This is a genomic window from Candidatus Eisenbacteria bacterium, from assembly GCA_016867495.1.
Lineage (GTDB): Bacteria > Eisenbacteria > RBG-16-71-46 > CAIMUX01 > VGJL01 > VGJL01.
The window spans coordinates 1-56,117 of the sequence record VGJL01000006.1; the positions used below are offsets into that span (position 1 = coordinate 1).

Sequence of the window (56,117 nt, forward strand, 5' to 3'; positions counted from 1 at the left end):
TGGATCTTCCCGGACTGGACCCAGTCCCAGGGGGAGGATCAGGAGACGCCGCGGCCGGGCGGGCTCGCCGACGTGTCGGCGGAGGCCGTAGTCGCGGGGGGCTCGGGTATCCAGTAGACCTCGAAGTTGCGGACCAGATCCAGTTGCCCGCGATTGCGGAGCGAGTCGCTCAAACAGGTGTTCTCGCCAAGGGTGACCGGGATGGTGATCCAATCCCCAGGGTAGTCCATCCCCTTGACCGCCTTGCCGCCGAAAGCTCCCCCGCAGTGCCCGACAACGATGGGAACGCCCCCCAGATCGCCCCATGCGGTGCAGTCCTCGGCTTCGATTCTGAACTCCGCGGTCGCCTGGTGCGGCAGGGCGAGCCCGAGGAGCGCGGCGAGCGCGATGGATGATAGGACCAATCCCTTGCCCATGACCCCTCCTGCGGGGGATTCTAACACCGCGCGGGAGGCGGCGCCATGGCAAGTCTCTTCCCTGCGATACGTCTCTTCCTCCTGACGAAGAACTCACGACGCCGCCCTTTCGATGCGGGCACGGATGCCGGAGGCGATCCCCGCGCCGGGCGGCGTCTCTTTGACGCCGACTTCCCGCGCGGATAAGATCCCCGGCAGGGCGGATGATGAGACACCCATGAGTGAGTCCTCTCCGGCGGCGGCTGTTCGCGGAGCGACTCGATCGGTCGCCTCCTTCGATCCCTGGATCCTCGGGATCCTGGTCGCGGGCCTCCTGATTCGACTGCCCTTCCTGCCGCACATCTACTACGAGCCGGACATCAGCTACTGGAAGAGCTGGCTCGCCTACTCGACGGCGAACGGAATCCACCAGGTCTACGCTCTCGAGCTGCCCGGCCAGACCTATCCGCCGCTGCTGCTCTATGTCCTCTGGCTCCTCGGGTCGCTCTATCTGCGATTGTGGCGGCCGGAGGACAGTCCGCTCCTGACCGCTATTGTCAAGATCCCCGCAGTCGTGGGGGATCTCGTCGTGGCCCTCCTGCTCTGTGTCTTCGCGCGTCATCTGTGGGCGCATCTTTCACCCGCGCGCCCTCTCGCCGCGGGAGGCCGCTTCTCGCCGCGGGTCGCGGCCGCCATCCTCGCCTTTCATCCGACGCTGATCTGGAACTCTTCCCTTTGGGGCCAGTTCGATGTCGTGATCGGCGGGATCGCCTGCGTCGCATGGTTCCTTCTGCTGTCAGGCTCCACCTGGCGGGCGGGCGCGCTTCTCGCTGCGGGAGTCCTGACGAAACCTCAGGGGCTGATCATTCTCCCAGCCGCGGCCGCGCTTCTCGCCGCGCGATCGGGAGCGATGGGGATCGTGAAGGCGATCCTCGCGGGGGCGAGCGTGTGCGCGATCGTCACGCTCCCCTTCGTGGTCAGCGGCCATGCCGGCAAGCTGGCGGGGATCTACGCCGGAGCGGGCGGGGTCTACCCGTACTTGAGCGTCAACGCCTACAACCCGTGGTGGATCTACATCGCGGCATTCGGCGGCGGGCGATCCTGCCTCGAGTTCCGGGACGACGCGCCGATCGCCGGATTCGTTGGCGCGCACCATGTGGGCCTCGTCCTCTTCATGGCCGCGACGGCGTGGATCGTCTGGCGGTCCTGGCTGCTCGGCCGCGGCGACGCGACGGGCTTCTCGTCGAGAGCCTGGCGGCTGCTCACACTGCAGTGGCTCGCCTTCTTCCTCCTGCCCACGCAGATCCACGAGCGCTATCTCTTCCCCGCCTTGATCAGCATGGCCCCGGTCGTTCTGCTGGAGCGGCGCTGGAGATGGGTCTATGGCCTGCTGTCCCTCGGGGTGCTTCTGAACTTGATGCTGATCGCTCCCGCCACACGAACCATTTTCGCGATCAGCCAGACTCTCTCCGGCCGCGGCATCCTGGCCGCGCTGGCCTTCACAGCGATCGCGGCCGCCCTGGCCCTCGCGGAGATCAGGGATGGAAGGAGCGCGGCAGGGAGCGCGAGGATTCGTCCGCGGCCATCCAGCGACGGCCCGCGGGGCTCCACCGCCCGCTCGGAGCCTTCCACTGCCCCCGCGCGGGGCTCCGCCGGCGACCCGCCGGTGGAGGGCGAGCGATGAGGAGGTTCGTCCTTCCCATCGGTCTCATCCTCCTGGCGCTCGTTCTCAGGCTGCCTGGACTGGATCGATGGCCGCCTCCCCTTCATCAGGACGAGGCGAGCAACATCGTCGACGCCTGGAGCCTTCTCGACGACGGGATGGACAGGGCCGGGCGCGTCTGGCCGGTCTTCCTGCAAGGGTTCGGAGAAGGGGACAACCGCACATCCCTCTACGCGATCCTCTCGATCCCCGGGATCGCCCTCTTCGGCCCCGGAGCGGTCGCGTCGCGCCTCCCCGCTGCGCTTTGCGGCGCGTGGACAGTCCTGGCGGTCTTCCTGTTCGTGCGGAGGATCAGAGGAACCCCGGCCGGAGCCTGCGCGGCAGTCCTGCTGGCCCTGAATCCCTGGCATCTCTATCTCTCGCGATTCGGGCATGAGGCGAGTCTCACTCCCTGCTTCCTCGTCACCGCGCTCTGGCTGATCGCCGAGGACGATTCGGCGCGGCATCCGCTGACGAAGCGCTCGTGCTTTCGCTGGGCCCTGGCGGGACTCGTGCTTGCGGCGGGGCTCTACAGCTATTCCTCGTTCCGGCTCTTTCTGCCCCTGCTCGCTGCCGGGACGCTGATCGCGCGGGCCGGTCCGCGAATCGGAAGGAGAGGGCTGATCATGGCGGCCGTCATCGCTCTGGGCGCGTTGCCGCTTCTGGTCGCTAGCCTCGCCCAACCGCTCCGGCTCTTCGCGAGGGTCTCGGTGGTCTCCGTTCTGGGGAACGTGGAACCGCTCGGAGCCGCGCTGCTGCTGATCGCCAAGCAGTACCTGGCGCACTTCTCGCCGGTCTTCCTCTTCATGCGAGGGGACGGCAATCCGCTCCAATCGCCCCCGGGTGGAGAACTCCTTTGGGCGGAGCTGCCCTGCATCGCCTTCGGTCTCGCGATCCTGTTGCGCAGGCGCGATCGGTGGGATCGCCTCCTGCTCGTCTGGCTGCTCCTATATCCCGCAGCCTCCGCCCCGGCGCTCGGCGACATGCCGGAGTATGTCCCTCACTCGCTGCGAGCCGCCGTCGGGCTGCCCGTCTTTCAGATCCTGGGAGGAATAGGGCTCGCGGCAGGCGTCGGAAGGATCGCGGGGTCGAAGCGGGCGGCGGCGCGCGGGATTGTCCCGCTCTATGGGACCGGTCTGCTCGCGAACTTCGTCCTTGTCGCGGTGGCCTTCACCGGCGGCTATGCCAGATCGGTCGCCCCGCGCTACCACGCGCTCCATCCCGCCGCGATGACATACCTCGCGGAGAACAGGAACCTCTACGACGCCGCCTTGACAAGCTGCTCCGACAACACGCAGGCCTACATCTACGCGATCCTCCACGGCCCAATCACGCCACGCGACTACCGGCTCGGCGGCAAGGAGATCGACGAGTCGTTCGCCTTCCATCTCGTGCGCCGCGTGGAGAACTTCTACTTCATCCATGACGCCGAGGATGTCCGGCGTTTCAACGCATCCGTCAGGGGACGGGTCTGGGTGCTCGCGCCCGTCATCGAGACGAGCGGCGGGCGGGTGGTGAAGACCTTCACCTATCCGGATGGGAGCCCGGGTCTCGAGATCCGCGAGTTCGTGATCACAGGGCAGCAGGGAAGGTAGACCGCTTTGACTGCAACTGAGACGCTCGCCTGGCGCATCCGCTCCGCCCGGTGTCGCGCCGCGGCCCGCTTCGCTCGCTGAGTGACAGGGCGCGAGCTGCGCGGGCCAGCAGCGCTCCACCGGGAGTGTGAGGGGACCCCGACCGGTTCCCGAAGCCCCGCGCCGCGAACGCGAACCTAGCGGGGCGGAGGGAACCGCCGGGGTCCGTCCTCTTCGTGGCCCGCTTCGTTCGCTACCTGATGTAGTACTCCGCGCGGCGGCGGATCTCCTCCGCCCTGGCCGAGGCTTCCTGCCTCAGCCGAGCGGCCAGCTCGCGATCGCCGGCGGCAGAGGCGAGCCCGGCCTTGCACTGCATCGTGTTGATGGCGATTCCCTGGCCCTCGCGCGGCGTGACCCCGAGGGACGGCATGCCAAGGATGCGATCGCACTCCCTCCTGGCCCGCGCCTGGAGAGAATCGCCCAGCGGCCTCGGCGTGGTGATGGCGATGAAGGTCATCTCCATCACGCCGGTCGTCGTGGGCCGCGCGCGAATGGAAGCGACCGCATGGTCGAAGGCCTCCTGGACCTCGCGCGCGGTGAGAGGTCCCTTCGTCTTCAGGGCGACGGCCGCGCTCACCTCGCGGATCGCCTCCTCCGGATAGACCGGGGATTCGATCTCCGAGGCCTTCTCTGCCCTGGCGAGAACGACGCACTTCTCATCGGCGTAGAGGGAGATCCACCCCTCGAGCTCCGGCAGGTAGTAGGCGATCGTCCCTTCGCGGCGATCGAGGAGGCAGTAGTCGATCTTGTAGTGGTCGAGGAACGCGCGAACGGCTCTCTCGTCCTTCGAGGCCGCCGCGTCCTCGAAGAGGGAGAGATTCCTGGAGACCGCGGCGGGGTAGGCCGCCTGCGCCCTTCCGTCCATGTAGATCCGGTAGCGCGCTTCGCCATTCTCGAACGGAATGCGATAGAGGAGATGGCCGCCCCAGGTCCAGTGGGTCAGGACGCGGCCGCGCGCCCCTCCGCTCACGAGGAAGTCACACGCTTCCTTCGGCTGCTCATCGGCGCGGACCAGCCTGGCCGCCCATCCGACCGATGCCGGCCAGAGGAAGTTCGGCAGGAACAGGCGCGGGATCATGTCGATCCCCGCGGCAGCGGCCGCGGCGAGCGCGCCCGACAGGACGAGCCAGGCGGGGGGATTCCTCCGCGGAAGCATGCCCTGCAACAGAGCGGCTGCGAGAGGCAGCACGCTCACCGCGAAGAGAGGGATGAAGCGCCTGCTTGTGAGCGACAGCGCCAGAGCGGCCGCCGCGATCGCGGCCACCGTCAGGAGAGGGATGACAGGGCCCGGCGCGCGCCCCCCCGGTGTCCGACTCCCGGGCGCACGGCGCGCCGTCCGGAGGCTCCCGCGCCCGCGGATCAGGGCACCGGCCACGATCACGGCGGACGCGGCGACGAGGATCCAGAAGGCGATCAGTCCCGCCGATCGAGGCTCGGTCCCTCCGAAGGGGGGGCGCCACTCAATGACCGTGCGCCAGTGCGCGGCGTCGGGTCCGGCCGTGACGAGATAGGGATGCTTCAGGTTCGTGAGCCCGTAGGGCGAGACGATCGCGGCAAGGAGCCCAAGGGCGGGCAAGAGGAACGGAGATGCCCAATACGCGCCGGGGCGCCTCCGAACGAGGCGCTCGATGGCCGCGACTCCTGCGGCGGCGGCCATCGCGACGACGCCGAATAGGAAGCCGCCGTGCAGGTTCGACCATAGGACGAGGAGCGCGACGGCGGGCCAGTACTTGCGCGCGGATCGATCGTGCAATCCAGCGAGCCACCGGATGAGCACCGCCGCCAGCAGGATCGTGTGCATGTTGGGTCGGATGTCGAAGAACGACTTCCCGATCAGGGCCATGGCGACGGCGGAGAGCGTGGAGAGGGCCATCGAGGCCCCCAGCCGGCGCGCCGTCGAGGCGGCGAGCCCGACGATGGCCATGCAGACGAGGATCTTCCAGATCCCGAGCCCCGTGAGCCCCGTCGCGCGGTGGAGCAGGGTGAAGAGGACGTGGCTCAGCCAGTTCTGGTTCACCCACATTCCCGGCGGAGAGTTGAAGGAGAACGGATCGATGCTGGTGACGCCATGCGAGAGGACATAGCGGCCGCAGCCGAGGGCGACCCAGAGGTCTCCCGAGCTTGTGCAGCGGGATGCGGACCAGATCCCGCCCACGAGAATCAGGAACAGGGAAGCCCACACGGCAAGCCGGTCTTCTCCGCCTTTGTCCATGCTCCGGTCCACTCGATCCCTCCGAGAGGAAGGAACCCGATCCGGGCCGTCGGGTCAAGCGCGCCGTCCCGGCCCGCTCCGCGCAGCCGCTTCGCGCGGCTTGACCCCGGCCCCTTCGTTACCTACCCTTACGGAAGTCAGTGCTCGTCGATGAGCCGGCTTCCGCGCAACCCGGCGCGGGTGGTGGTGGTGGCGGTCGGCGTGAACGGGAGCGCAGCCGACGGCGCCGGCGTGATGGGTCCGGGTGGAACAAGGGTTGTGGTCGACGACGGGAGTCGGGCCCGAGGGCCCGCTTCCAGAGATCTCGTTGCCGCGCATGCGGCCCCCTCTTCCTGATTCGTCTCCGCGAGGCGCCGGCCACCTCCCCGGGTGATGTCGTTCCGAAGTCGTCAAGGAGGCACTCCATGCCCAGCAGGCGTTCGCTCACGGTGGATGGGAACGAGGCGGTCGCGTCGGTCGCCCACAGGATCAACGAGGTCATCGCCATCTACCCGATCACTCCTTCTTCGCCCATGGGAGAGCTGTCCGACGAGTGGTCCGCGCACCGGAGGACCAACGTCTGGGGCACGGTTCCCGATGTCATGGAGATGCAATCGGAGGCGGGCGCGGCGGGGGCGGTGCACGGCGCCCTCCAGGCCGGCGCCCTGACGACCACATTCACCTCGGCGCAGGGGCTGCTCCTCATGATCCCGAATATGTACAAGATCGGGGGGGAGCTGACCGGATTCGCGATGCACGTCGCGGCCCGCACTCTCGCCACGCACGCGCTCTCGATCTTCGGGGATCACTCGGATGTCATGGCGTGCCGCCAGACAGGATTCGCCCTTCTCGCGTCGGGCTCGATCCAGGAGATCCACGACTTCGCCTGCATCGCGCAGGCGGCGAGCCTGAGGTCGCGGATTCCCTTCCTACACTTCTTCGATGGGTTCCGCTCCTCGCACGAGCTGTCGAAGATCGAGGAGCTCTCCGACGACGACCTTCGCGCCATGATCACCGATGATCTCGTGAAGAGCCACAGGGAGCGGGCGCTGACGCCCGATCGGCCCGTCATCCGGGGGACCGCCCAGAATCCCGACTCGTTCTTCCAGACGCGGGAGGCCTGCACCCCCTTCTTCAATGCCTGTCCCGGGTTCGTCCAGGCGGAGATGGACAGGTTCGCGAAGCTGACGGGGCGCTCCTACCGCCTCTTCGACTACGTCGGGCACCCCGACGCGGAGCGAGTGGTCATCCTCATGGCCTCTGGAGCGGAGACCGCCCACGAGACGGTCGATTGGATGCTCGCAAAGGGAGAGAAGGTCGGAATCGTCAAGGTCCGTCTCTACCGCCCCTTCGACATCAAGGCCTTCCTCGCGGCCCTGCCCAAGTCCGCGCGGGCGATCGCGGTCCTCGATCGGACCAAGGAGCCGGGCGCCATCGGCGACCCGCTTCACCTGGACGTCCTGGCCGCCCTGCGCGAGGCGCGCGACGGGGCCTGCACGCCGTTCGCGAAGGATCCGATCGTCGTCGGCGGGCGCTACGGACTCTCTTCGAAGGAGTTCACGCCGTCGATGGTGAAGGCGGTCTTCGACGAGCTTGCGAAGGAGAAGCCCAAGAACCACTTCACGGTCGGTATCGTCGATGACCTGTCCCACTCGTCAATCCCGTTCGATCCGGATTTCGACATCGAGAGGGACGCGGTCGTGCGGGCCGTCTTCTTTGGACTGGGCGCCGACGGAACGGTCGGCGCAAACAAGAACTCGATCAAGATCATCGGCGAGGAGACGCTCAACTTTGCCCAGGGATACTTCGTCTACGACTCGAAGAAGGCGGGCGCGGTCACGGTCTCGCACCTGAGGTTCGGCCCGCAGCCGATCCGCTCGACCTATCTCATCAAGCGCGCCAACTTCGTCGCCTGCCATCAGGCGATCTTCCTCGATCGCTACGAGATGCTCGACTACGCGGCGCCGGGAGCGGTGTTCCTGCTGAACGCCCCGTTCGGTCCGGACGAGGTCTGGGAGCAGCTCCCGCGCGAGACGCAAGAACTCATGATCGCGAAAAAGATCAAGTTCTACGTCATCGACGCGTACAAGGTCGCCAGGGAGACGGGCATGGGGAACAGGATCAACAGCGTCATGCAGACCTGCTTCTTCGCGATCTCGGGCGTGTTACCACGGGAAGAGGCGATCGCGAGGATCAAGGAGGCGATCGAGAAGACCTACGGCAAGAGGGGCATGGAAGTGGTCCGCCGCAACTTCGAGGCGGTCGACAGCACGCTCCAGAATCTGCACGAAGTCCACTACCCGAGCATGGCGACGGCGACGAGGACGCGGCCGCCTATCATGCCGCCCGAGGCGCCCGACTTCGTGAAGAATGTGAGCGCGGTTCTCTTCGCGAACAAGGGCGATGGCCTTCCCGTCAGCGTTTTCCCCGCGGATGGGACCTGGCCGACCGGGACGACCCAGTGGGAGAAGCGGAACCTCGCGCTCGACATCCCCGTCTGGGACCCGGCGATCTGCATCCAGTGCAACAAGTGCGCGCTCATCTGCCCGCACGCGGCCATACGCCCGAAGGTGTACGAGCCCGGCCTTCTGGCAAAGGCCCCCGCGGCCTTCAAGTCGACCGACTACCGAGGCGCCGAGTTCAAGGGGATGAAGTACACGATCCAGGTCGCTCCGGAGGACTGCACCGGGTGCACGCTCTGTGCGGTAGTCTGTCCCGCGAAGGACAAGGCCAACCCTCGGCACAAGGCGCTCGACATGGCGCCACAGATGCCGCTCCGCGTCCAGGAGCGGGGGAACTACGCCTTCTTCCTCGACCTGCCCGACATCGATCGGACGAAGGTCAAGGTCGACCACAAAGGATCGCAGTTCTTCCAGCCGCTCTTCGAGTACTCGGGGGCGTGCGCCGGCTGCGGCGAGACCCCCTACGTGAAGCTGCTGACGCAGCTCTTCGGAGACCGGGCGCTGATCGCCAACGCGACGGGCTGCTCCTCGATCTACGGGGGGAACCTTCCGACGACTCCCTACACCGTCAACAGGGATGGACGGGGACCGGCATGGGCGAACTCGCTCTTCGAGGACAACGGAGAGTTCGGCTTCGGCTTCCGCCTGGCCATCGACATGCACAACAAGCAGGCGCGCGAGATGGTGCAGGCGCTGGCGGGTCGGATCGGGGACACCCTGGTGAAGGGGATCCTTGAAGCCGACCAGAGCACCGAGGGGGGAATCGCGGAGCAACGCGAGAGGGTCGCCGCTCTGCGCCAGGCCCTGGCCAAGATCCAGGATCCGCAAGCGCGGCGGCTCGAGCTTCTGGCCGACTACCTCGTGAAGAAGAGCGTCTGGGCCGTCGGCGGGGATGGATGGGCTTACGACATCGGCTACGGCGGGCTCGATCACGTCTTCGCGATGAACCGCGATGTCAACATCCTGGTCCTCGACACGGAAGTCTACTCGAACACGGGCGGCCAGCAGTCGAAGGCGACCCCGCTGGGCGCCGCCGCGAAGTTCGCCGTCGCAGGGCGGTCGCTCCCCAAGAAAGACCTGGGGATGATGGCGATGTCCTACAACAGCGTCTACGTAGCCAGGGTGGCGATCGGAGCGAAGGACACGCAGACCGTCCAGGCGTTCCGCGATGCGGATGCCTATCCGGGGACGTCGCTCATCATCGCCTACTCCCCCTGCATCGCTCACGGCTACGACCTTTCCTTCGGACCGGAGCAGCAGAAGCTCGCCGTCGATTCGGGACTCTGGCCGCTCTACCGATTCGACCCGCGGCGCATCGAGGAGGGGAAGCCTCCCTTCGTCCTCGACTCGGGGCCGCCCAAGGCCAAGATCAAGAGCTTCGTGGAGAAGGAAACGCGCTTCAGGATGGTGGAGAAGCTCGATCCCAAGCGCTTCGCCCGTCTGATGGAGATGGCTCAGATGGAGGCGGCGCGCCACTTCGCACTCTACCAGCAGCTCGCCGGAATCAGCTATCCGGTGGGAGACGGCACAGACACGCCGGACAACGCCAGGCCACAGGAGTAGGAGGAAGGCGAATGGACCTCTCGACGAAGTACCTTGGACTGGACCTTGCGCACCCATTGATGCCCGGAGCCGCCCCGTTCGTGGCCGACCTCGACACTGTGCGGGAGCTGGAGGACGCCGGCGCGTCGGCCATCGTGATGAACTCGCTCTTCGAGGAGCAGATTGTGGCCGAGCAACTCGCTCAGCATCGGGCGGTCGACGCGCACGCCGAGTCGTTCGCCGAGGCGGCATCCTATTTTCCCAAGCCGATGGAGTACAGCCTGGGTCCGGAGGAGTACCTTGGGCAGCTCCGGAAGATCAAGGAGAGTGTCAAGGTTCCCGTCATTGCCTCTCTCAATGGAACGACGAAGGGCGGATGGCTCGACTATGCGCGCCTGATGCAAGAGGCGGGAGCGGACGCGCTCGAGTTGAACATCTACTACCTTGCGACCGATCCGAGCGAGACGAGCAGCCAGGTGGAGGATCGGGAGGTCGACATCGTCCGCGAGCTGAAAAAGAGCATACGGGTGCCGATCGCTGTCAAGCTCTCCCCCTTCTACTCGTCCCTGCCGAACTTCGCATCTAGAGTGGTCGGCGCGGGGGCCGATGGCCTGGTTCTCTTCAACCGGTTCTATCAGCCCGATATCAATGTGGAGGAGCTGGAGGTCGAGCGATCCCTCAACCTCTCCGACTCGAACGAGCTTCTAGTCCGGCTGCGGTGGCTCGCCATTCTCTCGGGAAACGTGAACGCCTCTCTCGCTGTGACCGGGGGAGTGCACACGACCTCGGACGCGATCAAGGCGATCATGACGGGGGCGGACGCGGTGCAGCTCGTGTCGTCCCTCTTCCTGAAGGGCATGGGGCATCTGAAGACGATGCGCGAGGGGCTGGAGAGGTGGCTCGAGGAGCACGAGTACGAGTCCCTGAGCCAGATGCGTGGGAGCATGAACCTCCTGCGCTGCCCCGATCCTGAGTCGTACGAGCGGGCGAACTACATGCACATACTGCAGTCCTGGAGGGCCGGGGACTAGGGCCCTTCGATCTCCCGCAACCAGGCAAGCGGTCTGGCTCGCCGCTTGCTCGGTGCGATCTCCGGCCACCTAACGCGGCGGAGGGCAGAACCAAGCTTCTCGATCAGGTGCGTCCTGCCGCCCGGACCCGGCACTACAGCCGCTCAACAGAGAAGGCTTACGTCGCCTGGACCAGACGGTACGTCCTCTTCCATCAGAAGCGCCACGCAGAACCAGGCCCTCGCCGCCCTTCTGTTCCTCTATGGGGATGTCCTGCACAAGGAACTCGACCGAATGGACGGAATCGTGCGCGCCAACAGGCCGGCCAGGCGGCCGGTCGCGCTGGCGAGGGAGGAGGTGGGAGCGCTTCTTGGAGAGTTGCACGGAATCAGCTGGATCATGGCCTCGTTGCTCTACTGATCCGGCCTGCGTCTGATGGAGTGTCTGCGCCTTCGCGTCAAGGACATCGATTTCAGACGGAATCAGATCACCGTGAGGGTCGGAAAGGGGGCCAAGGATCGGGTGACGATCTTGCCCTCGCGCGTGAAGGGCCCCCTTGCCGCACATCTTGGCAGGATCGAGGAACAGCACAGGGAGGATCTGGAGAAGGGCGGGGGCCGTCGCTACCACATCCACCCCTCCGTTCTGCAGCGGGCGGTGAAGGAGGCTGCCCGCAAGGCGGGGCTCACGCAGCCCGCTACTCCGCACACGCTCCGACATTCATTTGCACCCGCTTTCTTGGAAGGGGGTTACGACATCCGCACGATCCAGGAACTCCTCGGCCACCAGGACGTGGCGACCACGATGATCTACACGCACGTCCTCAACCGCGGAGGAAGAGGGGTGTTGAGTCCGCTGGACTCGGGCGTATGATGAGTGCGCCCTGGAGATGTGCCGGCGTGGCATTGAACGCCAGGGGACCGGCCAGATCTCGACCCGACCCGCCCCGGCCGGTTACCAGGCGACAGGCGGGAGATCGCCGTGATCCTTGCAGCGGCCATCCGACTATCTCGCACCATTCCGCGGCATATCCTCGTGCAGACGCGGCGGCATGGCGCCGTTCTGGTTATGCGGGTGCGAGTTGGAGGACGGGTCCCCCGGCCAGTCCTTCGCTACCTCGCACTCCCCCGCAGCCGATGAGGGCGATCCGATGAAGAGAATCGGCGTTAGGCGTAAGAAGGGCCAAGGAGGAGTGAGACTTCTATCTAAAGCTGGAGCCACGCTGTTCCTGCTTCTTGGTTTGACTGGGCTCAACCAGGGATGGCACTTCGAGGGATGGTTTACAGGAGGCCAGGTTGTTCCACCCTCGGAGTCGACTGGGCACGGTTAGGTCTTCGCGGTTTTTCTGGGTGGCGGATACTGTAGTGATTCCCTGTACGTCGACGGACAAAGTTGGGATCTCGTCGGGATTGGCCAAAGGGCCGAGATTCGCTTAGGCGTGGAGGGCGAGAACGGGCCACTTCTCGGGAGTATCACGGGGGGGTAGCGACTTGTCGCACGATCGGCGCTATTTCTTCGTGGGGAATGTGCCTTTTGACACCACGTATTGCGAGGAGATCAAAGATGGTGAGGTCTACGTTCTCATCTGTACAGATGCGTATCCGGAAGGTGAGCTTCGCGCTCAGCTCATTCTTGTCGGTTCGCCGTCGGTATCGGTCACGTGGGGACATGTCCGTCACATCTATAGATGAGTGGAAGCGCCTAACATTGGAGCAGCCGGCGGTCCCGTCCCGCTCTTGGCAAAGATGCTCCCGGATGACACGACGGGCCCGGGTAGGCCAAGAGCGGTCCAGTTCGCTGCTGCTCAACGCGGGCGTTAGATACTCCAGTTCGCGACACCGTTTTCATCACGCCTATTGGGCTGTCATTGTCTTTGTAGGTTTCCAGGTGTCGGGTTGTTTGACTTTCTCCTCTCTTCAGTCTGCACGAATCGTGGAGCGAGGTTTCCCGACGACCACGATTGGACTGGGACGTAACAACTTCCTCGAACACGGTCAGAAGCAACCCGGATGGACGGTCTTGGATCTCAGGTCGAGGCTCGGCGTCAGCAGAAGAAGCGACGCTGCCTTACGCGTCGCGGCCACCAGACGGGACGAGGATGGCTGGGTCGGCTTCATAGTCGGGGGTGACATTCGGGCCTCCATTTGGGCGAACCACCTGGTTGCAACGCTGCCAGCACAGGTTCTTGCGGGCGACTTCGAGTTCAACACCTTCCAGCTTCTCCCCGGTCTGGTAGCGACTGTGCCGATGACGCAGAACGTCGATCTCAATGCGTCGGGCAGCTACTATCTGCTCGCGCATGATTTCTATGCTCCGATGTACTCCTACAGCCTGGGTCTCGGTATCTCGCCAACCGACGGCACATGGCAGCTTCGGCCCGAACTCGCCTGGCTTCAGGCTGGGGATCCTCGGGAGAGCTACAGGCAATTGGGGCTTGCTGTTGAGTTCCGGCGGGGGAAGGCGCGGTGATTGCATCTAACAGCGGGCTGAAGCGGACGGTCGCTGTCGTCACGCCGCTGGCGGTCGCCAACGGCGCGCCAACCCGGCCCTTCGGGCCTGCCGCGCCTGCCGCTTACCCCGGCGTTATGACTTCAGAAGTAGGTCTCAAGGTGATGATGGGGTTGTCGGCGACTACCGCGGCGAGCGGTCAGGAGGCAACATAGACATGTCGGTCTCTCGGGCCATCGTTCCGGCGGGCCCCATCACGCAGAGGATTCTGCTGGTTCGAGGCGAGCGCGTGATCATGGATGCGGACTTGGCTCACGTCTACGGCGTGCCAACCAAGCGGCTCAACGAACAGGTCCGACGAAACGGTGCCCGGTTCCCGGTCGACTTCATGTTCCGGCTGACCGCGGCCGAGAAGGCCGAGGTGGTCGCAAATTGCGGCCACCTCTCTAACCTTCGGTTTTCCAAGGCATTGCCGTTGGCATTCACTGAGCACGGCGCCATCATGGCCGCAAGTGTGCTCAACTCTCCCCGGGCGGTCGAACTCAGCGTATTCGTGGTTCGGGCCTTCGTTGCAATCCGGCGCGCGATTGCCGCCAACAAGACTCTCTCCCTCAAGATCGCTCAGCTCGAGCGGCGTCTGACAGACCATGACGAGCAGATCCTTGTTTTGGTGCGGGCCATCAAGGAGCTGGCGGCTCCGCCTCCTGCGTCGCCGAAGCGAAAGATCGGGTTCAGGCCATGAGGCTGAGTCATAGCCACCGGTTCCACCAGCCAAACGCTGTCGTCACGCCGCTGGTGGTGGCCAACGGCGCGCCAACCCGGCCCTTCGCGCCGGCCGCGCCTGCCGCTTACCCCGGCGTTATGGGTACTGAGCCAGAGCTTGACCTTTGAGGGCATTGTAGGTACGGTGTAGGTACGCTGCCACTTCGGTTCGAGTGGGACGAGGCCAAGGATCTCGCCAGCCAGCGGAAGCACGGTATCGCTTTCGCTCAGGCCGCAACTGTCTTCTACGACGAGCACGGCCTGCTCCTGGCGGATCTGGACCACTCCGGTGGTGAGGATCGCTTCGTCCTGCTCGGGCTGAGCGCGGAGCTGCACACGCGTCGTGTGCCACTGCTACCAGGGCGGTGATGTCATCCGGATCATCTCTGCTCGCAGGGTGACCCGGCGCGAGCGAGCGACCTACAGCAGGAGGTGGGGACTATGAGGAAGGAGTATGGCTTTTCCAAGGCGGTGCGGAATCCGTACGCTGCGCGGCTGAAGCGGCAGGTAACAATCCGTCTGGATGCAGGCACCATTCAGTACTTCAAGCGCCTAGCGGCTGAGACCGGCATCGCGTACCAGACGCTCATTAACCTCTATCTGCGCGAGTGCGCGGCGACTGGGAAGAGGCCTTCGCTCCGGTGGCAGGCGGTGAGTTGAGTGATCCGGCTGTGGCTCGGCAACAACCATCGGATGCACCAGGTTTACTCGGCCAGAGAATCTGGCGCTCTTGCATCTCCTCTCCAGTCCATGTGCGCCAGTGACTCGAAGGCGCATGTTCTCTCCCTTCAGGCAGCGGATACGTTCGGGACCTGTGCGGTGAACGCATACTGGCTCAAGCAGGTTCGCGGGTACGTATCGCTCTGTCCAAGTGATGCCGCCAGCGCTCTCCTCCGCCGTCTCGTCCACTTCTTCCGGCCTTGGCCGAACCGGGCAACAACTGGGCCACTGGCCTTCTGGCTAGCCCCGCTATGGGTTGCGCCGGTGATGGGGTTTGCTCTCCGGTCGTTGTCTGCATACCCACAGGCCCGCGATCCTCTACTTGTGTTGCCCGTTCTACTTGGGCTTTTCGGTTGCCTCCCGTACACTTTCCACATGCGATTCCGCTCTCCCTTCTTCGGCGGCTACTTGGCCGTGATGGCGGCACCTTCCATTCTGATGTTTGGTCACAAGCTCCGACGGGCTCGCCTCACTGTCTGGCCAGCAACTGAACCGCAAAGCCTCGAGTCAGGTAGAAGTCACCCTAACCGACGCTTGCACCCGACTCGCTGGTCCATCACGGCCCTGGCAGAGAAACATGGAGGCCAGGGCCAACACGTCGATAGCGTCATCGGCGAGATCCAGCGCGCGGCCGGAGGCACGCTAGCGAGGACGGGCACCCGCAACAGGGTGGCGAAGCGGCCGCGTCTGCGCCGCATGGCTCATCCCTGGCGTTCGGTAGAGAGAATGGGATGAACATCCGTCGCGCGACACCGGACGATGCGGAGCCTCTTGCCAAGCTACACATCGATTCGTGGCGTGCCGCGTACCGTGGCCTTGTTCCCGATGGCCATCTCGACAGCCTCGACTACAGGCTGCGTGCGCAGCGCTTCCGGGACTCGCTTGCACAGAATGCAGAGGAAAGCTATCTTGCGGAACAGAACGGAGAGATCCTTGGGTTTGTTACACTCGGTGCCTGTCGCGATGCCGATGTAGACCAGGATACGAGCGGTGAGATCTGGGGCATCTATCTTGCCCCAGGGCATTGGCGGAAGGGGATAGGCACTTCCCTCTGTCGTTATGCGGAACGCCTGCTGAGGACGCGTGGGTATCGGTCTGCACTGCTCTGGGCATTTGCCGAGAACCCGCAGGCAAGGCGGTTCTACGAAGCAATGGGGTTCAAGGCGGATGGCGCGACACGGACACTCAATCCCGGTGCGGCCCTGAAAGCCGTTCGCTATCGGAGAGAACTGGGAAAGCCCAAATAGCGCCTTGCGGCCGACAACGACGAGGCCGCGGCTGAAGGCTGACATTCATGGGAGCAGGGGCAGTGCAAGGATACATGCGGGAGGATTAGAACTGCCGGGAGGCGCAGACGGCAACAGGGGAGCCGGCGCAGAGGTGAGCGCCTGCCGCGGCCAGTACATGTGTCAGATACGGTCACCGTCAGGCACGTGTGGATACGCAGGATGATCGGAGGTGGGTATGAAGAGGTTCTTTGAGTCGGGTGGCGCCTTCATGCTGGTTGCCCTGCTTTGCATCGCGGCAGGTCTCATTTCCGGTAGCCGGGGTGCGGGAGCTGCGGGAGCGCTCCTCCTGATCATGGCGATAGCCATGAGAGCGAGGAGTAGCAAGAAGCGGCTAGCCACACCTGAGTCTGAGAGGAAGAACGACGCTACTTAGGATGCAGTTGAGCTGTTTGCAGGCAGCCCTTGCGTTTCCTCCAAAGCCCATTCCGAGGCATCGGTGGGCTCTTGGAGCAGTCCTGGTTGGCGACGGAGTCGGCACTGTGAGGATGACTTGACACGAAAGCAGAGCGATATCGTCCGAGCTGGCTACGACAGGCTATCCGAAGCCTACCGGCCTGATGCGACTCCTGACGAGTACGGGGAGGCTGCAGGATGTTGGCTTGCGTGTGCACTGGAAGAGGTTCGTACCGGAGGGAAACAGCGGCCACACGCTCGTGCTCGCGCAGAAGCCACCAGTGTGCCAACCGGGTATCTGAGCAGGCGGCTGTGTGCGAGCGCTTCACGGTAGTTGACCAGCGGGTGGTGCAGGTGGCCGGGAGCGAGGGGTGAAAGATGCCGGCGCACTGTGCAATACGCCGCGCCACTGAAACCGACCTTCCTGCCTGCGAGCGCATTCTGCGTGCTTTGCCTGAGTGGTTTGGCATTGAGGCAGCGATCGTCAACTACGTTGCCGAGATTCCCGTGATGGAGACCTACGTTGCTGAGTGCGCCGGCATGAATGTGGGCTTCATCACGCTCAAGGCGACCTCGGCGGCCGCCATCGAGATTCATATCATGGCGATTGCCCAGGATCATCACCGTCGGGGGATTGGGCGGGCTCTCGTGGAGCATTCCGAGCGAATCGTTCGCGCCCGGCAGATTCCGTTTCTCCATGTGAAGACCCTGGGACCCTCAAGAACTTGGGAGCCTTACGAGCGGACCCGGGCATTCTATGGAGCCATGGGTTTCAGACCCCTCGAAGAGAACACCCTTTGGGGTGAAGCGAACCCTTGTCTGATGCTCGTCAAGTACATAGGCTGAGAATCAGACGAGACCGTCCGACGCCGAAGTGCACTGCTGAGGAGAGGCTCGAGAGCTGGGTGATGAAGCGCAAGGCGACCTGGAAGCCTCCGCCACCGATACAGCCTGTCACTGAGGAGTATCTCGGCTCTGTCACAATCGGCGAGCGCGAGCCTCTGAACGACCAGATCCGGCTGCTTCCATACGATCCCAACTGGCCATCGCTGTTCTCCATGGCTGCTGAGCGAGTCGCTGCCGCTCTTTCCGAGAGCGCACTTCTGATCGAGCACGTCGGATCGACTGCCGTCCCGGGTCTCTCGGCCAAGCCCATCGTGGACATGATTCTCGCTGTTGCGGACTCACGTGACGAGGCGTCCTACATGCCTCCACTCGAAGCTCAGGGGTTCGTGCTCCGCGTACGCGAGCCCGATTGGCATGAACACCGTCTCTTGGTCCTCGAGTCGGAAGCGGTGGGTTGGCACCTCCACGTGTTCTCCGCCGGGTGTGAGGAGATCGCCCGCATGGTTGCGTTCCGGGATCGGTTGCGCACGGATGATGGCGACCGGTCACTATACGCGGAAACCAAGAAGAGACTCGCGACTCGCACCTGGGTGCACGTTCAGAACTACGCCGATGCGAAGTCTGACATCATTCGCCAGATCCTGGAACGCGCTCACAAGGATGCCGCGCAACGCCGGTAGATAGGAGTCGGTCGTATTCACGACGCTGTAGTCCGCCGCTGAACCAGAGCACTTGGCCGGACAGGGCGCATGAGGTGGATTGAATGAGGAGCGACGAGTTTCGCGATCTTCTCAGCGAACTGGCGGAGGCATGGCGGGACAAGCGGTATGTCGACGCCGTCAAGCTGTTCACGCCTGACGTGCGGTACATTGATCCGATTCGCTATTCGCTGAGCGGTAGCGAAGCGCTACTAGCCTTCTTTCAGAGCGACGAGGGCTACCCTCAAGTCACGACCTGGCACCACATCTTGTTCGACGAAGCCGCGCAGATAGGCGCGGCCGAGTACTCGTTTCGCGGTACGCACCTCTATCATGGCGTGGTCTTGGTCACCCTTGAGCGTGACCGGATCGCGTGTTGGCGGGAGTACCAGCACGTCTCAGATCGGGATTGGGGCTTGTTCTTCCGGGGCGCCTAGGAGTAGCCGTTGGCCACGGCAGGCGTTCGGCGGCTTCGATGGGGCCAGCCGGCGCTGTTTGAGGAGGCATGACATGATGAAGAGGATCGTCCTTCTGGTCGGCTTGCTGTGCATGGTGCTTGCCATGGGGTGTCCCTACTCATCCAAGGCGCCGTTGGCAGATCCGAGCGGCAAGGTGCTCGACGATCGGCTCATCGGGGAATGGGCCGTCGTTGATGTTGACGGTGACTCGATGCGAATTACTCTGCTCCCCTTCAACGAAGGGGAGTACTATGCCGAGCTGCGTGAGAACGGAGGGAATCCATCGCGGTACCGGGTTTTCGGCTTCGGCATCGGGAGCGCGCGACTTCTGCACGTCAACGAGATCTCGGAAGGCAGGGAGCCCCCGGAGTACTCATTCGCGCGATACACGTTTTCGGGGAACTCCGAGCTGGAAGTGACATTCGTTGGCGACAAGGTCGTTCCCGAGGCCCTGGCGACGGATCCGCAAGCCCTCCTGTCGTTTCTCGAGAAGCATCTGGAGGATTCAGCGCTTGACGATGAAGAGACTAGGCTGGTCATGCGTCGAGTCGAGTAGAGGATGGAGATGGCGGCGTTCGGCCACCAGGAGGGGAGCTGAGACATGTCGCCAGGACTGGCTGCCGCTGATCGCAAGCGCGGGCGCCAGCCGCGACTGACATGCGTTCGTACGGAGATCCGGATGGATGGAGACTCAGATGACGAATCGTAGCCTGTGCGTCAGGAGCGGAGAGGCCGGGATTGCCTGTGGCATATGCTATCTATCGGCCATCTTGATCCCGTGGCCAGATAACCAGGTGGGAACATCCATCGGACTCGTCATCGTCAGCGCCTTTCCGATCCTCGGCATCGTGTTCGGTTACGGCATCTATTGCGCGCTGGCGGCGGAACACGACGGCGTCGCGAACCGACTGGCGTTCGTCTTCGCGGTTGCGGCATTCGCCACGCTCTTGAGCATGCTCATGGCCCAGATGGCGGTTAGCGCCGGAGCTCGCGAGATGACGAAGGGTCTCGATGACGAGACGGGTAAGGCCCTGCGCCGGGCGCTGCGACTGATCGACTTGGGTCTCGATGTCGCATGGGACTTCCTGATGGCCACCGCGATGATCTTCTGGGGTGTTGCCATGCGTGGCCGAAGAGCCTTTGGGCCTTGGTGGGGCATCCCCATGGTTGTCTTGGGCGTCGCCTTGATGGGGCTGAACGCCGCGACGTTCCCCTGGCCTCCCGGCAGCCATGGCTCATTCGACCTTGGGCCGCTGGCTGCGGTGTTCCTTATGGCCCTCGCGGTCCGCCTCATCTTCCTTGGGAGGCGGACCGCCGCTTGAGTCTGCCTTGGATTGGGGAGTGACGCCGTGATCATTCGCTCTAAACGTGATGCCTTCGGGCATGCCCTCATGGACCATCTCCGAGGCGAGCCGGTTCCCATCGTGGTAGAGAGAGACGATGGCTACGTCGACGTCGACGACACGCGGTGCTACTTCGCCCCCTACAAGAGCTGGCCTATCCACCAGCGACGGGCCTTGCGGTATGCAAGGGGGCGGGTCCTCGATGTCGGGTGTGGCGCCGGGCGTCACGCGCTGCACCTCCAGGGGCGGGGCCTCAGCGTCATGGGCATCGATAGCTCTCCTCTGGCCGTCAGCGTCTGTCGTAAGAGGGGGCTTAGGCAAGTCCGCGCTCTGGCCGCGGAGGAAGTCCCGCGTTTCCGCCAACCGTTCGATACGATCCTGATGCTGGGCAACAACCTCGGCCTCTTCGGCAACCGCGCCAAGGGAAGGCGCCTCCTCGCGCGCTTCTCACACATCACGACTGACGGGGCGCGAATCATAGCGGAGACGCTGGATCCCTACCGTGCCGGGAATCCCGTTCACATCAAGTACCATCAACTGAATCGTCAGAGAGGACGGATGCCGGGGCAGATCAGGATCCGACTGCGGTACCAGCTCTACATAGGCGCATGGTTTGACTACCTGTTCGTGTCCCGAGAGGAACTGGACGCCATTGTCGAGGGCACCCGCTGGCACGTGGTTCAGATCCTGGATTCCCAGGATTCGCGCTATGTTGCTGTTCTGGAGAAGAGCAGCTGACAGGCGGCAGGGAAGAGCATGATCACGACGGCTCGGACGAGAGCCTGTAAGTGGGGGCACAGCATGAGAGGGCGCAATGTCGACTTAGGTGACCATCCAGCGCGCAGCCGTGGCAGACGCCTGCAGCGTTGCCCGGCATCGGGCGGCGATGTTTCTCGAGATGGGGGCTATGATCTCGTCGGCCATCCCTGCGTTCCTGGTGGCGTCGGAGGCTTACCTCAGGGAGGCGATCGCTGGAGACGAGTATCTGGGATGGCTCGGGTTCCCGGTGGAGACGCCCGATCATGCTGTCGCCGGGGCAGGGGTTCAGCTTCGGCGGGGGCTGCCCTTCCCACGGTGCCATCCAGACGGACACTGTGACATAGCGGAAGGGCGTGAGGCGATTGTGCTCAATGTCTACACCGAGCCCGCCTTCCGACGCCGGGGCCTCGCGCGTCGCCTCGCGACGAACGAGATGCGTTACGCGGAGGAGCTCGCTGGCTGGCGCTTCCCCAGGGACGCGGGCAGCGGGTGACCGCAGGCGTTGAGCAGCGCAATCGCGACTCGCCAGGCAGGGGTAAAGGCGTGGAGAATCATCGAACCTACGGCTCACCGCCGTACACCGTCGCTGTGGTCCATGGCGGTCCAGGCGCCGCGGGTGAGATGGCCCCAGTCGCGCGCGAGCTGGCCCGCGAGCGGGGCGTCGTGGAGCCGCTCCAAGCGGCCACCTCCTTGGAAGGGCAGGTGGAGGAGTTGCGCGCGACCGTGGAGTCCTTCGCGGCGCCACGGGTTGTGATGCTCGGATACTCGTGGGGGGCCTGGCTGAGCTACATCTTCGCGGCGCGGTACCCCGCACTCATCCGTAAACTGCTCCTCGTCGCGAGCGGTCCCTTCGACGAGCGCTATGTGACGCAGCTCCGTGAGACCCGACTGAGTAGGCTAACCGACGAGGACCGCGCCGAGTGGGGTGCCATCAACGCCGCCCTAGGCACCCCCGCCGCCACGGACGCAGATACCCTTCTGGCGCGCCTTGGCGCCTTGGCCTTCATGACCGACACCTATGATCCGCTTGTGACCGGAGATGAAGCTGCGGAGGCGACCAGCCCATCCGGCGCGGTCTTCCAGGGAGTGTGGCCAACGGCCGCGGCGTGGCGCCGAGACGGCACCCTGCTGGCGCTCGGCGCGCACATCCAGTGCCCCGTCGTGGCCTTCCATGGCGATTACGATCCGCATCCGGCGGAAGGCGTCCGGGAGCCTCTGTCCGCGTTGTTGAGGGACTTCCGTTTCGTGCTGCTGCGACACTGTGGGCATACTCCCTGGCGCGAGCGACAGGCGCGTGATGCCTTTTTCCATGCCGTGAGGCGAGAACTGGAGTGAGCGCCGGCGCCCCCGTCCTGGAGGTGCTGTATCATCGTCCCATGCGTGGCGCGGGTCGGCCAGTCGGAGTGGCGCCACTCATCAGTGTATGCCGAGGGCAACCGGTCGTGGAGGACATCTGAAATGAGCCATGCGCGAATTGAAGGACTGTCCGCTTCCTTGCGGGGCTCGGACCTGGATGCCGTGATCCTGAATCCCGGTCCGACATTGACCTATCTGACCGGGCTTCGCTTCCACTTGATGGAAAGGCCGGTTGTTCTGTTCCTTGTTCCCGGAAGGGACCCTGTGATCGTGCTGCCCGAACTGGAACTGCCGAAGCTCGATCACTTGGCCTTCAGGATGCAGGCAATGGCCTTCGGCGAGACGCCAAAGGCATGGGGGGATGCCTTCCGCAAGGCAGTGCAGATGCTGGGACTGGATGGGAAGCGCATAGGCGTGGAGCCGCGCCAACTGCGCCTGCTGGAGTTCGGTTACGTCAAGGCCGGCGCGCCCGAGGCGGAGTTCCCGGACGCAAGCCGCGTTCTTTCAGCGTCGAGATTGAAGAAGGATCAATCCGAGGTCGAGTTGATGCGCCGTGCCGTGCGCATCGCGCAGAACGCGCTCGAGGCCGCCATCCCGTTGATCAAGATCGGCATGACCGAGCGCGATCTGGCTTCCGAACTGGTAATGCAATTGCTGAAGAACGGCTCCGACCCGGAGTTCCCCTTTGCGCCCATCGTGTCCTCCGGGCCCCACTCCGCCGACCCGCACGCTTCTCCCACCGACCGCAAACTGGCGGTGGGCGACATATTGCTGGTGGACTGGGGCGCGGCATATGGCGGCTACATGTCGGACCTGACCCGCACCTTTGCCATCGGAGAAGTGAGCGCCGAGTTTCAGAAGATCCACAGGATCGTGCAGGAGGCCAACGCCGCGGGACGCGCCGCGGGAAGGCCGGGCATTCCCTGCGCAGAAGTGGACAAGGCCGCGCGCGGCGTGATCGCGTCATCGGGATACGGGGAGTTCTTCACGCACCGCACCGGCCATGGCATCGGCATGGAGGCGCACGAGGAACCATACATGCACGGCGACAACCTGCAGCTGCTTGAACCCGGCATGGTCTACACCGTGGAGCCGGGCATCTACCTGACGGGCAAGAACGGTGTACGCATAGAAGATGACGTCGTAGTCACTGCGAGCGGCGCCGAATGCCTGAGCGACATGCCGCGCGAGATCCGCATGGTTGGATAGCGGCCTTCGTGCTCGGCGTACCCCTCTTGATGTCGGCGGCCTGCGTGGACCTCACGCTTGTCACAGTTCTCGAACGCGGATAGACTGATGCGCCTCGGGTACTCGTCTTGCCCAGGATGGAGTTGCGATCGACATGATCTACATGTGGACAGGATTCCTCGCATTCGTCCTTCTGATGCTGGCTCTAGACCTGGGAGTCTTCCATCGCAAGGCCCATGTTGTGACTGTGAAGGAAGCGGTCGCTTGGTCCGCGGTATGGATCGCCTTGGGATTGGCATTCGCCGTATTCGTCTACTTTGCCTATGAGGGTCGATGGTTCGGCCTTGGGGCCGTAGCGGATGCGGTCGATGGTTTGCGGAATGACGGATCGGCGGCAGCCGAAAAGTACCTGACCGGCTATGTCGTGGAGAAGTCCCTCAGCGTCGACAACATCTTCGTGATCGCCATGATCTTCGGCTTCTTCGCGGTGCCGTCGCTCTACCAGCACCGCGTGCTGTTTTGGGGCATCCTCGGCGCGCTGCTCATGCGGGGCGCGATGATCGCCCTCGGTACGAAGCTGATCGCTGAGTTTCACTGGGTCCTGTATCTCTTTGCCGCCTTTCTCATTGCAACCGGCATCAAGATGTTGTTCCTCAAGACGGATCACATCGATCCAAACAAGAATGTGGTGGTCCGGCTGACGCGCCGCTTGTTTCCGGTGACAGCCAGGTTTCATGGGCAGCACTTCGTGGTCCGCGCCGGTGCGCCCGCATCATATGAGGCCGAGACTCCCGGGGCGTCGGCGGCGCCGGACGAGGTCGTCGAGGCGGCTCGACCCGGGGCATTGCTCCTCACCCCCTTGGCTCTCGCTCTCGTCATGATCGAATCAGCGGATCTCATCTTTGCGGTAGACTCAATCCCGGCCATCTTCGCCATTACGAGCGACCCATTCCTGGTCTTCACCAGCAACGTGTTTGCGATTCTAGGTCTCCGGTCGTTGTACTTCGCCTTGGCTGGGATGGTGCAGAAGTTCCGATACTTAAAGGTCGCGCTCGCGGTGGTCCTGCTCGTGATCGGAGTGAAGATGTTGCTTGCCGAATGGCTCAAGCTGGCGCTCGGAAAGCATTTCAACTTGTACCTGCTGGCCGTTGTCCTCGCGATTCTGGCAGCCGGCGTAGGAGCGTCTATGATGGCCGCGCGCCCTCGAGGTCACCGGCAGTGAATCGGCGTGAGTCGGGATGCGCGAATGAGCGCATCCATCTTCGACCAACCGCATCGGATGACCTGGATGATCTGAGGCGTCTTTGGAACGACGGTCGCGTCATGAAGTGGGTCGGGTCTCCTGACGGCCTTGGCTATGATTCGGACGCGATGGCCCGGTGGCTCGAACGTCTCCAGGCGAGTCCCAATCGTCAGCACTTCGTAGTGATCAGTTCTGAGGCAGGGTTCTGCGGGGAAGCATACTACGCAGTGGATCCCATGCATCGTCGAGCGGGACTCGACATCAAGATTCGCCCCGAGGCCCAAGGGAGAGGAGTGGCCTCAACAGCGCTCGCGGCCCTTATCGATCGCGTGTTTTCTTCAACTGCCGAAGTCGAGTCCGTCTGGACCGAGCCCTCTGAGGTGAACGTAGCCGCGCGCAAGCTCTACTGGCGTTGCGGACTACTGATCAATAGCGAGAAGTACAAGAACTTCAAGGATTCGAAGGGCAAGTCGGCTCTACCCTATCTCTTGGTCTTCGAGACAGGAGGACAGTAGATTGTGGTGCCCCGATCCGCGCGCGGCTGACGGCCGCTGCGCTTTTGGCGTCGGCGCTGCGGGCCCTGATCCCATTCCTGCAGGCGGACAAGGAGATCCTCAAACTGATGTTCCGGGATCCCAGCATCGCCGGTTGAATGAGCTACTCCGTGGCATCGCAGTCGCGGCGGTCGTCGCTCTGGGCGGGCTGTACTTGGGCAGCCGGGTGAAGTTGCCGCAAGGCGGCTTTGTGCCCGGCTCGTTCGTCACGCATACCTTCATGCTGGTGGCCTCGCTCGTGATCATCCGCTTCTGGAGGGGGAAGCGCCTCGCCGACTTCGGGTTCACCTGGGGGAGGGATCGGCTCCGGCCGAGCATCTTGCTCTGGGGTCTGCCGACAGCCGTGCTCTCGCTCATGTCGGCCCTCGCTCCAAGGCTTGGCGAGGCCGAGGGCGCCCTCGCCCACCGGTCTCTGCTTCAACTCGTCCTCTTCGTCTGGGTCTACGCGAGCGTCTGCGAGGAAGTACTGACTCGCGGGCTACTGCAGTCATTGATAGGGGGCTGGGGCGTCGCGATTGGATCCTCGGCCAGGTTCAGTGTGACGGTTGTCGTGAGCGGTCTGTTCTTCGGAGCCATGCATCTGGTGCTCATCGATTCGATGGGGCTCTTCGCATTGGTTCCGATCGTGCTCGCGACGTTGCTCGGGTTCCTTGCCGCTCACTACCGGGAAACTACCGGGAGCCTCATACCAGCGATCATCGTCCACGCGCTCTTCAACGTCGGCGGCATGCTCCCTGGATGGATACTTCGCTGGTTGGGTGTGCAATGAGCTGGGCGGGGATGCTCACAGGCGCCTGAGACGCCAAGGAGTCGTTCATGAGCCAAGCCGGCGGATACGAGACGTATGCCTTTATCGCGACGCTCTACGACCATGTCGTCCCGTATCGCAATCGCCCCGACGTGGACTTCTTCGTGGAAGAAGCTCTACAGGCGGAAGGTCCGGTCTTGGAGATCGGTTCCGGGACAGGGAGGGTGCTGATTCCCACTGCGAGGGCTGGCGTCGACATCGTTGGCCTGGACTTGTCATCGCACATGCTTGATGTGTGTCGCCATCGGCTTCTCAGTGAGCCTGAGGATGTTCAGGCAAGAGTTCAGTTGGTGCAGGCGGACATGCGGGGCTTTGCGCTCTCGAAGGCATTCTCGCTGGTGACGACTCCGTTTCGGTCGTTTCAGCACCTGACAACCGTGGATGACCAGTTGGCTTGTCTGGCCTGCATTCATCGTCATCTGGTCAAAGGAGGCAAGCTGATTCTGGACCTCTTCAATCCTTCCCTCGCGGCTCTGACGAGCGACTCTGTCGGGGAGGAGATTGGCGATGAACCCGAGTTCGTGATGCCTGACGGCCGGCGGGTGATTCGGCGTCACAGGATCGTGTCGAGGGATTGCTTCGCTCAGATCAACTATGTGGAGCTGATCTACTATGTGACGCACGCGGACGGACGAGAGGAGCGGCTCGTCCACGCCTTTCCAATGCGGTACCTGTTCCGCTTCGAGGCGGAGCACTTGCTCGCGCGGAGTGGATTCAGTGTAGAGGCAGTTCATGCCAACTATGCCAGGAGCCCCTACGGCTCGGAGTATCCAGGGGATCTTGTATTCGCGGCGAAGGCGATGGGCTGAGAGCGAAGGATGATCCCGCCCGACCCGCTGCGCGCCTGACTCGGCTGACGCGGAAGGAGGGACGTCGGTGACTGTTAGAGGCATCCTCGGTCTTCTTGGGTGGGTCGCGCGGTCACTCGCCGCAGGGTGGGTGGGATCCCGGTATACGCCGGGCGCGTGGTATGCATCTCTCTCCAAACCAGCATGGAATCCTTAGGCGGCAGTGTTCGCGCCTGTCTGGACAGTCCTTTATGTGTCGATGGGCGTGGCCGCCTGGTTGACGTGGCGGCGCGCCGGGTTCAGCGGGGCGCCGACCGCGCTGGTCCTGTTCGTCTTCCAGCTAGGCCTGAATGCGCTGTGGTCGTACCTGTTCTTCGGGCTTCATCGCCCCGACCTCGCGCTTGTGGACATCGTGGTTCTCTGGATCGTGATCCTGATCGTCGCGGTCCTCTTCTGGCGCGGCGACCGGCTTGCGGGGGCCCTGATGGCGCCCTACCTCGCGTGGGTCGGATTCGCCTCGTGTCTGAACTTCGCGCTCTGGCGACTGAATCCGGGGTCCGGCATCTAGAGGCACTTGGGAGGCGATTCGAATGGCGATTCGTGTCGTGCGGCTGGGAAGCCCGAGAGCGTCCGATGAGGGCTTGCGCCTTGGGACAGTCCGTCGCCCGCCCCGAGGCGTGCCCAAGGCGGAACATGCCTCGCGCGACTTCTACGACTTCTGGCTTCCGGACCTCGCCCCCTCGGAGAGTCTGCTCAAGGCGGCGCCACAGGCCACCGACGAGCGGGCTTGGCGCGCCTTCACCAGGCGATACCGGGCGGAAATGAAACGACCCGAAGCCATGCGCCTTCTCGCGCTCCTCGCGGCGTTCTCACACAAGACGAGCTTCTCCGTGGGATGCTATTGCTTGGACAGTGCGCGCTGCCATCGCTCGGTCCTGAGGGAGCTGCTCCTCGAAAAGGGAGCAGATCTCAAGATTGAGGCCGACGATGAGCAGGCGCGTCCGGTCACGCTGACATGACGAGGCAGGCGCTGGCATCGAGCTTGACGCGCGCGGACCAGGAAGAAGAACCTGTCATGGGTTCCATCTCGAGCGGCGCCACGTGACTCCGGCTCGAACCAAGACGGGGCAGGTCCTAGCCCCTGAGAGGACTGACGCATGAGTGAAGCGCTCCCTTTCATCCTGCTTCTCGCCTTTGCGGTGAACCTCCTGCTTCTGATCGTGCTCCTGCGCCGTTCAAGTTCGAGCGCTGAAGGGGCCGGCAAGGTCCTGCGCGACGAACTCCGCGCGGGAAGAGAGGAAGCCGGGAAAGCCGGCAAGGATCTGAGGGAGGAGGTCGGACGAGGGCTATCAGCGACGGGACAGGCCCTGAGCGATAGCGTCGGCAATCTGGGGAAGATCCAGCAGGGGCAGATGGAGCAGATGACCAGACAGCTGAAGGAGCTTGCCGACTCGAATCAAACCATGCTGGAGCGGATCCGAGGGACGGTCGACGCGCGCGTGAAGGAGCTGCAGGAAGGCAACGAGAAGAAGCTGGAAGAGATGCGAAAGACCGTCGACGAAAAGCTGCACGCGACGCTCGAGAAGCGCCTCGGGGAGTCCTTCCAGCTGGTGAGCGAGAGGCTCGAGGCGGTTCACAAGGGCCTGGGCGAAGTGCAGAGCCTCGCGACCGGCGTGGGCGACCTGAAGCGCGTGCTCTCGAACGTCAAGGCGCGTGGGACCTGGGCAGAGGTGCAGCTCGGGGCGATCCTCGAGCAGATCCTCATTTCGGAGCAGTACGTGAAGAACGTCCGGACGAAGGAGGACTCCTCGGAGCAGGTCGAATACGCGATCCGGCTCCCGGGCCCGAGAAACGACCCGGATGCGCGGGTCCTGCTTCCCATCGACTCCAAGTTCCCGCAGGAGGACTACCTTCGTCTGCAGGAGGCCGCCGAGCGAGGCGATCCCCAGGCTGTGCAGGATGCCTCCGCGGCCCTGGCAAGGGCCGTGAAGATCGCCGCGCGCGACATCCACGACAAGTACGTCAATCCTCCGAACACGACTGACTTCGCGATCATGTTCCTGGCGACGGAAGGTCTGTACGCCGAGGTTCTGCGCCAGCCGGCGCTCGTGGAGGATCTGATGTCGCAGCACCGGGTGGTCGTGGCGGGGCCGACGACGATTGCGGCGATCCTGAGCAGCCTCCGGATGGGCTTCCAGACCCTCGCGATCGAACAGCGGGCGAGCGAAGTGTGGAAGGTCCTCGCCGCGGTCAAGACGGAGTTCGGCAAGTTCGGGGAGGTTCTCGAGAGGGTCAAGCGGCAACTGACGACGGCCGCGCGAACCATAGACGAGACGGGCGTGCGCACGCGCGCGATGGAGAAGCGGCTCCGCTCGATCGAGCGCCTCCAAGACGCGGAGGCGGCGAACGTCCTGGAGCTGGAGGCGGGCGAGTCCAGGGCAGACGACGGCGAGATCGACGAGTCGTGACGGCTCGAGTGATGGCGGTGAGCCGCAGCCCCGGGCACACCATGGCGAAGCAGAACGAGCCTTCCATCATGCTCCTCGCGGGACTCGGCGTGGAGGGAGACGCCCACATGGGTCCGACGGTCAAGCATCGGTCCCGCGTGGCTCGAGACCCGGCGCAACCGAATCTCCGGCAGGTCCATCTCATTCACTCGGAGTTGTTCGACGAGCTGCGGAGCGAGGGGTTCCTCGTGTCCGCCGGACAGATGGGGGAGAACGTTACGACCATCGGGATCGATCTGCTCGCCCTTCCGGCTGGCGCCATGCTTCGAATCGGGCGAGGCGCTGTGATCGAGGTGACGGGTCTGCGAGACCCTTGCGGCCAGCTCGATGAGATCTACCCTGGACTCATGCGTGCGGTCCTCGGGCGAGATGCCCAGGGCAATCCGATCAGGAAGGCGGGAGTCATGGCGATCGTGCGAGCGGGCGGCGAGGTCCGGCCGGGGGACGCGATCCGCGTGGAGCCGCCTGAAAGGGAGTGGCGGCCGCTCGAGCCCGTTTGATCGGCCGGGAAGCCATGACGCGCTCCCTCGGGAGTGAGCGGCGCGAACCCTGAATCGCTGCCGGCCGAGGCGAGGGGAATCGGGGGAGGGTCAGGGATGCGACATCCGAAGCTCGTCTGTCTCTTCGCCGCGGCGATGGGGATCCTCGAGGCGATCGTCGTCGTCTATCTGAGAAGGATCTACTACCCGGATGGCTTTGCCTTTCCGCTCGTGCCGATGGATCCGCCAATCCTGCGAGCGGAAGTGATCCGCGAGGCGATGACGCTGATCATGCTCGCTTGCGTGGCATGGATCGCGGCCGAGCGACCATGGTCCCGCTTCATGGCTTTCCTCGTGGCTTTTGGCGTCTGGGACATCGCCTACTACGCGGGACTCAAAGCGTTTCTCGGATGGCCCGAGAGCCCGCTCGCGCCCGACATCCTCTTTCTCATCCCGAAGATCTGGGTGGGGCCTGTGCTGGCCCCGGTTCTGGTCGCTGGGGCCTGGGTCCTTGGAGGGCTCGCGCTGCATCGCGCCCGCTACGAGGATCTCGGCATGGGGGCGTGGAGCTGGGCGCCTCTGTCGCTATCGGTGTTCGGGATTCTCGCCGCGTTCCTCTCGCCGGGTGGAGAGCCTGAGGCGCCTCGGTTTCTCTGGGTCCTCTTCGGGACGTCGTACCTTCTGGGTGTCGTCACTCTCGCAGGGATCGCGCTGCGCTGGAGGGGCATGAAGACGAAGGCGCCCTCAGGGCGGGCGCTCGACGCCTAGCTGGCGACGGGGCGCCGGAGGCGCGGGCACGCCCCCGGCGCGCCGCTTCTAGAGGCCAAGCTTCTTCCTCTTCTCCTCGGCCGTCGGAAGGGGATCCTCCTTCTGGTTCACGACCGGAAGCTTGGGCGCCTTCTCGGCGTTGATCTCGATCCACTTCTTCTGGTCCTCGGGCACGTCATCATTGGCGAAGATCGCCTGCACCGGACAGACAGGGACGCAGGCTCCGCAATCGATGCACTCGTCGGGGTCGATGTAGAGCATCTCGTCGTCGCCGTGGAAGCAGTCCACTGGACAGACGGTGACACAGTCCGTAAAACGGCACATGTGGCAATTCTCGGTCACGGTGTAGGCCATGACGAACTACTCCTCTCGCCGGATGACGACCCGGATCTGCGACTAGAAGCCGAGTTTCTTCTTCTTGTCTTCGGCGGTGGGAAGCGGGTCCTGCTTCGAGTTGACGACGGGCAGGCCGGGCGCTCTCTCGGCATTGATGGCGATCCACTTCTTCTGGTCCTCGGGCACGTCCTCCTCGGCGTAGATCGCCTGGACCGGGCACGCTGCCACGCAGGCGGCGCAGTCCATGCACTCGTTCGGGTCGATGTAGAGCATCTCGTCGTCGCCGTGGAAGCTGTCGGTGGGGCAGTCCACGACGCAATCGGTGAAGCGGCACATGTGGCAGTTTTCCGTGATTACGTGCGCCATCTTGCTGGCTCCTCTCGGGCCGGCGCGTCAGCCGTCGCCCGCACCCCTCCATCATCACGCGGCCCTCCGGACGGGGTGTCCTGGGCCGCCCCGCGCTGAGGCGGGATCCCTCGTCCATTCGACGCTACCGGAAAGCGAACGGCAGGAAAAGCCTGCAGTTTTGCTGATGCAGTTTTGCTGATCAGCGGACCGCCTCAGGGGGTCTATGATGGTCGGGGTCCGCCATCCACGGCTGACGCAAGACACTGCCGCGAGAGACAAGGAGGAGAGGGTGAAGGGGAGAGAGAATCGAGCTTCTATGCGGGCGATCGCGCGTCGGGGCGGCGCCGCCCTGCTGATTCTGCTGGCATGGAACGGCTCGTGCGGCCGGGCCTTCGCGGCCGACCCCCCGCCTCGTCCCGTGGACGACGCCGATCTGATCCAGGGCTTCCTGCCCAAGGAGGACCTGGGCGTCCTGGCCTTTCTCGCAGCCCATCCCGAATACGATGGCCGCGGCATCGTCGTCGCGATCCTCGATACGGGAGTGGATCTCGGGCACGAGGCTCTCCAGACGACTTCAACGGGCGCGCCGAAGGTCCTGGACGTCTTCGACGGCACGGACGACGGACACCTCCCCCTGCCGCTCGCCGCGCAGAGCGGCGCCCCCCTCCGGGGACTCTCGGGAAGCCCTATTCGCCTTCCCGCCGACCTTCCGGCGGGGACATCGATCAGGCTCGGCGTGATCGTGGGAAGGGACTACTTCCCGGGGGGCCTGCGAGATCGAAGGGAGCGCGAGCGGAGCGCGGCCTGGCGCATGGCGCTGGATGTCTGGGAAGGATCGGCGGATGCGAAGGAAGGCCCCAGGGAAGAGGCGATCCGCGATCTCTTCGAGGGAGTCCTCGAGAGGGGGGAGGAGCCGGGAGATCTCATCGATGTCGCGGCCATCCGGGCGGGCGATGGATGGGAAGTCAGGATCGACACCGACGCGGATGGCGATCTCGCTGAGGAGGCGCCGCTCTTGCCCTACGCGACGCGACGCGACGTCGCCTTCCTGCCCGATCCGATCCACCTCTCGGTCGCGGTCGAGAGGATCGCGCTCGACGCCTCCTCGATCTTCCTCTTCTTCGATGAGGGAGGGCACGGCACGCACGTGGCGGGAATCGTGGGAGGCTACTACGGTCCCGGGGATCCCTTGAACGGGCTTGCCCCGGGCGTGCAGTTCCTCGCCGCCAAGGTCGGCAACGGCCGCCTCGGCGGGGCGACCTCTCACAACAGCATCATGAAGGCCGCGCAGTGGGCCGTCGATCACGGAGCCGATGCGATCAATCTCTCCTTTGGCGGCGATTCGTTCTTCGATGACGGCAGGGAGGACACCTCTCTCTTCCTCAATGAGTTGGTCGAGAAGACCGGCGTCATCATCTGCGCGAGCGCCGGGAACGAGGGGCCCGCCCTGTCGACGATCGGCGCGCCGGCCACCGCGATGCGCCTCTTCGCGTGGGGCGCGGCGATCTCCGCCAAGACCCAGCAGACGAACTACGGCGCCTTCGATCCTCCTCGCGACGAGATGTTCCACTTCTCCTCCCGCGGCCCCCTTCTCTCCGGAGACCCCGGAGTCGACTTCATCTCTCCGGGCGCCGCCTTGAGCCCGCTCCCGACATGGGGCCTCGTCAAGGGGGAGTCCTGGAACGGGACGAGCATGGCGAGCCCGCAGGGAGCCGGCCTGTCAGCCCTTCTGTTATCGGCGTGCCGGCAGGCGGGGATTCCGGCAACGCCCGCGCGCCTGCGCCGGGCGCTGCGCGAGGGCGCCCGCAAACTCGCTGGGGTCTCCGCAATCGAGCAGGGGGACGGAATTCCGCAGGCCCTTCGCGCATTCCAGGCGCTGGGCAATCTCGCGGGCAGCTATCCGTCCACCTTCGTGAAGGGGAGAATCTCCCACGACAAGGACGCGAGAGAGCCCGTCGTCGACTGGACGATCTCCGTTCACAACGCGACCGGTCGCGGAGGGGGATACTACGAGAGAGATCTCCGAGAGAGGCACCCTTATCGAGTGGGGTTCTTCGTCCGGCCGGACTTCCCATCCGATTCTCTCCAGGCGGATCGAGCCGGATTCCTGAGGATCGTGAGGTTGACGAGCGATGTCCCCTGGCTGAGGGCCCCGCTGCAGGAGTATCTGCATTCGGGAGGCGGCACGATCTCGGTCCTCGTTGATCCCTCCAAGCTGGAGGAGGGTCTCAACGTCGGGCGGGTGATCGCGCGCGACGTCGCTCGGCCCGACGCGGGGATCGAGTTCGCCCTCGTGGCGACGATCGTCAAACCCCGCGAGATCGATCCGCGCAGGCCGATCATGGAGGGGACGTGGGATCTCCAGAGGGGCGATCGGCGCGGCGTCTACGTCAGGGTCCCCGCGGGGGCGACGGTTGCCCGCCTGCGAGCGCGCGAGGCGCTGGCAGATCCGGCCAACGCATACGAGGTCGCTCTGTCGTCGCCCGATCTGATCCGCAGGCCGGGGGAGCGCGTCCGTACGCGCCGCTTCGATCTGGGATCCGGAGAGGAAGGCCGGGTCGACCTTCGCGTCCTCGGAGGATCGGTTCTGGAGATCGCCGTTTTCAGCCGCTGGCATGACAACCGCCCGGGGCGTCTCGAGTGGAGACTCGAATTCGATGGGGTGGAGATCGCCGCCGAACCTCCGCTGCGAGTCGATCCCGGCGCGCCAGGCACGGGATTCGTCCTGCGGGCGCCGACCTGGGATGTGGACCTTCGGTTTGAAGCAGCCCTCGATAGGGAGGAGGAGCCCCTGGAGACGGCCTGGCGCACCGTGCCCGATACTCTCTACAGCCGCTCGCTGAACGGCCTGCCGGCGATTGTGGAAGAAGGCACGGCGCTGATCGATGCCGATGACGGCGAAGATCTGGAGATCGATCTCGGCATGAGTCCGGAGTTCGAGGACTTCCTGGACGACGCGCTCTTCCGCGTCCACGACAACTCGGGGCGCGAGGTCGCCTCGGGCTATCTCTCCGACGGCGACTGCGCGTTCGCGGCGCCGCATCGGGGCGTCTATCGGATCACCTTCTGCATCTGGGCGCGTGGAACCCGGTCTTTCGATCAGTCGACCGTGATCCGTCCCGTCCTGCTGCGCCGGGGGGAGAGGCATTCGCTCAAGGTCCATCGAACTCCGGTGGACGGGTTCAGAAACGGGCCGGATAGCCTCGATGCAGTCCGCCTGCTCGCCGGAGAGGGACGCCGCTTCTTCTTGAGGGCGGAGGATCTCCCGGAGGAACGGCTGATGCGCGGCACGCTCCGGATTCGGGATCGGAACGATGTCGCCCTGGCCTCCGCTCCGATCAGAGCCGACACCCGCCAGCCCCTTCCGTCCCTGGAGGAGCGGCTATCGGCGGGGGTGGATGGGGTCGTTGCGCGGGCGCGGATCCTGGCCGGCCGTCTCGATACGACGCCGGTCGAGAGAAACAACCTCCTCTCCTCTCTCGATCTCTGCGAGCGGTTGCGGAGCGCATCGCCCGAGCCCCCGAGAGAGACGAAGAAGAAAGGGAAGCGCGAGCCCGAGGAGGACGAGATCGCTCCTGACGCGCTCTGGGACTTGAGAGAGGCGAAGGCATCGCTTCTTGCCGGGGGCGCCGATGGCGAGGCCTTCGAACAGGCTCTCGCCGCTCTCAAGAGGAGTCTGCCGGACGCGAAGGCTCCCGATCCGCGGGCGCAGGAGGACAGACGAGGGAAGGAGGCGTCCGTCGAGAGACTGCTCGCGCAAGCGGCGTGGATGCGAGGCGATCTCTCGAAGGCTCGGGAGCATCTCGGCAGGGCCAGAAGCCTCGATCCCGATGTCAGGGGCTGGAGGCGCCTCGATGCGCTCCTCCTCGGCGCGGAAGGAAAACACGAGGAGGCGGGGAAGCGAGCGAAGGGATGGCTGGCCGACCATCCGGACGACGTCGGGATCGACGAAGCCCTCGTCGCCTCTCTCCTCTCGCGCGGTTGGTGGGATCTCGCCGCGGCTCGCCTCGCGGCGTGGCCGCGTCTCCATCCCGCGCGGGCGGCCGAGCTGCAGCGCATGTGGGACCGGGTCGCCGCGGCGAGGGAAGGCAAGGCGGATTTCGCGAGTCCGATTCCGCTCATGACTCCCTAGATGTCCGTGACTGTATCTGAGAAGCGAGCGGGCGCGCCGCGAGGCCCGGCGCCCCCGGAACCCAGCCGGGCCGAGCGGATGCGCCAGGCGAGCGTGTCAATTGCAGTCAAAACGGTCTAGCGCGAGACACTCCGAGCCTGGATCAGATCGGCGTTCCGTCGCCGCGAAGGATCGCCACGCGCGCGGCCCGGACCGGCGCCCGCCCCTCGGCGTCGAGGCCGAAGATCCCCGACAGGACGCGCGCCGGATTGGCCGTGTGCCCTTCCGGGTCCAGCAGGCGGAGGACGCATTCCATCCGTCCGGTCCCTTCTTCCCATGCGAGCGAGACGCAGGCCTTTTTGAGATCGACGATCCGTTCGCCGTCAGGGACCCGGGGCGAAGCCTGCCGCCCCTCGGGCTCGCGGATCGGCCGATCGTTCACCCTGTCCTCGCCTCCGCCGGAAGGGATCGGATCGGGGATTCCGTCCTTCGTCTTCTTCACGAGCCACTCGGAAGAGGCGAGGAAGCTCGCGATGAGGCCGGTGACCCGGCTGCGCTCTCGGCGATCCATGTGCGAGAGATCGATCTCGTATCGACCGAGCTTCGCCTCCGCCGCGAGGCTGACGCGTCTCACGCCGCCTGCGACGGGAAGCGGTTTACCCTCGATGATCTCGAAACCTCCCGGCAGATTTTCGTTGAGGCGGCGCTGGTGGAGAGCCTGCCAAGGAACCTCGAGATCGGCGTCGAAGAGCTCGCTTCCTCCCGAGATTCCGACCGGCAGCGGCGGGCCGAAGTGGAACCTCGGATGGGGGGAGTGGCCGAGCGTATGCGCGATCGGAACACCGGCCATGCGGAAGGCGCGCTCGAGGATCGAGGCGGTTTCGAGATGGCTCAGGAAGCGCGCCGCCCCGCTCTTCGCGAAGCGGATCCGGACGGGCCATACCACCCCCGTCGATGACCTGCGCGCCGCCTCGACGGAGGCCGCCTGCAGCAGACGCTGGATCGATTCCGGAGTCATCTCCGGCGTCAGGCGCGTGTCGTCGGGCATGCCCGGCATCCCGCACGCAGCGCAGTTCCCGTGGCGGCAATCGGCCGTCATCTCCATATCGTCGGTTCGATGTCTCTCGCGGACAAGAAACTCCTTCCGAACACCGATGTCGATGTGATCCCAGGGAAGGACCTCATCCAGGTCGAGTCTCCGCGTGAACATCTCCGCCGCGAGACCCGTTTCCTCGAGGGCGCGGAGCCAGCGCTCATGGGAGAAGAGCTCGTCCCATCCGTCGAAACGCGCCCCCATCTCCCAGGCCCTGTGGATGGCGCGGGCAAGGCGCCTGTCGCCGCGCGACAGGATCGCCTCGATGTGGCTCGTCCCCACGTCGTGCCACTTCACCCGCGACCAGCGGTTGGAGATGCCGCGGCGCAGGTGATCGATCTTCGCGCGCAGCAGCGCCGGGTCCTCGAACGGATCCCACTGGAACGGGGTGTGGCTCTTGGGGACGAAGGCGCCGACGCTGACGTTGACCTTGCAGGAGGGGCCGAATTCGCGTCCGATCCTCCGGATCCCATCCGCGAAGCGGACGATCCCCTCGACGTCCTCCCACGTTTCCGTGGGAAGCCCGACCATCATGTAGACCTTGATCAGCCTCCAGCCGCGCGAGTAGGCGATTCGCGCCGCGTCGAAGAAGTCGGCATCGGAGATCTGCTTGTTGATGGCCCTGCGCAACCGTTCGCTGCCTGCCTCAGGCGCGAAGGTGAATCCGGTCCTCTTGACCTCCCGGATCTTGTCGGCGATGGCGACGCCGAAGCTGTCGGCGCGCAGCGATGGAAGGCTGATCGAGACCTTCTCGCCGGCGAAGCGCCTGTTGAGCGCCTCCGCCAGGGTCTCGAGCTGCGTGTAGTCCGCCGTTGACAGGGAGACCAGGCTCAGGCCGTCCCAGCCGCCGGACCTCAGGGCCGCCTCGGCGATCTCCAGAACCCTCCTGGGGCTCCGTTCGCGCAGCGGTCTGTAGAAGTACCCCGCCTGGCAGAAGCGGCATCCCTGCGTGCATCCGCGGAGGACCTCGATGTTGAGGCGATCCTGGATGACCTCCTGGAGAGGAACGATCGGTTTCAGCGGATAGGGGGCCGTCTCCAGATCGCGCAGGAACGTTCGCGCGGGCCGGGCCGGCGCCTCGGGGCAGGTCGGCGCGATGCCCAGGAGGGAACCGTCCGCGCCGCGCCGCTCTTCGTAGAGGGAAGGAACATAGACTCCGTCGATGCGCGCAAGCGCCTTCAGTCTCTGGTCGCGCGGCAGCACCTTCGTCCCCGTCACGACATCGCTGATCGCGTGGACCGCTTCCTCCCCATCGCCGATCAGGAAGAGGTCGAAGAAGTCCGCCAGGGGTTCTGGGTTCGCGACACCCGGCCCGCCTCCGATCACGAGGGGATCGGCTTCGCCGCGTTCTCGCGACCAGAGAGGAATGCCCGCCAGGTCCAGGCAGGTCAGGATATTGGTGCAGGTCATCTCGTACTGCAGCGAGAAGCCGATGAGATCGAAGGAGCGCGCGGGCCTGCGGGTCTCGAGGCTGAAGAGGGGAACCGACTCGCGGCGCATCCTGGCTTCCATGTCGATCCACGGGGCATAGGCCCGTTCCGCGAGCGTGTCGGGGCGATTGTTCAAGATGTCATAGAGGATCTTGAGCCCCCAATGGCTCATGCCGATCTCGTAGAGATCCGCGAAGATCAGGAGCCACTGCGCCGAGACGGAGGCGGGGTCCTTGCGGTGGACATGGAACTCGTTGCCGGTGTAGCGCGAGGGCTTGGTCACGAGAGGGAGGATTCGATCGATCGTCTCCCGCAGCGCCTCCGGCCTGATGTCGAGCATGTCGCAATCTCCTCGCTTCCCTTCCTCATGCGGGCGTGGCCGCGCGAGCCGAGGGGCCTGCGACCCCGCGGGGCCATCAGGCCAAGATAGCGGAAGGATCCCCGTCGACCTAGTCGATTGGGCAGCTTGCAATGCATTGTAACATAAGGCGTTAGGGGCCACCCGAATGACGGCGCGGTGATCGCCGGGACTGTGTAATGTAAACGGCTGACGGGTCGGATCGCCCAGGCGGCCAGGCCGCGGGGTCCGACCCGCCTCGACGAGGAGGCGGATTGGACTTCATCCAGAACCTGTTCCCCTGGCTGCCGACGATCGAGGAGATCATCCAATGGGGGGGGCTCCTCATTGTGATCGGCATCGTCTACGCCGAGACGGGACTCTTGGTCGGCTTCTTCCTTCCGGGGGACTCGCTCCTCGTCACCGCGGGGATCTTCGCCGCGAACGGGACGCTCAGCCTGCCGGGGCTGCTCATCCTCGTGTCGCTGGCGGCGATCGCCGGCGACGCGACGGGCTATCAGATCGGGAAGAGAGCGGGCGGCTCGCTGTACTCCCGCTCCGACTCGCGCTTCTTCAAACGCGAGCACCTGATGAGGGCGCATGCCTTCTATGAGAAGCACGGAGGCAAAACGATCGTCATCGCCCGGTTCGTTCCGATCATCCGAACATTCGCCCCGACCGTGGCGGGGGCGGCCGGCATGGGATACCGGAAGTTCGCCACGTACAACATCGCTGGCGGGATCGGCTGGGTCTTCTCCATGGTTCTGTTGGGTTTCTTCCTCGGTCGATCGATTCCGAATCTCGAAAAGAACTTGCACATAGTGGTAGGCATCGTCGTCTTCCTCTCGATCCTCCCGGCGATCATCGAGTGGATCAGAGCGAAGAGGCGCCCGCCGTCGTCGGGCGCCGACGAGCGCCGGAGGTAGTCCTGGTAGGGCGAGGTCGGGCCGGCCGGACCGGTGAAGAAGAAGCGGCCGGCGCGGCGCCTGCCGGGCGCGGGGTGCTGATGGAGGAGGCGGCGAGGATCCTCATCGTCCTTCTGATCGCCTTCGCCGCCGGCGCGATCCGCTACGGCAGCGATGTCTTCCACCTGAGGACCGCTGCCTTCCAGCTTCCATCGATAGCGCTGGCGGGAGCGCTCGCCTTCGCGGGCCATCGCCTCGGCGGTTGGCGGGGTGGGATCCTGCTAGCCTATCTCGTTCTCATCATGGAGTACGTCGTGCTCGGGAGTCTCGGGCACAGGCAAGGTTGGCCGGCTCTCCTATGGGTGTTCGTCGTCGGCCTCTCTCTCCTCGGATCGATCGCCGCGTTTCGGGCGATGCGCCCTCTCATGGGCTTCGGCCGCTTCATCGCGGTCGCCATCCTGATCGGCGCGGGGTTCGTCCTGGCCACGATCCTGCTGGCCCTCTTCCTTGATCTGCGTCCTCTCGGTCCGTCGATCCGGATCAACTTCGCCGTCGGATCGCTCGCGGGGGCGGCGCTTGGCCTGGGATTGGAGGTCGGCGACCTCGTCATCTCGCATCTGCGCCGGCGCGCAAGGGCGGAGGGCTGAACGCCGCCGCCGCCCCGACGCCGCCTCGCGGCCGGCGATCCCACGGAGGGGGCATCCCTTCTGTCCAGGCTCGCGCTGCAGCGCCCGGAAGCGAGGGCCTGGGCGTTCTATGACTGGGCGAACTCCGCCTTCGTGACGGTGATCGTCACGACGGTCTTCCCGATCTACTACTCCTCGGTCGCCGCGGCCGGGATGGCGCCCGCCACGGCGACCTTCCGCTTCGGGTTGACGACGACGATCGGCCTTCTTCTGATCGCCATCTGCGCCCCCATTCTTGGAGCGATCGGCGACCTGGCGGGAATCAGAAAGAGGATGCTGGCCGTCTTTCTCTTCATAGGTCTGGGAGCGACCGCCTGCATGTGCCTGATCCAGAGGGGGGATTGGCTTCTCGCTTCGGGACTCTTCGTCCTGGCGAACATCGGAGCCAACGGGAGCTTCGTTTTCTACGACTCGCTCCTCCCCCACGTCGCCCGGGAGGATGAGATCGACCGGCTCTCGACCTCCGGCTACGCCCTCGGCTACGTGGGCGGCGGGATCCTGCTCGCGTTCGTTCTGGCCCTGATCGAGAGGCCGTCCTGGTTCGGTCTTCCGTCCGGAGAGGGGCTGAGCGCGGGGCAATCGACCCTTCCGGCGAGGCTCGGATTCGTCGCGGTCGCGGTCTGGTGGCTCCTCTTCTCGATCCCTCTCTTCCGCCATGTCAGAGAGCCGGCCGGCGGCGCCGGCGGCGCCTCGCGGTCGCCTTGGGAAGCGATCCGGGATGGGCTGCGACGCATGAGGCTGACATTCCGGGAGATGCGCCGCTTCCGACAAGCGGGGCTCATGCTCCTGGCCTTTCTCATCTACAACGATGGGATCGGGACGATCGTCAGGATGGCCGCGATCTACGGCGCGGAGATCGGAATCGGGAGAACGGAGCTGATCGGTTCGATCCTCCTTGCCCAGTTCGTGGGAATCCCGTGCTCGATTCTCTTCGGACTCTGCGCGGCCCGGGTCGGCGCGAGACCGATGATCCTGGCGGGGCTATCGGTCTATGGGCTCATCAGCATCCTCGGCTACTTCATGACGAGCTCCCTCCACTTCTTCCTCCTCGCCGTCCTGGTCGGCCTCGTGCAAGGGGGGACGCAGGCCCTCAGCCGGAGCCTCTTTGCCAGCATGACGCCCGTGGAGCGCTCGGCCGAGTTCTTCGGTTTCTTCGCCGTTGTCGAGAAGTTCGCGGGCATCTTCGGTCCCGCCTTCTTCTCTCTGGCGATCGCGCTGGGCGGCTCGAGCAGGGGAGGCATCCTGTCGATCATTCTCTTCTTCATCGTGGGCGGCGCGATCTTCTCTCTCGTCGATGTCCGGGAAGGGCGCCGCGCGGCGCGCGGGCCGGAAGCCGGTTCCCAGGGCGTGATTTGATCCCGTATGCGGCGGCCCAGATCGTGGGCGCGATCCTGGCCGCTGTTGCGATCTATGCCATCGCCTCCGGCGCGGGCGCGGATCCGCGGGCGGGAGGACTGGCGAGCAACGGGTACGGCGCCCATTCGCCTGGCGGCTACTCGCTGGGGGCGGGGTTCCTGGCGGAAGTCCTACTCACGTTCTTCTTCCTGCTGGTCATCCTGGGGGCGACCGATCGGCGCGCTCCCCAAGGGTTCGCTCCCATAGCGATCGGGCTCTGCCTGACCTTGATTCACCTGATAGGCATCCCCGTCACGAACGTCTCCGTCAACCCGGCCAGGAGCACCGGCCCCGCCCTCATGGTCGGAGGCTGGGCGCTGTCACAGCTCTGGATGTTCTGGGTCGCGCCCCTGCTGGGAGCCGCGATCGCCGGCTTCGTTCATCGCTCCGTTCTTGGACGGGAACGGTAGCGAGGGAGGGAGAAACGCATGACGACCCGCATGTTCGAGAGGGTGAGGGAGCAGATCTCCTTGCGGCCCGGCGCCGGCGCGGCGGCGATTCTATTCCTGGCCGTGATCTGAGTGAAGGCGCCCCCGGGGTGGCGCGGGCGGAGGTGCTTCCGATGCTGCCGGCCGGGGAGTTCTACGTGCTCGTCCAGGAGCGGATCGAGGATGGCATACATGCCGTCGAGAAGGCGGCGCGTGACGAGGAGGCCGTCGCGGCGCAGGAGATTGCCCAGGCGCAGGCCGCCTTCGATCAGGAGAAGTCCTTGGTCACGATCCAGCAGAAGGAGGCGGGACAATCCGCGGCCGCGGCATGCGAAAAGGAGCTGGACCTGCGCACGCGCCGCGCCGCGCTCCAATCCCTGCGCGACAAGGGAACGGCGACCAATGCCGAGATCATGACCGAGGAAGGGAAGTCGCGGGAGGCGGAGCGGGCCGTCCTTCAGTCGCAGCGGAACGCCGCGAACAAGCGCGAGGATGCGGCCAAGAAGCTGAGCGAGCTTCTCGGCAGGCGCATCGAGGTGCTCGAGGCGCAAGCGGCCCTGATCATCGTGCGGGGGTAGGACGGTCGCGTCTATCGCTCGGCCGGGATCCCGAGCGCGTCCGCGAACTCTCGATAGGCCGTGGCGGGATCCTGCGCCCCCCAGATCGCGCCGATCACGGCGACGCCGTGGGCGCCCGCGTCGAGGCAGGGTCGCACGCGCTCGATGGTGATCCCGCCCAGCGCGAGGACGGGGAATCCTTCGCAAGCCCGGACGACGGCGGCGAGAGTCTCGACCCCCTGGGGCAGCCCCATCCGTAGCTTCGAGGGCGTCTCGAACACGGGGCCGAAGGTCACGAAGTCGGCGCCCTCGTCGCGGGCGCGAAGGGCAGCGTCGATCGAGTGGGTAGATCTTCCGATCGGCAGTCCGGGGCCGAGCTGCGCGCGCGCGAGGCGCGTCGGCAAGCCCTCCTCCGGCAGATGGACGCCGATGCGCAGGGCGGCGGCCGTGTCGACTCTGTCGTTGACCAGAATCCGCGTCGTCGCCCCCACAGCCCCCAGCAAGACGCTCAACTGGCAGAGATGGTCGTAGGTGGCGAGGGGGCTCAGGTCCTTCTCCCTCCACTGGAAGGCGGGAAGCCCTTGTCGCGCCAGGCCGAGCAGCACATGGGCGGGGTTCGGCCCCATGCGATCCCGGTCCGAGATCAGATAGAACCTCGGGGCGTCCACGTGGCCGTCCTAGAGGCCCCCGGCCCGCACGACGCCGGCCAGGGGGCTCGAGGCCGTCGCGTACAGCTTCCGCTCGATCCTCCCGGATTCGTAGGCAAGCCGCCCAGCCTCGACGGCCAGCCGCATCGCGCGCGCCATCGCGACGGGGTTCTTGGCGCCCGCGATCGCCGTGTTCAGAAGGACGGCGTCGCAGCCCAGCTCCATGGCGATGGCGCAATCCGAGGCGGTTCCCACTCCCGCGTCCACCAGAACGGGGATCTTGATCGTCTCGAGGATGATCTGGATGTTGTAGGGATTCCGAATACCAAGGCCGGAGCCGATCGGCGCGCCCAGAGGCATGACGGCGGCGCAACCGGCATCCTCGAGCTTCTTGCACACGATAGGATCGTCGATCGTGTAGGGAAGCACGGTGAAGCCGTCCTTGACCAGGACCTTCGCCGCCTCGAGGAGACCCTCGTTGTCAGGGAAGAGCGTGTTGGGGTCTCCGATCACTTCGAGCTTGATCAGATCGGTCTGAAGCGCCTCGCGCGCGAGCTGGGCCGTTAGAACGGCGTCCTTCACGGAGTAGCAGCCTGCGGTGTTGGGAAGCAGCGTGTACTTCTTCGGATCGATGTGATCGAGCAGACACTTGCCGGTGCCTTTTTCCTCGAGTGGAACGCGACGGATCGCGACCGTGACGATCTCGGCCCCGGAGGCATCGAAGGCCTTTTTCATCGTCTCGAAATCGGCGTACTTGCCGGTTCCGATCAGGAGCCGGCTCAGGAACTCCCGCCCCGCGAAGCGGAGGGGGGAGACCCCGCGGAAGGGGACGAATTCGCCCTGTGCTTTCATGCTTCTCTCAGCCTCCTTGCACGGCAGTGATGATCTCGAATCGATCTCCCTCGACCACGGGAGTCGCCTCCCATCGCGCCCTGGGCACGACAGCATCGTTGCGGGCGATCGCGATTCCTCCCTGCGAAGACGAGATCCCCAATGCCCGGAGAAGGTCGCCCACGGTTCGAATCGCCTGCATGTCCCGCATCTCTCCGTTGATGACGACCGTCATGATGATCCTCTTGGTGGTGGAGAGGACGGACGCTGCTTCGAGGGAGGCCGTTTCCCTACGCTGGAATGACCCAGATCAGGTTTCCGGGGTCTCTTCTCAGTCCTCTCCAGGACACCCCCAACGACCGATCATGAGAGGGTAGGCCGCGGCGCCTGGCCTGTCAACTCGTGGCGAAGGATCTTCCACCCGCGGCGCTCCGCCTCTCTGCGCAGCCGATCGTCGGGATCGACGGCGAATGGCTCGCCGACCCACCGGAGCAGGTGAGCGTCGCTCCAGTGGTCAGCATAGGCGGAGCATCCTCGGGGATCCCAGCCGTGCTCGAGCGCCAGTCGGCTCGCGATATCGAGCTTCGTCCGGCCATAGGGGTGGGGACCGGCGCGGCGCCCGGTGAGCCGCCCGCGAGCGTCCAGCTCCATCTCGGTGCCGATCGCGAAGTCCGCGCCGAAGTGTCGGGCGATCGGTCCGAGCAGCAACGTGGGCATTCCGGTCAGAAGGACGATCTTCCTCTCGAGGGCGCGCTCCCAGGCGACCCATTCCTTCCCTCGGATGCCGAGTCTCGGCTCGATCTCCGAGTCGAAGAGAGCCTCCGCCCACTCGCGAACCTGAGCGGGATCAAAGCCGGCAAGGTAGCCCTTGTTCGCTTTGCGCGCGACCGTGAGTCCGCGCGGAAGCAGCCGCGAGCCCTCGAGCAGGAAAGGAAGCCATCGGAATCGACCGGGAATCGTCCGCCGGAGCAGACCGCGGACAAGAAGCATCTCCACCGACACTCCCGGGAGGAGGGTCTTGTCCACGTCGAAGAAGGAGGCTCCGGCCTGCGCCCCGTCCATGTCTACTCGTTGAAGCTGAAGGTCGACTCCGAATAGAAGCGGATTCGACCCTCCTGGATCCTGCTCAGGATCATCTCGATCAATCGCTGGTTCAGCTCCTCGATGGAGAGATTGCGGGAAAGTACCCAGAGCGGCAGATCGACGCGAAGGGCTCTCTTTGGGATCAGATGTCTCGTGATGCCCGCCGGGAGCTTCTCTTTCGCCCTTCCGACGCGGAGGATCTCCTCCTTGGTGAAATGCGGGAAGACAACGAGGCCGGTGAATCTCGGATGGTTCGCGCCGACCCAATCGAACTCGTCGTAGCTGATCCTGTCGAGGAATCCGCGCTCGCGATAGAGGCCGTGCGCATGCCGCAGGATCGGTACCGCGCGGGCGAGCCAACGCCTGTCCTCACGGGGCAAGCCGTCCGAGGGAACGAGCAGGAGGCTGCTCCGGTCCCGGAATATGATCTGCGCGTACGTCCCCTTGCGCGATCGGAAGGGCGAGCCCGTGGCCGGCGCCTGCTGCGGGATGAGCCGGACATCCTTCAGGGCGCGCAGCTTCCTGAGGAACCGGGCCCGATCTTCGATGTATATGAGGTGATGCCAGCGCTGAAGCTCGACCAGCCGATCGCCGTACTCCACGATCTGCACCAGAATCTGCTTGAGGCCGAGCGCCTTCAATCCCGTCACGCGATGGGCTCCGTCCAGAAGGAGGAGCCCCCGGCCGCCTCCGGCCTGCGCGACGATCGGAGGGTGCCGAAGAACTCCGTCCTGCTCGAGCCTGGCGGCGACGCGCCGCATCCGGGCGGCCTCCGTGTCCTCGTGCAGCAGGATCTTCGAGATAGGGACTACCCGCAATCGCGGAAGCTCCCCCTGGTTGATCAGCTTCTCATAGCGTTCCAGCACTTGAGTTCCTCCGGCTTGACCATGCTCCCTGGGGATTCTTCGTCCATCGACGGGCTCAGGTCCAGTCCGGAACGGGCCGAAAAACAGAGGACGGGCAAGGCTCTACCCAACGAGCGGCCGGGGATGCGTTCCGGACGGCCGCTTCCGGAGACGCGGCGGATCGGGTATAGTCAACTGGTATGTGGCCCGTGACCGAATCCAGGGGAGGTTCTTCGATGGTTTGTCGCAGTGTCCGGTTCCTCGTGATCGCGAGTTCGGCCCTCGCGGCTCTCGCCTTCTGCCGCACCGCGCGGGCGCTTGAGCCCTTCTCCTTTGCGAATGCCCGCCCCGCGCGGCTCGACGAGGTGCCCCCCATCCCTATTCCGGAGGAGGGCCCCCTGTCGTATCAGGAGGCCGACTCTCTCATCCAGGCCATCTCGGGCGGGGAGAAGTACCCCGAAACTCGCTATCAGATCTTCGATGTCGATCTCGACGCTGACGGGGATCAGGAGCAAGTCGTCCAGTTGGCGCGGGTCGCGCAACCTGGGATCTTCAGTCGGGCGTGGTGGGGCGTCTACGAAGGAGGACGGCTCGACCAGATGCTCTTCTGGAACCGTGGAATCGAGCGGGCGGCGGTCGAGAAACTCAGAGTGCCGATGTCGTTTCCCAACGCCGCCGACAGCCTGACATTCGTGACGAGCGTGCCCGAGTGGTTTCCGGCGACCGATGTCGTCGAATACGGCGATCTGACCGGCGACGGCAAGTCGGAGATCGTGATCTGGATGCTGGGCGCCACAAGACAGATGCGGATGGGAACGGGAGTGTTCGCGCCACTCATCCTTTCCCCGACGCCGGAGGGGCTGCGGGAGGTCTTCCGGACCTACGCGCTCTATGTCCGATGCACGGCCCTAGATCCCAATGGGACGCGGGAGTACGTGAGGAAGGCCCTTCGGTTGCACGTACGGCAGCGCAAGAGCAGCCCGGCCTGCGACATCGTCATGGAGCCCTTCGTCCCGTCCGTCAGTCCCGACACGCTCTGCAAGAGACTCGGCCTGGACGAGCGAGACCTGCCTCGCGATCCCGACGAGTACATGCCTCTGAAGCGCATTGCCCCAGACGCGAAGATCCCGGGAGACTGGTTCATCTCCCGGTGGGACGGGAGCAAGTTCGGGCCGTTCAAGTTCGCGAGGGACGTCAAGCTGGACTAGATCCAGTCGGAGCGCGCTAGAATCCGGCCACTTCTCGGATCGCCTCGAGGATCCGCTCCTGGTTGGGAAGCACGGCCGCCTCGAGCGTCGGGGCGAAGGGACAGAAGCTGTCCCTTGCGGCGACCCGCTTCACCGGTCCATCGAGGCTCGCGAAGCAGGCGTCGGCGATGAACGCCGCGATCTCGCCTCCGAATCCTCCGGTGAGGATCGCCTCGTGCGCGATGATCGCCCGTCCCGTCTTCGTGACGCTCTCGCTAATCGTCTCGCGATCGTACGGGATGATGCATCGCAGGTCGATCACCTCGACCGATACTCCTTCCTTCTCAGCCTCCCCCGAGGCCTGGATGCTCCGTTGCACGGCGCTTCCCCATGCGATTACGGTCACGTCCGTGCCTGGGCGGGCGACGCGCGCCTTCCCGAACGGGATCAGGTGATCGGGCCCGGGCTCCGGAGACTTCGAGTAGACCTGACGGTAGAGCCCCTTGTGCTCGAGGAAGAGGACGGGATCATCGGCCCTGCAGGCGCTCTTGATGAGCCCCTTGGCGTCGGCCGCGTTGGACGGATAGAGGACGCGCCAACCGGGGGAGTGGGCATAGAGGGCCTCGACGCACTGGCTGTGGAATGGACCCCCTCGGATGTAGCCCCCCACCGGGACCCTGACGACAAGCGGACAGGTCCACGCGCCCTGGCTGCGCCAGCGGAGGGTGGGGATCTCGTTTCGCATCTGCATGAAGGCGGGGAAGGAGTAGTCGCCGAACTGGATCTCGACGACCGGCTTCCATCCCCCGATCGCCATTCCCTGCGCGACGCCCACGATGCTCGCCTCCGCCAGGGGGGAGTTCTCGACCCGGCCCGGAAAGGCGGTTCCCAGACCGCGGGTCACGCCGAAAACGCCGCCCTTCGGATCGGCGACGTCCTCGCCCCATATGAGGATCCTCGGATTGCGCTCCATCTCCTCCCTGAGCCCGTGATTGATCGCGTCGATCATCGTCACCGGCTCGGGCGAGAGAGGCGCCTGCTCGGGTTCGTCCACGACCGGTAGGAGGTCGCTGACGATGTGTGACATCAGATTGGTGGGATCGGGGTAGGGATAGGCGTCGGCTTCCTCGGCGGCGGCGTCGACCTCGGCCTTCGTCTTCTCCCGCAGTTCGCTGATCCGCTCGCCGGTCAGGATCCCCCGGCGCACGAGCGCTGCCTCCGTGTGGCTGAGGGGATCGCGCCGCGCCGCTTCTGCAAGCTCCTCCTCGGTCCGGTACTTCTTGTGGTCGTCCGAGGAAGAGTGGGCATCCAGGCGCACGACATGGGCCTCGACGAGAAGGGGGCCTGCGCCCGCGCGGATCGCGTCGAGAGGCGGCTTCATGGCGGAGTACAGGTGGGTGAACCGCGTCCCGTCGACATCGATTGCGCGAATGTTGAACGAGCGGCTGATCTCGTGGATGTGCACGCCCGTCTGGGTCTCCTGCGAGACGCTGATCGCGAGACCGTTGTTCTGGATCACGAAGAGGACCGGGAGCTGCTCGCGGCTCGCCCAGTTCAGGGATTCGAAGAACTCCCCCTGGCTGGTCGTTCCCTCACCGGAGGAGACATAGACGATCTCGTCCCGCCCATCCGCCTTCACGGCCCGGGCCATGCCCACGGCGGCGAGATACTGAGTGCCGGTGCAGGCGGTCGGGGAGACCACCCGGAGCGCCTTGGAGGAGAAATGCTCGCTCATGTTGCGGCCATTGCCGCACGGATCCCCCTCGCGCGAGAGCATGTGGAGGAAGATATCTCTGAGGGGCATCCCCAGGCCGACCATGAGGGCCTTTTCGCGGTAGTAGGGGAAGAACCAGTCCTTGCCGGGTCGCAGGGCCATCGCGACGGCGATCTGGAGCTTCTCGTGCCCGCGGCTCGAGGAGTGGAAGGAGCACTTGTTGGCGCGCACGAAGACCTTCATCCGCTCCTCGATGAAGTAGACGCGCAGCATCTTCTCGTAGAGCGCGAGGAGGGTCTCCGAGTCTATCGCGACTCCGGTGACGATCGACGCGGCTCCTGGGTGTTGTGTTGCCATATCCAAGGCTTCCTTCCGTAATGGGTCAAGGATAGGCGGGGGCGGCAGGCGGGCGCAGCAGGAAAAGGAGGGATGTGGCCATAGCATCTTTATTTGCTATGGGTTATGGCTTGCTCTGCCCTGGATTGACATGCCCTGGCGACTGCGGCCTAGAATGGCCGGGGCCGCAAACCGGGGGGTATGACGGATGTTCAGACTCATCCCGATAGTGGCGGGGGTCTTGTTTCTCGCATACGGGCTCTACGCTCTCCACTCCGGGCGCATCATCAGCACCTGGGGGCGCTTCTCCTACCGCCCGAACGCGATCTACTGGATCACGACCGGGGCGTTCCTGCTGCTGGGGGTGATGAACCTGATCATGGGCCTCAAGGTGAGAGGGAGGTAGCTTGAAGCAGAGGGGACCTGATCTTCCTCCGTGCCGGACGAGGCGGATTCCCCGCTGCGTCAGGGAATCCTGAAGAGCTCATCGTACCGATCCCGGTATTCCGCAGTCAGGTCCCTTCCTGAATCATCTACGATCCTGCATGGGCATTTCCTTAGCAGTGGCAGCAGATGTCCCTCGATCTCTGAGTGGATGTCCTCCTTGCCCGGAAGAAACACCGTGATCACCTTGCTGTCCAGGGCGATCATTCCGTTCGTGTCGAACGGTGTCTTGGGATCCTCCAACAGCTGAACGAGCCGTCGGGCCGCGGCTCCTCGGGTCGAGCAGACTACGAAGGTGGGCTTCGAACGGCCAGGGTGCAGGATCGCCAAGGGGTTCTTGGCAAGTTCCCGCTTGAGCTCGTCAATGGGGAATTCCCGATCGTCATCGATCACCAAGTGGAAGAAGGGAACCATCGATGTTCACCTCTATTGAAGGTCCGTGTGGACTGTCTCAGCCCAACCATTCTCGAACGCCGCGTTTTCCGCGGACCCCGTCGGGTGCGGGTTGTTCATGTCCTTGGGATACTTGGGTTGGGCATTGCCGTCATTGTCGACCTTGAACCCCTCGTTCTTGAAATCGGTGTTCGCATCATAGGGATCCCTGACCGACTTGCTCGCGTGCGGTTGTTCGCGCGGAGAACCGGCGTGACCGTCCGGTTTCACCCGCACCATCCCGCCATCCGGGTGGGTGTAGAAGTCCTGTCTCATGGGCTGACCATTCTTATCCAGGATTGGCTGGCCCGTCTTTGGATCGTTGATGTAGCCAGGTTGCTTGGTAAACCCCTTGCTCTGGAGCTCTGCATCGATCTGGTCGGGAGTCTTGCCCCGCAGGTCGAGGTCCTTGACTGACTTGCCATACTGATGTCCGTTGGGGAGCGTCTTGCCAGCTTCGAAGTCGGCCACGGCTTGTGGCTTGCTCTTCCATACCTGTCCTGGGTTCTTCGCACTCCACTCCTGGAATTCCTTCGCGACCTTGGCTCGCTGCGCGGCTGAGAGCTTGGGTTTGGCGGTCGGAGGCGGTGCGGCGTTTTGCGCGTTCGGCCCGGACTGCCCCGCGGCCTGCGCGGCGTTGTTGGGACCCTTCTGGCCGGGACAGCCTGAGAGGCCGTCGATGTCGACCGCCGTGAGGGGATCGGTGGGATAGGCGTAGAGGTTCAGGCTTCCTGAGATCCCGACTGGATCGGACTGGATGTAGCGGGCAAGGAGAGCATCGTAGTACCGGAAGCGGTTGTAGCAAAGACCCGTCTCTTCATCGTAATAGTGCCCGGGACGGCGGAGCGGCATCTCGATCGCGCTTGCCGGATCTATGACGGCGCGTCCGTACGGCTCGATTCGGGCAGTCCAGACCGTCGTGCCGCTGTCATCCTCAACCTGGGTCGGGGTCCCAATCTGGTCGGTGAAGACGAAGTAGCGCCTGCCGCTTGTGGGATCGGCATCGACGTTCACGTACTCGATGAACAGGAATGGGACGAGGGCGCGTTCGTCGGGGTAGACATAGACCCTGAGACTGCCGTCCGTTCTGACTTCCGCCGCGAGACGCGCGTTGTCCCAATAGAAGGTGCGTTGCTCGCCGTCGCCCCAGGCCTTGTGGATGCGACGGCCCAATGGGTCGTACTGGGCCTGCCAGGTGCTGCCGTTCCGATCGCAACGGATCAGTCGGTCAAGGGAGTCGTACTCGTACCGCGTGGGGCCGGCGGGGCCAGACCGCTCGGAGATGCCGTATCGGCTGTCGTGTAGGAAGGACTTCCCGTTCGCCGACCCCAGCAGGTTCCCGGGCAGCACGCGGACATCGGCGAGTCCGGGCTGCCTCAGGAGATTGCCCGCGGCGTCGTACTCGAATGCGCTCTTCCTTCCGTCGGGAGGGATCTCGCCGCTAAGCCGTCCCGCAGCATCGTACAGGTAGGTCGTTGTCCTGGAGTGATCGTCCACGCGTCGGGTAAGGCGACCCTCACCCGAGTACTCATAGGCGTGCTCTCGTGCGAGATCGGGATGCGCCGGAGAGGTCCGCAGTTTCCGAAGGCAACGGCCCCGGTCATCATAGGCAGCCAGCTCGACAGTTCCGTTAGAGAGGCTCTTCGATACCAGGCCCGTCCCCGTGGTCTGGATCCGGTGAAGCGCACCTGTGGGGTCCTTGATGATGATGGCACTGGGGCTCTCGGGATCCCTGTCGTACGTCGTGATGAAGCGTCCGAAGACTTCCGTGATCGCGAGATCGAGGCCCAGGAAGCCGTGAACGATCCCCTTGCCGTCGCGCTCGTCACGACAGATCCGGCCGTAGGCCTCGTAGTCGAACACGACTTCGAGGTCATCAGTGGCTGCACACGTGATGCGGCCCAGCCAGTCGTACTCGAAAGCCTGCCGCTCCCCAGAAGCGAGGATTCGCGCCTTGTGCGCATTCCTGGGGCCTATCTCGAAGGACACGAGCGGCCGACCCTCGCTGTCCAGCTTCTCGATCAAGCTGTCGGCATGGTCGTAGCGGTACTGCTCCATCAGGCGGCCATCGCGGCGGACCTCGATCAGGCGGTCTTTGAGATCGTAGACGAACTGGTGGTCGGCCCCGCCAGGATCGACGACTCGAGTGACATCCCGGCGGCGCGAGTACTCAAAGTGCGTCGTATGGCCTAGGGGATCGGTCTCCTGTTCCTTGAGATTCCAGGACGAGTACTTGAAGCGACGTGTGCCGCCGTCGGCGTCGATGTGTCGGGTCAAGTTCCCGTTGGGGTCGTACTGCCATTGCCTGATGCCGCCCGTCGGGGCGACATTGTGGATGGGCCGTTGCATCGCATCGAGCCGGACTGTGGCGGGCGAAGATGGGTGAGCCCCGCCGTCTTCAGTCGGAGGGAATCCGCCTCCATCGAGACGGGATAGTAGCCGGTCTACGTATTCGATGGGGAGGTGTCGGAGTGCCGGATCCTCCGCGATCGATTCCGGCTGCCTCTCCCCATTCAGAAGGTTCCCGTATTCCCACTCGCGCGGTGTCTGCGGCGGGTCGTAGTAGGAGACCTCCGGTGGAGCCGGCTCAACATGGATCGGCGGCAGCAGACGCCCGAACGGATCGAACCGACCAGTATGCGAACCCCTCTCGTCATAGATATACTTCGTCGCGCTCCCGCCAGGATCGATCTCCTCGACGATCTGCCCGAGCGGATCCATCTTGAAGACGGTACTTCCGCCATACGGATCGACAATCTCGGCTATCGTCCCCCACTTGTCGAAGCGATAGACCCAGCGCCCCCCGTCCCCCGTGGTGCGGATCGTGCACCTGTCTGCGGGCCGGTAGTCGAACCAATCCTCATAGAGGCCATCGTCTCCGACGCTGTGAACACACCGTCCTTGCGCGTCATAGGCGTGGTTGAAGGAGTATCCGTTGCGATCTGTGATGCGGGTCATCCGGTTCCCGGCGTCGTACTCGTACTTGCCTTCCGCTCCGAGGGCGTCGCGCCAGATGATCAGGTTTCCGGCCACGCTGTACCAATAGGAGGCCAAGGTCAGGGCCTGACCATCATCCGGCGTCAGCATGAGAGCGACGATGTGATCGCGGTGGTCGTACTCGATACGGACGGGGCCGCCGAAACTCCCACGAAGCCCGCTCAGCCTTCCGCGCGAATCGTAGAAGAGGTCGATCCGCTCTTCCCGGGACCGCAGATGGACAAGTGGAGCGACCTCGCCGTTGAGGAAGCGGAAGCCCATGATCGGACAGCCCGTCTCCTCGATCTCATAGAGGGTAGGATCAATCTTGCGGAGGAGAAGTCCGTCGAAGACGACCTGATCTCTTCCAGCGGGAATGTGGGGGAACTCAGCGGTGTCGCCCTCCTGGTCGATGTAGGCGAACCCCTTCTCGGTTCGACGCAGCTCTCGCTGGTATTCGTGGCGGAAGCCCCGCCCAATCGGCCCCTCGTTGTGGCTCATCGCCGAGTCGTAGTGGCGCCTCCACTGGAACGGGATTCCGCCCGGGATCTCGTAGTCGAGGAAGGTGTCGACGGTCGCCCCCGTCAGCACGTAGACGGGACAGCCGGGTTTCGCGCACGCCTTGTTGGCGGGGGCCTTGCGCGACTTGAGCATTGCCTTGAGCCTGCTGAAGATCTTGGTCTTCTTGAGGAGCCCGAGGGCCTTCCCCAGGGCCTTGAACAGCCCCTTGAAGATGCCGCCCATGAGGAAACTCAGGAGGGAGGGCATCGGCACGCCGCCGATGATCACGTTTGGAGAGGCGGAGATCGTGAAGCCGATCACTGCTCCGACGCCGGGGTCAAACGACCCGCAGTGCTTGGTGATGTCAACAAACAGACGGCCTGCGCGCGCTCCCTCGACCCACACATTCGAGGACCCGAGGAAGACCTCGTAAAGCGGAACGTAGCCGCCGCACCAGATGCCGAGCCCCATGTCCCCGCAGCGGGCGGCGGGCATCGCGTTGATCAGCGTGCGCGTCGCCCCCGATAGAAACGGGATTGGAATGATTGGCCCTGTGCTCGGGAGTGGGATCGGCGGGGCCGGAGGGATGAAGTTGGGTGGGTGCATGTGCGCGTGCGGCAGACCGATGTCCATGTCCATGATGCGGATCGCCGGTAGTGCGGGGAAGGGGATCATCGCAATAGGCATGGAGATGATCTGTTCAAGGCTTGTGAGCAGATCGAAGGTCGCGCCGATCTTGCCGAGGATTCCGGTCGGAGCGACATCGCCCGGATCCGGTGCTGCCATGCCGGTCAGGACCTTGAACTTCTTCCATGCGTCGCCAGCCTGAGCACGAGCGGAGGTCGCCGCAGCATCGCCGCTGACGCTGTGCCACTTGCCCATGATCCCCTCGGCGAGCCCTGGACCGAAGTCGCCGCCACCGGTCGGATCGGCGGCCCGCTGCTTCAGACCCTCCCCTGTGTGCTTCCAGACATCCGTCCAGCTCGATTGAGGGGCGTTCGGATCCTTTGCGGCCATCTGCTTGTTGGCCGAGTCCATCCCCGCCGCGTTCGCGGTGGCGGAGGTCAACACTTGGGCAATGTCAGCTGGATCCGCCATCGCCGCCGTCTTCCCGGAACTCGCTCAGCCCGCCGATCTTCTGCTTCTGCCTGGTCTCCTTGTAGAAGCGCTCCAGCTTGTCGCAGATGTCGGTCAAGCCCGCCCTGCGCACATCGGCCAGGGCCGGAGCGGTGATGCCGCGATAGAGCTCGAGGGCCGCGATCCAGGCTTCCTCCGCTTCCCCGTTTCGCTTCTCGAGCGCGAGGGTCTTCGCTTTGCAGTCGAGCACATAGGCTTCGCCGGGAGGATTGTTGAGGGCCTTGTTCGTCGCCTGGGCGGCATCGAAGCTGCCAAGCGCTTCGTCGACGCGCCCCTCTCTGTGCAGGGCCACGCCGAGGTTGGTGAGCACCATCGCGAGCAAAGGCTGGCACTTCTGTTCGAGGCAGATCTTGAAGGATTGGACGTATCTATCCTGCGCTTCGGGGAACCGCCCCTGCTCCAGGTAGGTGTTGCCGAGATTGTAGAGGCAGTTGGCCTGCTCGACAGGCTTCTCCGCTTCCCCCGAGAGTCGAAGGGCCTCCAGGTGGAACCTCTCCGCTTCGTCGTAACGCTTGTCCGCGAAGGCGAAGGAGGCGGCCATCATCGTGTATTGCCTGCGCTCATCAGGGGTCAGACGGTCCCCCGCCAGGTCGCTCAGGACGCGCTCTTCGATATCCTCGGGATCCATGTAGAAGTCCTGTGCGATGCAGGCGTCCGAGGCTTGTTCGATTCCTTCGAGAAGGCGGCTCTGCTTCGCCGCGAGCAGGATGAACTTGGCCCAGTCGCTTGTCGTCTCCGCGACAAGCTGTTTCACGCCCGCCGCCAGCCGCGCCTCATCCTCGACCGACGCCGGGTCTAGCAGGAGCACCAGGGATCCGATCTGGTCGGGAAGACAGTCGGCGACCGCCGACACGTAGCCGGCCAGGCGCCTCGCCATGGCGTCGGGGTCGCTCTCCTCCGCCCGGTCTGGCGAAGGGGGAGGCGGAGCAAGATCGACGCCGCTCTGCTTCAGCTCGTCCCGCCAATCCTCGTTGCGACCGACCTGCTCATCGAGAACCTCCCTGAAGTACCGGGCCGGATCCCCGAAGGGGAGATCCACGTAGCTCATGAGGTGGGGATTCTTCTCGTCCTCCTCCAGCTTCACGAGCATCCGCCGAAGTCGGTCCTTCAGATCGGGATCGTGGCGGATCACGAGGAGCCGGAGCCCCGGAGTCTCCATGAACGACCGGATCTCGGTGAGCTTCTCCTCGAAGAACTCTCCAAGTGGCACGCGCAGGGCTTCCCTTAGGCGTTCATCGTAGTGGGAGCGACTTGCCCGGCTCTCCGGGCCGCGCCCCGGTTGACCTCGCCCGATGATAGGCGCGGTGTTGCACCGCGGCAAGCGAATGAGGCAGGCCGGCGAGGGGGCCTCTTTACCCCTGGGTCGACCCGGCCAAGCGGGGCCGGGGGAGAAGCCCTGTGGGAAGACTCTCGCTCCAGGCGCGAAGGGAAGTCCGTCCCCTTCTTGACCCGGATCGTTCGGGATGGCTACGGTCCCGTGCGATGGCATTCAGAAGGGGCGCGAAGACTGCGGGCCGCCGGGCGGGACTCCTCTTCCTTCCGGTGCTCGATCTTGTCCTCGTGGGCCTAGCGCTTTCCTTTTTGGCCATCCTACTCACCGGCGGCGTGATCCTGGAGGTCGGCGGCAGGAAGGTCGATCTGGAGCATGTTCGGCCTTTTCTGGATGGGTTCTTCATCCTTGCCCTGACGCGCTATTTCCTTCGGACGGCGTCGCCCTTCCTGGGAATCGGAAGGTTTTCCCTCGCGACGCTGCCCGAGAGGCTCCTCGGGTGGCTGACGGGCATCTCTCGGGCCCTCGCCGGGCTGGACGCGCGCGCCGCCGTACGCCTCATCGGCTGGATCATCATGGGTTCGATCTGCGTGAAAATCCTGAACGCTTGGTTCTTCTACCCTACATTCCGCATGTCGCATGTGCCATTCTGGCGATTTTCCGATTCCGCCAACACCTGCGATGGCAATGAGTTCTGTCACTCGTAGTGGATAGCCCTTTCCTCCGCCAACGCCATGAGAATCCG

General features: G+C 64.7%; 46 protein-coding genes, 4 pseudogenes and 1 riboswitch. Of the genes and pseudogenes, 36 read left to right on the plus strand and 14 right to left on the minus strand.

What is annotated here, in order from left to right; genetic code table 11:
- Positions 1-38 precede the first annotated feature (38 nt).
- Complete coding sequence (locus tag FJY88_01990; protein MBM3286111.1) at positions 39-416, minus strand: hypothetical protein; 378 nt, start codon at positions 414-416, stop codon at positions 39-41.
- Positions 417-1,175: 759 nt separating this feature from the next.
- On the opposite strand from FJY88_01990, the gene FJY88_01995 reads away from it, so the two are divergent.
- Entirely contained in the window at positions 1,176-3,692 is a 2,517-nt protein-coding gene (locus tag FJY88_01995; protein ID MBM3286112.1) for a hypothetical protein, read from the plus strand.
- A gap of 232 nt (positions 3,693-3,924) precedes the next feature.
- Here the strand turns inward: FJY88_01995 and FJY88_02000 are convergent, their stop codons facing one another.
- Positions 3,925-5,955, minus strand: coding sequence for a hypothetical protein (locus FJY88_02000; protein MBM3286113.1), 2,031 nt, complete (start codon positions 5,953-5,955; stop codon positions 3,925-3,927).
- Positions 5,956-6,347: 392 nt separating this feature from the next.
- On the opposite strand from FJY88_02000, the gene nifJ reads away from it, so the two are divergent.
- The 27 genes and pseudogenes from nifJ (at position 6,348) to FJY88_02135 (ending at position 30,265) form a co-directional block, all read left to right on the plus strand.
- Positions 6,348-9,947 (plus strand): pyruvate:ferredoxin (flavodoxin) oxidoreductase, encoded by a 3,600-nt coding sequence (nifJ, locus tag FJY88_02005; GenBank protein MBM3286114.1) that lies wholly within the window; start codon positions 6,348-6,350, stop codon positions 9,945-9,947.
- An 11-nt stretch (positions 9,948-9,958) separates the two neighbouring features.
- Complete coding sequence (locus tag FJY88_02010; protein ID MBM3286115.1) at positions 9,959-10,957, plus strand: dihydroorotate dehydrogenase-like protein; 999 nt, start codon at positions 9,959-9,961, stop codon at positions 10,955-10,957.
- Positions 10,939-11,809 (plus strand): annotated as a pseudogene (locus tag FJY88_02015) (integron integrase). The gene FJY88_02010 and the pseudogene FJY88_02015 overlap by 19 nt, the downstream one beginning before the upstream one ends.
- A gap of 882 nt (positions 11,810-12,691) precedes the next feature.
- On the plus strand, positions 12,692-13,405 hold the full coding sequence (locus FJY88_02020; protein ID MBM3286116.1) for a hypothetical protein: 714 nt from the start codon (positions 12,692-12,694) through the stop codon (positions 13,403-13,405).
- A 196-nt stretch (positions 13,406-13,601) separates the two neighbouring features.
- Positions 13,602-14,126 carry an ORF6N domain-containing protein gene (locus tag FJY88_02025; GenBank protein ID MBM3286117.1) on the plus strand — a complete coding sequence of 175 codons (525 nt, stop codon included), beginning with the start codon at positions 13,602-13,604 and terminating at the stop codon, positions 14,124-14,126.
- A gap of 176 nt (positions 14,127-14,302) precedes the next feature.
- Positions 14,303-14,591: pseudogene (locus FJY88_02030) on the plus strand (BrnT family toxin).
- Positions 14,588-14,806: a BrnA antitoxin family protein gene (locus FJY88_02035; protein ID MBM3286118.1), complete on the plus strand. Its 219-nt coding sequence runs from the start codon at positions 14,588-14,590 to the stop codon at positions 14,804-14,806. Before FJY88_02030 ends, FJY88_02035 begins: the two are co-directional and overlap by 4 nt.
- Before the next feature lie 791 nt (positions 14,807-15,597).
- Positions 15,598-16,113: a GNAT family N-acetyltransferase gene (locus FJY88_02040; protein ID MBM3286119.1), complete on the plus strand. Its 516-nt coding sequence runs from the start codon at positions 15,598-15,600 to the stop codon at positions 16,111-16,113.
- A gap of 217 nt (positions 16,114-16,330) precedes the next feature.
- Positions 16,331-16,528: a hypothetical protein gene (locus FJY88_02045; GenBank protein MBM3286120.1), complete on the plus strand. Its 198-nt coding sequence runs from the start codon at positions 16,331-16,333 to the stop codon at positions 16,526-16,528.
- A gap of 398 nt (positions 16,529-16,926) precedes the next feature.
- Positions 16,927-17,394: a GNAT family N-acetyltransferase gene (locus FJY88_02050; protein MBM3286121.1), complete on the plus strand. Its 468-nt coding sequence runs from the start codon at positions 16,927-16,929 to the stop codon at positions 17,392-17,394.
- A 62-nt stretch (positions 17,395-17,456) separates the two neighbouring features.
- Positions 17,457-18,074 carry a GrpB family protein gene (locus tag FJY88_02055; protein MBM3286122.1) on the plus strand — a complete coding sequence of 206 codons (618 nt, stop codon included), beginning with the start codon at positions 17,457-17,459 and terminating at the stop codon, positions 18,072-18,074.
- An 83-nt stretch (positions 18,075-18,157) separates the two neighbouring features.
- On the plus strand, positions 18,158-18,529 hold the full coding sequence (locus FJY88_02060; GenBank protein ID MBM3286123.1) for a hypothetical protein: 372 nt from the start codon (positions 18,158-18,160) through the stop codon (positions 18,527-18,529).
- Positions 18,530-18,602: 73 nt separating this feature from the next.
- The gene (locus FJY88_02065; protein ID MBM3286124.1) at positions 18,603-19,106 is read left to right on the plus strand and encodes a hypothetical protein; all 504 of its coding nucleotides are present in this window, start codon (positions 18,603-18,605) and stop codon (positions 19,104-19,106) included.
- Positions 19,107-19,344: 238 nt separating this feature from the next.
- Positions 19,345-19,872 (plus strand): hypothetical protein, encoded by a 528-nt coding sequence (locus tag FJY88_02070; protein ID MBM3286125.1) that lies wholly within the window; start codon positions 19,345-19,347, stop codon positions 19,870-19,872.
- Positions 19,873-19,899: 27 nt separating this feature from the next.
- The gene (locus tag FJY88_02075; GenBank protein ID MBM3286126.1) at positions 19,900-20,631 is read left to right on the plus strand and encodes a class I SAM-dependent methyltransferase; all 732 of its coding nucleotides are present in this window, start codon (positions 19,900-19,902) and stop codon (positions 20,629-20,631) included.
- Positions 20,632-20,791: 160 nt separating this feature from the next.
- Positions 20,792-21,145, plus strand: a complete 354-nt coding sequence (locus FJY88_02080) for a hypothetical protein (GenBank protein ID MBM3286127.1) — start codon at positions 20,792-20,794, stop codon at positions 21,143-21,145.
- Positions 21,146-21,273: 128 nt separating this feature from the next.
- Positions 21,274-21,987 carry an alpha/beta hydrolase gene (locus tag FJY88_02085; GenBank protein MBM3286128.1) on the plus strand — a complete coding sequence of 238 codons (714 nt, stop codon included), beginning with the start codon at positions 21,274-21,276 and terminating at the stop codon, positions 21,985-21,987.
- A gap of 123 nt (positions 21,988-22,110) precedes the next feature.
- Positions 22,111-23,217: an aminopeptidase P family protein gene (locus FJY88_02090; GenBank protein MBM3286129.1), complete on the plus strand. Its 1,107-nt coding sequence runs from the start codon at positions 22,111-22,113 to the stop codon at positions 23,215-23,217.
- Between the two features lie 133 nt (positions 23,218-23,350).
- Complete coding sequence (locus FJY88_02095) at positions 23,351-24,418, plus strand: TerC family protein (protein MBM3286130.1); 1,068 nt, start codon at positions 23,351-23,353, stop codon at positions 24,416-24,418.
- Positions 24,295-24,954, plus strand: a complete 660-nt coding sequence (locus FJY88_02100) for a GNAT family N-acetyltransferase (GenBank protein MBM3286131.1) — start codon at positions 24,295-24,297, stop codon at positions 24,952-24,954. The genes FJY88_02095 and FJY88_02100 overlap by 124 nt, the downstream gene beginning before the upstream one ends.
- Positions 24,955-25,087: 133 nt before the next feature.
- Positions 25,088-25,762 (plus strand): CPBP family intramembrane metalloprotease, encoded by a 675-nt coding sequence (locus FJY88_02105; protein ID MBM3286132.1) that lies wholly within the window; start codon positions 25,088-25,090, stop codon positions 25,760-25,762.
- A gap of 47 nt (positions 25,763-25,809) precedes the next feature.
- Positions 25,810-26,610 carry a class I SAM-dependent methyltransferase gene (locus tag FJY88_02110; GenBank protein MBM3286133.1) on the plus strand — a complete coding sequence of 267 codons (801 nt, stop codon included), beginning with the start codon at positions 25,810-25,812 and terminating at the stop codon, positions 26,608-26,610.
- Between the two features lie 67 nt (positions 26,611-26,677).
- Positions 26,678-27,157: pseudogene (locus tag FJY88_02115) on the plus strand (tryptophan-rich sensory protein).
- 22 nt (positions 27,158-27,179) lie between these two features.
- A complete protein-coding gene (locus FJY88_02120) occupies positions 27,180-27,608 on the plus strand; it encodes a DUF488 family protein (protein ID MBM3286134.1) in 429 nt (142 codons plus the stop codon).
- 138 nt (positions 27,609-27,746) lie between these two features.
- Positions 27,747-29,057: a DNA recombination protein RmuC gene (gene rmuC, locus FJY88_02125; GenBank protein MBM3286135.1), complete on the plus strand. Its 1,311-nt coding sequence runs from the start codon at positions 27,747-27,749 to the stop codon at positions 29,055-29,057.
- 11 nt (positions 29,058-29,068) lie between these two features.
- On the plus strand, positions 29,069-29,596 hold the full coding sequence (locus tag FJY88_02130) for an MOSC domain-containing protein (protein MBM3286136.1): 528 nt from the start codon (positions 29,069-29,071) through the stop codon (positions 29,594-29,596).
- A 96-nt stretch (positions 29,597-29,692) separates the two neighbouring features.
- Positions 29,693-30,265 (plus strand): annotated as a pseudogene (locus tag FJY88_02135) (hypothetical protein).
- Positions 30,266-30,391: 126 nt separating this feature from the next.
- On the opposite strand, the gene FJY88_02140 reads toward FJY88_02135, so the two are convergent.
- Positions 30,392-30,697 carry a 4Fe-4S dicluster domain-containing protein gene (locus FJY88_02140; protein ID MBM3286137.1) on the minus strand — a complete coding sequence of 102 codons (306 nt, stop codon included), beginning with the start codon at positions 30,695-30,697 and terminating at the stop codon, positions 30,392-30,394.
- A 42-nt stretch (positions 30,698-30,739) separates the two neighbouring features.
- Complete coding sequence (locus FJY88_02145; GenBank protein MBM3286138.1) at positions 30,740-31,045, minus strand: ferredoxin family protein; 306 nt, start codon at positions 31,043-31,045, stop codon at positions 30,740-30,742.
- A gap of 205 nt (positions 31,046-31,250) precedes the next feature.
- On the opposite strand from FJY88_02145, the gene FJY88_02150 reads away from it, so the two are divergent.
- Positions 31,251-35,159 carry a hypothetical protein gene (locus FJY88_02150; GenBank protein MBM3286139.1) on the plus strand — a complete coding sequence of 1,303 codons (3,909 nt, stop codon included), beginning with the start codon at positions 31,251-31,253 and terminating at the stop codon, positions 35,157-35,159.
- A 142-nt stretch (positions 35,160-35,301) separates the two neighbouring features.
- Here FJY88_02150 and FJY88_02155 read toward each other — a convergent pair whose 3' ends face one another.
- Entirely contained in the window at positions 35,302-38,001 is a 2,700-nt protein-coding gene (locus tag FJY88_02155) for a TIGR03960 family B12-binding radical SAM protein (protein ID MBM3286140.1), read from the minus strand.
- A gap of 272 nt (positions 38,002-38,273) precedes the next feature.
- Here FJY88_02155 and FJY88_02160 point away from each other — a divergent pair, with 272 nt between their 5' ends.
- From FJY88_02160 to FJY88_02175, 4 genes are all read left to right on the plus strand, one after another.
- Complete coding sequence (locus FJY88_02160) at positions 38,274-38,924, plus strand: DedA family protein (GenBank protein MBM3286141.1); 651 nt, start codon at positions 38,274-38,276, stop codon at positions 38,922-38,924.
- An 80-nt stretch (positions 38,925-39,004) separates the two neighbouring features.
- Complete coding sequence (locus FJY88_02165; GenBank protein ID MBM3286142.1) at positions 39,005-39,550, plus strand: hypothetical protein; 546 nt, start codon at positions 39,005-39,007, stop codon at positions 39,548-39,550.
- Positions 39,551-40,572: 1,022 nt separating this feature from the next.
- Complete coding sequence (locus FJY88_02170) at positions 40,573-41,394, plus strand: hypothetical protein (protein ID MBM3286143.1); 822 nt, start codon at positions 40,573-40,575, stop codon at positions 41,392-41,394.
- A 152-nt stretch (positions 41,395-41,546) separates the two neighbouring features.
- Positions 41,547-41,990, plus strand: coding sequence for a hypothetical protein (locus FJY88_02175; GenBank protein MBM3286144.1), 444 nt, complete (start codon positions 41,547-41,549; stop codon positions 41,988-41,990).
- 11 nt (positions 41,991-42,001) lie between these two features.
- On the opposite strand, the gene FJY88_02180 is transcribed toward FJY88_02175, so the two are convergent.
- The 5 genes from FJY88_02180 to FJY88_02200 all read right to left on the minus strand — a co-directional run bounded on the left by FJY88_02180 (position 42,002) and on the right by FJY88_02200 (position 45,396).
- A complete protein-coding gene (locus tag FJY88_02180; GenBank protein MBM3286145.1) occupies positions 42,002-42,637 on the minus strand; it encodes a thiamine phosphate synthase in 636 nt (211 codons plus the stop codon).
- A gap of 9 nt (positions 42,638-42,646) precedes the next feature.
- A complete protein-coding gene (locus FJY88_02185) occupies positions 42,647-43,468 on the minus strand; it encodes a thiazole synthase (protein MBM3286146.1) in 822 nt (273 codons plus the stop codon).
- 7 nt (positions 43,469-43,475) lie between these two features.
- Positions 43,476-43,682: a sulfur carrier protein ThiS gene (gene thiS, locus FJY88_02190; protein MBM3286147.1), complete on the minus strand. Its 207-nt coding sequence runs from the start codon at positions 43,680-43,682 to the stop codon at positions 43,476-43,478.
- Positions 43,683-43,717: 35 nt separating this feature from the next.
- Positions 43,718-43,811: riboswitch (TPP riboswitch) on the minus strand.
- Positions 43,811-44,509, minus strand: a complete 699-nt coding sequence (locus FJY88_02195) for a hypothetical protein (protein ID MBM3286148.1) — start codon at positions 44,507-44,509, stop codon at positions 43,811-43,813. Its footprint overlaps the riboswitch before it by 1 nt.
- A 2-nt stretch (positions 44,510-44,511) precedes the next feature.
- The gene (locus FJY88_02200) at positions 44,512-45,396 is read right to left on the minus strand and encodes a hypothetical protein (protein MBM3286149.1); all 885 of its coding nucleotides are present in this window, start codon (positions 45,394-45,396) and stop codon (positions 44,512-44,514) included.
- Between the two features lie 215 nt (positions 45,397-45,611).
- On the opposite strand from FJY88_02200, the gene FJY88_02205 reads away from it, so the two are divergent.
- The gene (locus FJY88_02205; protein ID MBM3286150.1) at positions 45,612-46,583 is read left to right on the plus strand and encodes a hypothetical protein; all 972 of its coding nucleotides are present in this window, start codon (positions 45,612-45,614) and stop codon (positions 46,581-46,583) included.
- Positions 46,584-46,599: 16 nt separating this feature from the next.
- Here the strand turns inward: FJY88_02205 and FJY88_02210 are convergent, their stop codons facing one another.
- Entirely contained in the window at positions 46,600-48,633 is a 2,034-nt protein-coding gene (locus FJY88_02210) for a tungsten formylmethanofuran dehydrogenase (protein ID MBM3286151.1), read from the minus strand.
- A gap of 187 nt (positions 48,634-48,820) precedes the next feature.
- On the opposite strand from FJY88_02210, the gene FJY88_02215 reads away from it, so the two are divergent.
- A complete protein-coding gene (locus FJY88_02215; protein ID MBM3286152.1) occupies positions 48,821-49,018 on the plus strand; it encodes a hypothetical protein in 198 nt (65 codons plus the stop codon).
- A gap of 59 nt (positions 49,019-49,077) precedes the next feature.
- Here FJY88_02215 and FJY88_02220 read toward each other — a convergent pair whose 3' ends face one another.
- The 3 genes from FJY88_02220 to FJY88_02230 are packed head-to-tail and all read right to left on the minus strand — an operon-like array spanning position 49,078 to position 55,591.
- Positions 49,078-49,470 (minus strand): hypothetical protein, encoded by a 393-nt coding sequence (locus FJY88_02220; GenBank protein ID MBM3286153.1) that lies wholly within the window; start codon positions 49,468-49,470, stop codon positions 49,078-49,080.
- Positions 49,471-49,482: 12 nt separating this feature from the next.
- Entirely contained in the window at positions 49,483-54,063 is a 4,581-nt protein-coding gene (locus tag FJY88_02225) for a hypothetical protein (GenBank protein MBM3286154.1), read from the minus strand.
- Complete coding sequence (locus tag FJY88_02230; protein ID MBM3286155.1) at positions 54,047-55,591, minus strand: tetratricopeptide repeat protein; 1,545 nt, start codon at positions 55,589-55,591, stop codon at positions 54,047-54,049. Before FJY88_02230 ends, FJY88_02225 begins: the two co-directional genes overlap by 17 nt.
- On the opposite strand from FJY88_02230, the gene FJY88_02235 reads away from it, so the two are divergent.
- Positions 55,585-56,079: a hypothetical protein gene (locus FJY88_02235; GenBank protein ID MBM3286156.1), complete on the plus strand. Its 495-nt coding sequence runs from the start codon at positions 55,585-55,587 to the stop codon at positions 56,077-56,079. The two genes, FJY88_02230 and FJY88_02235, sit on opposite strands and share 7 nt — an antisense overlap.
- Positions 56,080-56,117: the final 38 nt, after the last annotated feature.

Coding starts and splice junctions, on each gene's coding strand:
- FJY88_02195 (MBM3286148.1), bottom strand. CDS start 44,509: ATGGACGGGGCGCAGGCCGGAGCCTCCTTCTTCGACGTGGACAAGACC.
- FJY88_02010 (MBM3286115.1), top strand. CDS start 9,959: ATGGACCTCTCGACGAAGTACCTTGGACTGGACCTTGCGCACCCATTG.
- FJY88_02035 (MBM3286118.1), top strand. CDS start 14,588: ATGAGGAAGGAGTATGGCTTTTCCAAGGCGGTGCGGAATCCGTACGCT.
- rmuC (MBM3286135.1), top strand. CDS start 27,747: ATGAGTGAAGCGCTCCCTTTCATCCTGCTTCTCGCCTTTGCGGTGAAC.
- FJY88_01990 (MBM3286111.1), bottom strand. CDS start 416: ATGGGCAAGGGATTGGTCCTATCATCCATCGCGCTCGCCGCGCTCCTC.
- FJY88_02120 (MBM3286134.1), top strand. CDS start 27,180: ATGGCGATTCGTGTCGTGCGGCTGGGAAGCCCGAGAGCGTCCGATGAG.
- FJY88_02235 (MBM3286156.1), top strand. CDS start 55,585: ATGGCATTCAGAAGGGGCGCGAAGACTGCGGGCCGCCGGGCGGGACTC.
- FJY88_02090 (MBM3286129.1), top strand. CDS start 22,111: ATGAGCCATGCGCGAATTGAAGGACTGTCCGCTTCCTTGCGGGGCTCG.
- FJY88_02025 (MBM3286117.1), top strand. CDS start 13,602: ATGTCGGTCTCTCGGGCCATCGTTCCGGCGGGCCCCATCACGCAGAGG.
- FJY88_02045 (MBM3286120.1), top strand. CDS start 16,331: ATGAAGAGGTTCTTTGAGTCGGGTGGCGCCTTCATGCTGGTTGCCCTG.
- FJY88_02060 (MBM3286123.1), top strand. CDS start 18,158: ATGAGGAGCGACGAGTTTCGCGATCTTCTCAGCGAACTGGCGGAGGCA.
- FJY88_02085 (MBM3286128.1), top strand. CDS start 21,274: ATGGCCCCAGTCGCGCGCGAGCTGGCCCGCGAGCGGGGCGTCGTGGAG.
- FJY88_02165 (MBM3286142.1), top strand. CDS start 39,005: ATGGAGGAGGCGGCGAGGATCCTCATCGTCCTTCTGATCGCCTTCGCC.
- FJY88_02130 (MBM3286136.1), top strand. CDS start 29,069: ATGGCGGTGAGCCGCAGCCCCGGGCACACCATGGCGAAGCAGAACGAG.
- nifJ (MBM3286114.1), top strand. CDS start 6,348: ATGCCCAGCAGGCGTTCGCTCACGGTGGATGGGAACGAGGCGGTCGCG.
- FJY88_02205 (MBM3286150.1), top strand. CDS start 45,612: ATGGTTTGTCGCAGTGTCCGGTTCCTCGTGATCGCGAGTTCGGCCCTC.
- FJY88_02100 (MBM3286131.1), top strand. CDS start 24,295: ATGGCTCAAGCTGGCGCTCGGAAAGCATTTCAACTTGTACCTGCTGGC.
- FJY88_02050 (MBM3286121.1), top strand. CDS start 16,927: ATGCCGGCGCACTGTGCAATACGCCGCGCCACTGAAACCGACCTTCCT.
- thiS (MBM3286147.1), bottom strand. CDS start 43,682: ATGACGGTCGTCATCAACGGAGAGATGCGGGACATGCAGGCGATTCGA.
- FJY88_02225 (MBM3286154.1), bottom strand. CDS start 54,063: ATGGCGGATCCAGCTGACATTGCCCAAGTGTTGACCTCCGCCACCGCG.
- FJY88_02145 (MBM3286138.1), bottom strand. CDS start 31,045: ATGGCGCACGTAATCACGGAAAACTGCCACATGTGCCGCTTCACCGAT.
- FJY88_02140 (MBM3286137.1), bottom strand. CDS start 30,697: ATGGCCTACACCGTGACCGAGAATTGCCACATGTGCCGTTTTACGGAC.
- FJY88_02110 (MBM3286133.1), top strand. CDS start 25,810: ATGAGCCAAGCCGGCGGATACGAGACGTATGCCTTTATCGCGACGCTC.
- FJY88_02230 (MBM3286155.1), bottom strand. CDS start 55,591: ATGCCATCGCACGGGACCGTAGCCATCCCGAACGATCCGGGTCAAGAA.
- FJY88_02150 (MBM3286139.1), top strand. CDS start 31,251: ATGATGGTCGGGGTCCGCCATCCACGGCTGACGCAAGACACTGCCGCG.
- FJY88_02175 (MBM3286144.1), top strand. CDS start 41,547: ATGCTGCCGGCCGGGGAGTTCTACGTGCTCGTCCAGGAGCGGATCGAG.
- FJY88_02095 (MBM3286130.1), top strand. CDS start 23,351: ATGATCTACATGTGGACAGGATTCCTCGCATTCGTCCTTCTGATGCTG.
- FJY88_02210 (MBM3286151.1), bottom strand. CDS start 48,633: ATGGCAACACAACACCCAGGAGCCGCGTCGATCGTCACCGGAGTCGCG.
- FJY88_02055 (MBM3286122.1), top strand. CDS start 17,457: ATGAAGCGCAAGGCGACCTGGAAGCCTCCGCCACCGATACAGCCTGTC.
- FJY88_02040 (MBM3286119.1), top strand. CDS start 15,598: ATGAACATCCGTCGCGCGACACCGGACGATGCGGAGCCTCTTGCCAAG.
- FJY88_02185 (MBM3286146.1), bottom strand. CDS start 43,468: ATGAAAGCACAGGGCGAATTCGTCCCCTTCCGCGGGGTCTCCCCCCTC.
- FJY88_02065 (MBM3286124.1), top strand. CDS start 18,603: ATGATGAAGAGGATCGTCCTTCTGGTCGGCTTGCTGTGCATGGTGCTT.
- FJY88_02220 (MBM3286153.1), bottom strand. CDS start 49,470: ATGGTTCCCTTCTTCCACTTGGTGATCGATGACGATCGGGAATTCCCC.
- FJY88_02020 (MBM3286116.1), top strand. CDS start 12,692: ATGACACGACGGGCCCGGGTAGGCCAAGAGCGGTCCAGTTCGCTGCTG.
- FJY88_01995 (MBM3286112.1), top strand. CDS start 1,176: ATGGTTCCTTCTGCTGTCAGGCTCCACCTGGCGGGCGGGCGCGCTTCT.
- FJY88_02155 (MBM3286140.1), bottom strand. CDS start 38,001: ATGCTCGACATCAGGCCGGAGGCGCTGCGGGAGACGATCGATCGAATC.
- FJY88_02215 (MBM3286152.1), top strand. CDS start 48,821: ATGTTCAGACTCATCCCGATAGTGGCGGGGGTCTTGTTTCTCGCATAC.
- FJY88_02080 (MBM3286127.1), top strand. CDS start 20,792: ATGGGGGCTATGATCTCGTCGGCCATCCCTGCGTTCCTGGTGGCGTCG.